The sequence below is a fragment of the Micromonospora fiedleri genome (assembly GCF_016774385.1).
GTDB classification, from domain to species: domain Bacteria; phylum Actinomycetota; class Actinomycetes; order Mycobacteriales; family Micromonosporaceae; genus Micromonospora; species Micromonospora gifhornensis.
The window spans coordinates 1-57,671 of sequence record NZ_JAETXL010000016.1 but is presented as its reverse complement, the minus strand read 5'-3'; the positions used below and the strand labels follow the sequence as shown (position 1 = coordinate 57,671).

Below are 57,671 nucleotides of genomic sequence, written 5' to 3'. Positions count from 1 at the left end.
GGCGATGACGGCGTCGAAGCCGTCGCGGTTGACCACCTCGGGGAACTCCAACGGCCAGTGCAGGGGCCGGATCGGTTCCGGGCGGGAGCCACGCAGCCAGTCAGTCACGGTCAGTCTGATCTGCTGCGCCAGCTCCGCGTCGTCCGGCCGGTCGAGCAGTCCGTACACCTCGTCGTTGAGGGAGAGCAGGCGGTCGTCGTACGTCTCGTTGTCGTCTTCGTCGTCCTCCGGATCCCACGGGCGGCGCCTGACCCGGGCGGCGGTGGAGAGGGCGGCGCCGACCACCGCGTCGGCGGCCAGCCGCAGGTGCCGCCCCAGGTGCTCGACCTCGGCGAGCTTGGCGGCCTTGTCGGCGGCGTCTCGGGTGTCCTCGACCACGGTCGCGCCGATCGAGTCGCGTAACGCGGTCATCTTGTCGACCGTGCGTTCGAGCCGGCCGACCAGGTCGCCGAAGAAGCGGCTGTGCTGGAAGCGGCCGGTCTCCGGGTCGAGGTGGAAGGCGGTGAGCTGATCCAGTGAGGTGATCCCGACCAGCGAGTCGCCGTGGCGCAGCGCGTGGTCGAGGAAGCCGAACGGCTTGCCCTTGGCCAGGGTCACCAGCCACAGCGACAGTTTCGCCAGCTCCACCGCCATGTCGTCGCGGTCCACCCCGTACAGGCAGCGGGCGGCCACCAGGCGGCGGGCGGCGAGCAGCAGATCCTCCCGGTCCGGGTTGCCGTTGGCCAGATCGGACAGCTCGGCGGGGAGCCCGTCGCGTTCCCAGGCCCGCACCAGCACCTCGGCCAGGTAGCGGCAGGCCGCCACCAGGAACGCGCCGGAACCCATCGCCGGGTCGAGCACCTTCAACCGCAGCAGTTCCTCGGCGGTCTTCGCCCGCCACACTCCCTCGTCGGTGACCCCCTGTGCCGGGCCGGGGGAGAAGCAGACCGGGGCGAGGGTGTGCCGCACGACCTCCTCGGCCAGCTCGCGGGGCGTGTAGTGGGTGCCGGTGGCGCGCCGGTCGCCGAACTGGGTGAACAGCACCGACCCGGCGGGGAAGACGGTGGGCAGCTCACGCAGGTCGGTGCGGAGCAGACCCCAGAACGGGCGTACCCGATCGGCCAGCTCGGCGTCGTTGTCGCAGGCCGCGTGCAGCGCGGCGAGCTGGTGCGGCGCTGGCGTCGTGTCCAGGGCCTTCGCCACCTGCCGGGCGGTCAGGTCGCAGCGGGCGACCAGCCACACCCGCAGCTCCGCGTCGCCCCGCGCGGCCGCCGCCTCCAACTCCGCCAGCGGCAGCTCCGGCTCACGCCTGCCGAGCAGACCGACGTACGGCTCCGTCACCCGCGCGCAGGAGAAGTCCAGCAGGCCCTCGTAGACGTGCCCGATCTGCTCCACCCCGAGACTGGAGTAGCTGAGCTGCTCGGCCGCCCTACCCCGGTGCCGCAGCACCAGCAAGGCTTCCAGCATCTCGAATACCACCCGGTCGGTGATCGCCGCGTCGACCAGCCAGGGAAACCGCCTCGGGTCGAACAGCGACCCGCCGTGCGCGGGGATGCGCAGGTCAGGATGCTCACAGCCGCCGTGCACCGCGGCGAAGAGGGCGACCAGCCGGGGCCAGGCAGCGGTACGCCGATCGCCCACCTCGTCGCCGTGCACCGCCCGCACCGCGCCGAGCTGGCCGTGCAGGGTGGACGCCGCGTACGCCTGCGCGTACAGCGGATCGGCCACCGGCAACAGTCGCTGCTCCTCGGCGTAGAGCAGGAACACCAGCCGCATCAGCACGGTCAACGCACCCTGGTAGATCTCCCGGTCGCTGACCTTGCCGAGCAGCCGGCCCTCGGACTCCCGATCGAGCCGGGCCAACTCGGCCACGAAAAGCTCCACCGCCTGCCGGACCTGGTCGCCGAGGGTGGTGGTGATCTGGGTGAGGGCCTCCGCGCTGCGGGCGAACAACCCGGCCAGGCCGGTGGAGGGACGACCCTCGGCGTCGGTCGGCGGCAGCAACACCCGGGACGCGGCGAGCAGGGTGGCGAAGGCCCGCAGCAGGGTCGGCTCCTCCAGCCACAGATCGGCGTCGAAGACCCCGACCCCGGTGGCCTCGCCCCGGCGGGCGTGCACCAGCGCCCAATGCTGCCCGTTGGTCACCAACGCCAGCGGTACGTCGGCGTCCCGGCACAGCTGGGCGGCCTGGTCGACCGGGGCGGGCCGGTCGCTTCGGCCGGAGGTCAGCGACATGCCGAAGGGCAGCCGGTGTACGTGCAGCCGGGCGGCCCGTCCGCCGCCGAGTCGCGGGCCGGACAGCACCAGCTCCGGCTGGAAGCCGTTGCCCCCGGCGACCCCCTCGCTGCGGGCGCTGGAGGGATAGTTCAGCAACTCGCCCAGGATCAGCTCGGTCCAGGCCGGGCCGAGCAGATCCGGGGCCTCCTGCACCTCCGCCCAGCCCTGCCGGATGCGGTTGCGCACCTCCTCGGGCACCGTGTCCAACCCGTGCGGCAGCGCCTCCACCAGCACCGGCACGGTCAGGAAGGGGCCCTCCGGGCGCAGCAGACCCAGCCACTCGGCGTGCTGCTCGTCGATGCGCTGCGCGGGCGGTCGGCCGGGCCGACGGCCGGCCTCACCTCGGGACTGGCGGGGGATCGCGGGCGGCATCAGCGGACACCTCGGGCCAGGGACGCGGGGATCAGGAAGGTGACGGCGGCCGGGAACCAGCGGACCGTCGGGTCGGCATAGCGGCGGCGCAGGGCGGCGGTCTCCCGCTCCCGCTGCGCCGGGATGTCCCGCAACCGGGCCTTCAGCGCGTCCCGGTCGGCGTGCAACTGTTCCCGCTCGACGGCGAACAGGGTCGGCTGCTCCCAGTGCGGCTCGTCGGTGAGCTTGCTCCGGATCGAGGCCGCCAACTCGGTCAGCACCGCCTCGATCGCGGTGACCTCCTCCTCGCAGCGTCGGGCGAGCAGCCCGTGCAGGCTGCGGGCGCGCTGGTCGGCGCGGGTGCCCAGGGCGCGGGCGAGCGGCCCGGACAGCGTCGGCCACAGCTCGGCCAGGTGCTGCCGCACCCGCTCGGCGGGCATCTCGTCGGTGGCGGCGGCCAGCAGCGTCTCCAGCTCCTCCTGCCGGGCCCGGGTGAGCCGCCCGCCCTCGATCGGGCCACCGGCGGTGACGATCTCCTCATGCAGCCGGAGGCCCTCCGCGCCGGTGATCACCACCCGGCCGTGGGCGACCAACGCCGGAGTACGCAGCAGGTCACCGGGGACCACCCGGGCGGTGACCCGGTGCAGCTTCGCTCCGCCGGACCCGGCGTCGCCCCGGGCCTGCGCCCACAGTTCGGCGCGCAGCAGCCGCAGACACATCTGCACCAACTGGTGCCCGAGGTGCAGCAGCACCACGTCGGTGCGTCCGGCCGCCGCATCCGGGTCGAAGGTCACCGGTCGCTCCCTGCCGGTGACCGGATGCAGCAGACCGTCGTTGCGGGCGGCGGCCCACGCCCCGGGCAGCTCCGGCAGCCGGAACCGGCGGCCGACGGAGTCAGGCGGGGTCGGCGCGTCGAGCAGATCCCGGCGGTGGGCCAGCCGTAACCCGGTACGCACCACCCGCTCCACGGTGGCCGGGGTCAGGTTCAGCGCGGTCCGGCTGCCCTTCAACGTCTCCGTGAGCCGGTGCAGGTCGCGGGCCAGATCGCGTTCCACCCGCAGCCGTGCCCGGCTGGCCCGCCGGTCGATCTCGGCGTCGGTGACCTGCCAGTCGGAGCGTCGGCCGGTCATCTTCTGCTCGATCTGGGTGGCGATAACCTCACCGGCGCTACCCAGGTCGGTGCGGATCGCCTCGACCTTCTCCACCGCCAGCCGCAGGAACGCCAGCTCGTCCTCCAACGAGCCATCGGTGTAGTCGACCTGCTGCCAGCCGGCCGGTACGAAATGCCACACCTCGACCCGGGCGGCGCGCTGGCCGTGCCGGTCGATGCGGCCGTTGCGTTGTTCCAGCCGGTTGGGGTTCCAGGGGATTTCCCAGTGCAGTAGCCGGTGGCAGTGCCGTTGCAGGTTGATGCCTTCGCTGGCCGCGTCCGTGGCAAGCAGGATGCGGACCGGGTCGAGATCGGGATCTTCGGTGAAGACGCTCTTGACCCGTTCGCGTTCCTCCGGGTCCTGCCCGCCGTGCAGCAGGGCGATGCGGTCGGCCGGGTACCCGGCACTGATCAGCCGCTCGTGCAGCCAGCGCTGGGTGTCGCGGTACTCGGTGAAGATGATGACCCGCTCGGGTCGCCACTCACCCTCGGGCCGCACGATTGGGTCCAGCCAGCGGCGCATCGCGTCGAACTTGGCATCCGACCGGTCCTGCGCGGTACGGGCCCAGTCCCGCAACTCCTCCAGGAGCCGACGTTCCTCGGCGGTCAGCGGTGCCGCGTAGTGCCGGACGGTGGTCAGGGCGTCCGCCTCGGCGCTGCCGTAGGCCTCGTCGGCCTCGGCGGTCTCCGCCAACCGGTCGATCACCGGTTGCAGGACCTTCTCACCGGCGGCCCGTTCCACCGTCAACGCCGGGCCCGCCGACCGGGCCGTCATGGTGGCCAGGTGGGTGTCGACCGTCTCGGCGAAGGCCTTGGGGGAGGAGAAGAGCCGCCGCTTGAGCAGGGTCGTGACGAAGTCGGCGGCGACCTGACCGGCCCGCCCCTCGGCGTTCGTCCGGCGGCTGGCCGCGTACCGGTTCAGCCGGTCGTGGGCCTGCCGTTCGGCGGGCGGGTAGTCGACCTCCAGATAGTCGAGATGGCGTACCGGGAACCGGGGGGTGCCGTCCCACCTGGGCGGCAGCTCGTTCTTGAGCCGCCGCACCATCACCCGGGCCAGTTGCTCGTCGCTCGGCTTGACCCCCCGGGCGAAGCGCTGATCGTCGAGCAGTTCCAGCAGCGCGGTGAAGGACTCGGTGAAGCCGTTGTGCGGGGTGGCGGAGAGGAAGAGCCGGTGCTCGCAGTGCGGGGCCAGGGCCCGGATCGCCCGCGTGCGCTGCGAGTCCACGGCGTAGCGGCCCCGGCCAGACGGCGCGCAGGTGTGCACCTCGTCCACCACCAGCAGGTCGAACGCACGCGGATAACGCGGTGTCATCGGCAGCACCTCGCGCAGGAGCCGCATCGGCCGTTCCCGCTTGAGCCAGTCCACGCTCACGATCAGTCGTGGGTAGTGCGTCCACGGGTTGGTGTAGAGCCCACGCGAGCGACGCAGCTCCCGCAACAGGCGGGTGTCGACGATGCGGAAGTCGAGGCCGAACTTGTCGCGCATCTCGTCCCGCCACTGCCGGGTCAACCCGGCCGGACAGACGATCATCATGGTGCGGGCCCGGTGCCGCAGCATCAGCTCCTGCATCACCAGACCGGCCTCGATGGTCTTACCGAGCCCGACATCGTCGGCGATCAGCAGGTTGGTGCGGGGCATCGACAGCGCCCGGACCACCGGGTCGAGCTGGTAGTCCTCGATCTCGATGCCGGAGCGGAAGGGTGCCTGGAGGGCGGTCCGGTCCGCCGAGGCGATCGCGCCCCACCGTACGGCGTCGAGGAAGGCGTCGAGCTGCGCCGGATCGTCGTACCCGTGACGGGGGTCCGGGAGGGTGGCGCTGTCATGCACCCGCCGCCCCGGCTCCAACTCCCACACCACCCGCAGCTCCTCGTCGCGGGCGTCGTCCTCCGTGCTGACCAGGGTGACCAGGTGTGGCGCCTGTGCGGTGAAGACGTGCGGATCTCCGCTGGTCACCTCGCTGCGACTCACGTCGGCGATGACCCATCGGCGATTGCGTACCGTGACGAGCTGACCGGCCAGCGGCTCAGTATCGGTGGTCGTGATCATCCGGCTCGAACCATCGGGAGGGGCTCCTCTGGCCGTCATGCATCGAGCGATCCGCAGCAACGGATACGTGCTCGGGCGGGCAAAGGTGCACAGTAAACGACCGTCCACAGAAGATCTACATAAGACGGATGTCCGACGCCAGCCGCTCACCGTGGCCGAACCGGGTGCTTACCGCGGAAGATTGATCCGTGTGGCCCGGTCCCTCGTACGGATGACCGTGATGAATATCTGCCCGGCGTCGCCCTCTGGATGGCACGATGCGCCGATGGTGCAGTCGACGCGGACGCTGGGGCGCAGCGGCATCGAAGTCAGTGCCCTCGGCATGGGCTGCTGGGCGATCGCCGGTCCCTGGGCGGAGGGCCGCACCCCGCTGGGCTGGGGAGCGGTCGACGACGCCGAGTCGGTACGGGCCATCCGCCGCGCCCTCGACCTCGGTGTGACGCTGTTCGACACCGCCGACACGTACGGGGCCGGGCACGGTGAGCGCATCCTCGGGCGGGCCCTGGCCGGGCGGCGGGACGTGTCGATCATCGCCACCAAGTGGGGCTACACCTTCGACGAGCAGACCCGGCAGGCCACCGGGTCGGATGCCTCACCGGCGTACCTGCACCGGGCCGTGCGGGCCTCGCTGCGTCGGCTCGGCACCGACCGGATAGACCTCTACCAGCTGCACCTGGCCGACCTGCCGGTCGCCCGGGCGCAGGCGCTGATCGGCACCCTGGAGGACCTGGTCACCGACGGCCTGATCCGGACGTACGGCTGGAGCACCGACCGCACCGACCGGGCTGCCGCCTTCGGTGACGCCCCGCACGCCGCCGCCGTGCAGCACAGCCTGTCGGTGCTGCGGGACGCCCCCGAACTGCTCGGCGTCTGCGAGAAGTACGACCTGGCCAGCGTCAACCGGGGGCCGCTCGGCATGGGGCTGCTCACCGGCAAGTACCACCCCGACTCGACGCTGCCCCACGACGACGTCCGAGGGATGGCCTCGGGCTGGTTGGAGTGGTTCCGGGGCGGCCGACCCGCCCCGGAGTGGCTGCGCCGGGTACAGGCGGTCCGGGCGGCGTTGACCGCCGACGGGCGTACCCTCGCCCAGGGTGCGCTGGGCTGGATCTGGGCCCGCAGCGACCGCACCATCCCGATCCCGGGCTGCCGCAGCGTCGCCCAGGTCGAGGAGAACGCCGCCGCGCTGACCCTCGGCCCGCTCACCCCCGACCACTTCGCCGAGGTCGAACGCCAACTCGCCGCGCTGCGCACCGCCGCCCTCCGCGAGGCCGACCGCCCCTACTGGCCGAGCCCGATGCTGCCCACCGCCCGCCCCTGACAGGACCCGGGCTCCCGTCAGGCGTGCTCCTTGCGGATCTGGTCGGCCAGGTGCTCCGGCATCGGGTCGTACCGCACGAAGTGGCGGCGGAAGGTGCCGGCGCCGGCGGTCATCGCCCGCAACTCGACGGCGTAGCGCAGCAACTCCGTGGCGGGCACCTCGGCCCGGACCAGGGTGCGTCCCTCCGACTCCGGGTCCGACTCGGTGCCGAGCACCCGGCCCCGCCGGCCGGACAGGTCACCCAGCACCGTGCCCACGCTGCCGTCGGGGACCCGTACGGTCACCTCGTCGATCGGCTCCAGCAGCGCCGGGCGGCCTTTGGCGGCGGCGTCGCGCAGGGCCAGCGCCCCGGCGGTCTGGAACGCCGCGTCGGAGGAGTCGACGCTGTGCGCCTTGCCGTCGACCAGGGTCACCCGCAGGTCCACGACCGGGTGCCCGGCGAGCAGGCCGCGTTCCATCTGGGCGCGTACCCCCTTCTCCACTGACGGGATGTAGTTGTGCGGGACCGCCCCGCCGACCACCCGGTCGACGAACTCGAAGCCGGCGCCGCGCGGCAGCGGCTCCACCTCGATGTCGCAGACCGCGTACTGGCCGTGCCCGCCGGACTGCTTGACGTGCCGACCGTGCCCGGTTGCCGGGGCGGTCAGCGTCTCCCGCAGCGCCACCTTGACCGGTTCGGTGTCCAACTCGACCCCGCCGGCGCGCAGCCGGTCGAGGACCACGTCGGCGTGCGCCTCGCCCATGCACCACAGCACCAGCTGATGGGTCTGCGGGTTGCGTTCCAGCCGCATCGTCGGGTCGCCCGCGACCAGGCGGGCCAGGTTGCGGGCCAGGGCGTCCTCGTCGGAGCGGGACCGGGCGACGATCGCCACCGGCAGCAGCGGCTCCGGCATCTCCCACGGGGCGATCAGGAGCGGATCCTCCTTGGCGGAGATGGTGTCGCCGGTCTCCGCGCTGCCGGACTTGGTGATCGCGCAGATGTCGCCGGCCACCGCCACACCGACCTCGCGCAAGGTGGCGCCCAGCGGGCTGTACAGGTGCGCGATCCGTTCGTCGGCGTCGTGGTCGGGGTGGCCGCGTTCGGCCAGCCCGTGCCCGGCGATGTGCACCGTCTGGTCGGGGCGCAGGGTGCCGGAGAAGACCCGGACCACGCAGACCCGGCCGACGTGCCGGTCGATGGTGGTCCTGACCACCTCGGCGACCAGCGGACCGTCCGGGTCGCAGGTCAACGGCGGGCGGGGGGAGCCGTCCACCCCGGTGACCGCGGGCAGCGCGTGTTCCGGCGGCGACGGGAAGCCGGCGGTGAGCACCTCCAGCAGCACGTCCACCCCGACACCGGTGGCCGCGCAGACCGGCACCACCGGATAGAAGTGGCCCCGGGCGACGGCCTTCTCCAGATCCTCGATCAGGATCTCGGCGTCGATCTCCTCGCCGCCGAGGTACCGGTCCATCAGGGTCTCGTCCTCGCTCTCGGCGATGATCCCCTCGATGAGTTCGTCGCGGGACTCCGTGATGGCCGGCAGGTGCTCGGGGTCGGGCTGGCGCACCTGCGCCGGCAGCCCGCCGGTGTAGTCGAAGACCCGCCGGGTGATCAGCCCGAGCAGACCGGCGGTGGAGACCCCGTCGTCGCCGAGCATCGGCAGGTACAGCGGCAGCACGTTGTCGCCGAAGACCCGCTGGCACAGCGCCACCGCCTCGTCGAAGTCGGCGCGGGGGTGATCCAGCCGGGCGACGGCGACCGCCCGGGGCATGTCGACGGCGGCGCACTCCTCCCACAGGGCGGCGGTGGCGGCGTCCATCCCGTCCACGGCGGAGACCACGAACAGCGCGGCGTCGGCGGCCCGCAGGCCGGCCCGCAACTCGCCGACGAAGTCGGCGTAGCCGGGCGTGTCCAGCAGGTTGATCTTGATGCCGTCGTGCATCAGCGGCGCGCAGGCCAGCGAGACCGAACGCTGCTGGCGTACGGCCGCCGGATCGTGGTCGCAGACGGTGGTGCCGTCGGTGACCGAGCCGGCGCGGGCGATCGTGCCGGTCGCCGCGAGCAGCGCCTCGACCAGGGTCGTCTTGCCCGCGCCGGAATGCCCGACGAGCACCACGTTGCGAATCTTCGCCGGATCGGTCGCCACCGGTACCCCGGCAGCGTGCTTGTCCTGACTCCTCTGCGCCATCGGGCGCACCTCCCTCAACCGGTGGTGGTGACGACCGCCGCGCGCGACGGGGATGCGGCCCGGACGGGGTACCGCGGCGCTATCCTCCGGTGGATCGCCCCGGACCGGGCAGTCAACGGGCGGTCGGGTGAGCTGGGTCACCCTCCCGACCCGATCCCACACCCGATGGCCGCACGACACAACCCTCCCAGCTCGGACCGGCGTTGTCGGCGTGGTCGGGCCGACCGTTATCGTGGGACCGCCATGGCGAAGATCTTCCAAGTGTCGGTCCGCGCGGGGATGACCCGCGTCGTCGAACCGATTGCCCGCAGCCTGCTGCGCGCGGGCGTGTCCCCCAACGCGGTCACCGTCGCGGGCACCCTCGGGGTGCTCGTCGGCGCTCTCGGCTTCGGTGCCCGCGGCCACCTGGTCGCCGGTGCGCTGATCGTGACGGTCTTCGCGCTGACCGATCTGCTCGACGGAACGATGGCCCGGATGAGCGGCGGGTCGACCCGGTTCGGCGCGTTCCTCGACTCCAGCATGGACCGGGTCGCCGACAGCGCGGTGTTCGGCGCGGTCGCGTACTACCTGGCCACCGAGGGGGACCACGCGGGCATGGCCGCCGCGCTGATCTGCCTGGCCGCCGGCGGGCTCGTCTCGTACGTCAAGGCACGCGCCGAGGGACTGGGCATGAACGCCAACGTCGGCGTCGCCGAGCGTACGGAGCGCCTGCTGATCGTCGGTGTCGGTGGTCTGCTCGCCGCCCTGGTGCACCCGCTGGCGCTGCCGATCGCGCTCTGGCTGCTCGCGGCGGTGTCGCTGTTCACCGTCGGCCAGCGGATGCGGCACGTCTACCGGCAGGCCCAGCAGGTCGACGTGCCGGGTGGCCGCGGGTGAGCGGCACAGCCCGGCGACGGGGGTGCCGGTGAATCTCACCGAAATCGGTTACGTCGCCGGCTGGCGGCTGGTCCGCGCCCTACCCCGCCCGGTGGCTGCGGCGGCGTTCACCGCCGGCGCCGACCGGGCTCACCGTCGTCGGGGCGCCGGTGCCACCCGGCTGCGCGCCAACCTGCGCCGGGTGGTCGGCCCCGACCTGCCCGAGGACGAGCTGGACGAGCTGGTCCGCGCGGGTCTGCGGTCGTACGCCCGCTACTGGATGGAAGCCTTCCGGCTGCCGTCGCTGAGCCGCGATCAGGTGCTCGCCACCTTCCGGCTGGACGGTGCCGAGCTGCTCGCCGCCGACGTGGCGGCCGGTCGGGGTGCGGTGGTGGCGCTGCCGCACGCCGGTAACTGGGACCTGGCCGGTGCCTGGGTGGTCGCCAACGGCTGGCCGCTGTCCACCGTCGCGGAGCGGCTCAAGCCGGAGGCCGTCTACCAGCGGTTCATGGCCTTCCGGGAGGGCCTGGGCATGGAGATCCTGCCCACCACCGGTGGTCACCGGCCGCCGCTGGACGTGCTGACCGACCGGCTGAACGCCGGGGCGGTGGTGCCGCTGCTGGCCGACCGGGACCTCTCCGCCCGCGGGGTGGAGGTGGAGTTCTTCGGCGGCCGGACCCGGATGCCGGCCGGTCCGGCGCTGCTCGCGTTGCGTACCGGCGCGCCGCTGTACGTGGCGTCCATGTGGTACGAACCGGATGCGGCGTGTGCCTCGCTCGAGGGTCCGCTGCCGGTGCCGGGCCACCAGGACGGCACGCTGGACAAGCGAGTTCGGTCGCTGACCCAGCTGATCGCGGACGGTCTCGCGGCGGGCATCGCCCGGCATCCGCAAGACTGGCACATGTTGCAGCGGATGTGGCTGGACTGAGGGGACGGGCGCAATGCGGATCGGCATCGTCTGTCCGTACTCCTTCGACGTGCCGGGCGGGGTGCAGAACCACGTCATGGACCTCGCCGAGGCGTTGATCGGGCTCGGCCACGAGGTGAGCGTGCTCGCCCCGGCGGACGAGGACTCACCCCTGCCGTCGTACGTGGTGTCGGCGGGCCGGTCGGTGCCGCTGCCGTACAACGGTTCGGTGGCCCGGATCGCGTTCGGCCCGGTCTCCACCGCCCGGGTACGCCGGTGGATCACCCGCGGCGACTTCGACGTGCTGCACGTGCACGAGCCGCTGACGCTGAGCGTCTCCATGCTCGCGGTGCTCTCCGCCCGGGGACCGGTGGTGGCTACCTTCCACACCGCGATGACCCGGTCCCGGGTGCTCTCCGCCGCTCAGGGGGCGCTGCAGATCGTGCTGGAGCGGATCACCGCCCGGATCGCGGTGAGCGCGCTGGCCCGCAAGGTCCAGGTGGAACACCTCGACGGCGGCGCGGTGGAGATCCCCAACGGGGTGGCGGTGGCCAAGTTCGCCGGCATGCAGCCGCTGCCCGGCTGGCCGGGGGAGTGCGGGCCGGGCACCGGCGGCACGCTCGGCTTCCTGGGCCGGTTCACCGAACCGCGTAAGGGCTTCCCGATCCTGCGCGACGCGTTCGTCGAGCTGGCCGCCCGACGTCCCGGACTGCGTCTGCTGGTCGCCGGCCCCGGTGACCCGGACGACCTGTTCGACCGTTTTCCGCCCGAGTTGCGGGATCGGGTCACCTTCCTGGGGTTGGTGCCCGAGGCGGACAAGGCCCGGATGCTGCGCAGCGTGCACCTCTACGTCGCGCCGAACACCGGGGGCGAGTCGTTCGGCATGATCCTCACCGAGGCGCTGGCCGCCGGCACCACCGTGGTCGCCAGCGACCTGGACGCCTTCCGCCGGGTGCTGGACAACGGCCGGGCCGGGCGGCTGTTTCGCACCGGCGACGCGGCGGCGCTGGCGCAGACCCTCACTGACCTGCTCGACGATCCGGCTGCCCGGGCGGAGCTGACCGCCTGCGGCGACCAGGTGGTGGCAAATTTCGACTGGCCCGTGGTTGCCCGCCGGGTTCTGGAGGTATACGCAGCTGCGATCGAGGCGACCGACGGGCGGGTGATCGACCAGGAGTGGGTGGGGTCGGACTGACCGGGAGGAACGGGAGCAGCACTACGATGCCGGGCATGTGGTGGGTGGTGGGCGCGACGGTGGTCGTCGGCCTGGTGGCGGCGTACCTGATCTGGACCGCCGGCCGGGTCGAGCGGCTGCAGGCCCGCGCGCAGCTCGCGGCCCGTGCCCTCGACGCCCACCTGCTGCGCCGGGCCGCCGCCGCGGCGGTGCTGGCCGAACGCCGCTACGGCGTGGAGCTGTACGCGGCGGCGCGCATCGCGCTCGACGCGCAGCCGGAGGAGCGGGAGGCGGCCGAGAACGACCTGACCCGGCAGCTGCGCGCGGTCGAACTCGACCCCACCGACCCGGACTGCGAGGCGGTCATCGCGGCCAGCCGGCGGCTCGCCCTGGCCCGGCAGGTGCACACCGACCTGGTCCGCGACGCCCGTACGGCGCGCAGCCGTCGCCTGGTACGCCTGTTCCGGATGGGTCGCCGACACACCTGGCCGCGCTACTTCGACATCGACGACCCGACCCTGACCACGCCCGCCGCCGACGTCACCACCCGCTGACCCGCCGCCCCTGCGTACGGTGACGGCGGCCACACCGCAGGCCACCACGGCCCTGATTGGCTGTCGGCACGGCACTCGCGCCGGTCGTAGCATGTCGCTGCCCCACCGGTGCGCATCAAGGAGCGATGAGCCGTGTCCGAGACGACTTCCCCGAACACCAGCGGCACCATCCCGGTCGTCGGCACTGCCCGCGTCAAGCGGGGGATGGCCGAGATGCTCAAGGGCGGCGTGATCATGGACGTGGTCACCGCCGAGCAGGCCAAGATCGCTGAGGACGCCGGCGCGGTCGCGGTGATGGCGCTGGAGCGGGTGCCCGCCGACATCCGCGCCCAGGGCGGGGTGTCCCGGATGAGTGACCCGGACATGATCGACGGGATCATCAACGCCGTCTCCATCCCGGTGATGGCCAAGGCCCGCATCGGTCACTTCGTCGAGGCGCAGATCCTCCAGGCGCTCGGCGTCGACTACGTCGACGAGTCCGAGGTGCTCACCCCGGCCGACTACGCCAACCACATCGACAAGTGGGCCTTCACCGTCCCGTTCGTCTGCGGGGCGACCAACCTCGGCGAGGCGCTGCGCCGGATCACCGAGGGCGCCGCCATGATCCGCTCGAAGGGCGAGGCCGGCACCGGGGACGTCTCCAACGCCACCACCCACATGCGCAAGATCCGCCAGGAGATCCGCCGGCTCTCCTCGCTGCCCGAGGACGAGCTCTACGTCGCGGCCAAGGAGCTGCAGGCCCCGTACGAGCTGGTCAAGGAGGTCGCCGAGACCGGCAAGCTGCCGGTGGTGCTGTTCACCGCCGGTGGCATCGCCACCCCGGCCGACGCGGCGATGATGATGCAGCTCGGCGCGGAGGGCGTCTTCGTCGGCTCCGGCATCTTCAAGTCCGGCAACCCGGCCCAGCGGGCCGCCGCGATCGTCAAGGCGACCACCTTCCACGACGACCCGGACGTACTGGCGAAGGTCTCCCGTGGCCTCGGCGAGGCGATGGTCGGCATCAACGTCGACGACATCCCCGTCCCCCACCGCCTGGCCGACCGCGGCTGGTGAAGTGCAAGGAAGGGCACCTTAATAACGCCTGCGGTAGAGAAAGGGTCCCTTCTTAACGCTTCCCGGAAGGAGCACAGTGCCCGCACCCGTGATCGGCGTGCTCGCCCTCCAGGGCGACGTCCGTGAACACCTCACCGCCCTGAGCGGCGCGGGCGCGCAAGCCCGCCCGGTGCGCCGAAGCGCGGAACTGGACGCGGTCGACGGCCTGATCATCCCCGGCGGCGAGTCCACCACGATCAGCAAGCTGGTCGACATCTTCGAGCTGCGCGGCCCGATCGACAAAAGGATCTCTGACGGGATGCCGGTCTACGGCTCCTGCGCCGGGATGATCATGCTCGCCGCCGAGGTTCTCGACGGCCGCCCGGACCAGCGCGGCTTCGACGGCATCGCGATGACCGTACGGCGCAACGCCTTCGGCCGCCAGGTCGACTCGTTCGAGGCGCCCGTGCAGATCACCGGCATCGACGGTGGCCCGCTGCACGCGGTCTTCATCCGCGCCCCCTGGGTCGAGCGCGTCGGCGCAGGCGTCGAGATCCTGGGCACGGTCGCCGAAGGGCCGGCCACCGGCCGGATCGTGGCGGTACGCCAGGGCAACCTGCTGGCCACCTCGTTCCACCCGGAACTCACCGGCGACCTGCGCCTGCACGCCCACTTCGTTGACATGGTCCGCACCGCAACCTGACCCCACCGGCCACACCGGTCCCGGTCCCACCGGCCCCACGGGTCCCAAGAGTTCCCACCGGCCAAAGAGGCCCGCCGGACCGTCAGGCCCGCCGGACCGATTAGTCCTGCGGGATCCGCAGGTCCACTAGACCCGGGCCCAGGCCTGCCGGACCGACCAGGCCCAGCGGATCCATCGGATCCGCCGACCCGAATCCAGGTCTGCCCGGACCCGCCGAACCCACCAGGCCCGCATGACCCACCTAACCGGCCGGACCCGCACAACCCGGCGGGTATCGGTAGCAACTTCGGGGATGTTGCTGCCTTCGGTAGCTGCCAGACAGCAACATCCCCGAAGTTGCTCGCCGCATCGCCGCATCGCCGCATCGCCGCATCGCCGCATCGCCGCATCGCCGCCCGGCCGCGTCGCGTAGCCGCATGGCCGCAGCGCCGCAGGGCGGCGGAGCATGATCGAGGACCTGGACGAGCCCCGCCGCACGGCGCGGGGTAGGCGGGGGTCGGGCTAGCAGCCGGCCACGGAGCGCAGGCTGCCTGGGCGACGGCCGAGCAGCCGGTCCAGTGCTGCTGCGCTGTCCGCGTCGGCGGGCTGCGCCACCACGAGTCGCTGGTCGCCGGCGAGTTCCAGGGTCTCGTACGCCAGTCGCAATGGCCCGACCTCCGGATGCCGCAGCCGGCGCACGCCGCTGGACTGGGCCGCGACCGGGCGGCGTTGCCACCGGGACCGGAACGGTTCCCCGACGGTACGGTCGAGTCGTTCGGCGAACGCGTCGGTGGCCGGGTCACCGTCGCGTAGCCGGTGCAGGTCGGCCACCTGCTGGTCGGCGAGGTCGGCCCAGTCGGGGAAGTGCTCCCGGGCGCGTTCGTCGACGAGGACGTACCAGATCAGATTGGGGTGTTCGCTGTCCAGCAGCCCCAGCGGGCGGGCCAGCCGGTCGAACGGTTCGTTCCAGGCGAGCACGTCAGCGAGCCGGTTGAGCAGGTACGCCGGCCGGTCCCGCAGCGCCTCCAGCAGTGTTCGGACCGTCGGGCGGACGGTACGCGACACCATCGGTCGCTCGCCCGCGCACAGGTGCCGATGGTGATCGACCGAGGCGAGTTGCTGAAGGTGCCGCCGGTCGGCGTCGTCGAGCCGCAGGGCGTCGGCCAGCGCGGCGAGGATCTCCGGCGACGGGCGGTTGTCGCGTCGCTGTTCGAGGCGGGTCAGGTACTCGACGCTGACCTGGGCCAGTGTGGCGACCTCGGCTCGGCGCAGTCCGGGCGTACGCCGTCGGGGGCCGGCGGGCAGCCCCACCTGCTCGGGTCGCAGCGCTTCTCGCCGGCTGCGCAGGAAGGCGCCCAACTCCCCGTCCATCACGTGGTCCAGTGTGCCGTCGTACCGGCGGGTGAGGGTGGCCCCGCCAGGGCCATCCTCACGGCGGTCTGTCCGGCGCGTCGGGCCGCGGTTGGAATGAGCCCATGAGAAGACGACCTGCCCTCGCAGTGATCCGGTCGCGACGACGCGCGGTCCGCCGCCCGGCGAAGAGGAGCTGACCGTGCCGACGATGTTGATCACCTATCGGGTCCGGCCGGAGCGGCTCGACGAGCACCTGGCCCTGCTCGATGAGGTCTATCGGGAACTGGCCGACACCCGCCCGGCCGACCTGCGGTACCAGTCGCTGCGGCTCGCCGACGGGCACCGCTTCATCGACGTGGTGATCGGCCCGCGGCTGCCGGCACCACTGCCGTCGTTGCCGGCGTTCGTCCGCTACCGGGCCGGGTTCGACGAGCGTTGCGAGGATTTCGAGATGTCGGAGGTCAGCGTGTCGGGATCGTACGGCATGGGGGAGTAGCTTCGCCCGCTATCCGGCGTTCTGCGCTGATCGACAAGGCTGTGGGCGTGCGGCGGGTGACGGTTACCCGCCGTCCGTCGGTAGGATTGTCGAGATTCGGCAGGGCCATCTGCCCGCCACGGCTTCCACCAGAACAGACCGGCACCACCGCGTGCGCGGGTGCGGAGCGGGGCGTGCGCGGTGCGGTCGATGCAGACGGCGGGTAGCAACGGAGGTAACAGATGTCCGGCCACTCAAAGTGGGCGACGACCAAGCACAAGAAGGCGGTCATCGACGCCAAGCGCGGCAAGATGTTCGCCAAGCTGATCAAGAACGTCGAGGTTGCGGCGCGGACCGGCGGCGGCGACCCCGCCGGCAACCCCACCCTCTACGACGCGATCCAGAAGGCCAAGAAGAACTCGGTCCCCAACGACAACATCGACCGCGCGGTCAAGCGGGGCTCCGGCCTGGAGGCCGGCGGCGCCGACTACCAGACGATCATGTACGAGGGGTACGGCCCGAACGGCGTCGCGCTGCTGATCGAGTGCCTGACCGACAACCGCAACCGCGCCGCGACCGAGGTGCGTACCGCGCTGACCCGCAACGGCGGTTCGTTCGCCGACGCCGGCTCGGTGTCGTACATGTTCTCCCGCAAGGGCGTGGTGATCGTGCCGAAGGCAGACACCAGCGAGGACGACGTGATGCTGGCCGTCCTGGACGCGGGCGCCGAGGAGGTCAACGACCTGGGCGAGGCGTTCGAGGTGGTCTCCGAGCCGACCGATCTGATCGCGGTGCGCACCGCGTTGCAGGACGCCGGCATCGAGTACGAGTCGGCCGAGTCCTCCCTCATCCCCAGCGTCAACGTGCCGTTGGACGAGGAGGGCGCGCGGAAGGTCTTCAAGCTGATCGACGTCCTGGAGGACTGCGACGACGTGCAGAACGTCTACGCCAACTTCGACGTCAGCGACGAGATCATGGCGGCTGTCGGCTGAGCCGACCCCGACCACTGGCGCGACGTCAGGGCGTGTACGCGAGCCTCGGGCTCGGGTGCGCGCCCTGATCCGTTCCGCACACCACCGCACACCACCGGTCGACGACGCATCAACCGGGGACGACGACCCCCCAGGGGTTGCTAGAGACATCTTTCTAAAGCATTCTCTAGGGTATGTCCGAAGAGTTGCCGCCCCGAGCCGTCAAGGTCACCGACCCCCGCGCCCTACGGGCGTACGCGCACCCGCTGCGGATGCGTCTGATCGGGTTGCTCCGTGGCGAAGGCCCGATGACCGCGACACAGGCGGCCGCCCGGCTCGACGACAACGTGCCTAACTGCTCCTTCCACCTGCGGCAACTCGCCAAGTACGGGTTCGCCGAACGGGTGCCCGGGGCGGACGGCCGGGAACGGCCCTGGCGGGCCACCACCCTGTACACGTCCTGGGACGACGACTCCGACGATCCGGACATGAGGGCGGCGACGGATCAGATCAACAGCGTGATGCTCGGCGTCTACCTGCAACGCGGGCAGGACTACCTGGCGATCCGCGCCGACGAGCCGGTCGAGTGGCGGGTGGCCGCCGGCTTCGGCGACACGCTGCTGCATGTCACCGCCGCCGAGTTGCGCGAGCTGACCGAGCAGGTCGAGGCGCTGCTCGCCCGGTACGACGAACGGATCACCGACCCGGCGAAGCGTCCGCCCGGCTCTCGCCCGGTCACCTTCGTCCAGATGGCCCTGCCGCGCGCAGTCGTACCGCCGGGCGGGCCGGCGGGCGGCGACGGACCGTGACCGACTCCGTCGTACTGGCCGACCCGGCGCCACCGCGCCGGCCCCGCATCCCCCGCCTGCTGCGGCAGACGGCCTTCCGCCGCTACTGGTCGGCGCAGACCGTCTCGCTCTTCGGCGACCAGGTAACCATGCTCGCCGTGCCGCTGCTCGCCCTGCTCGCGGTCGGTGCCGGACCGGCCGAGATGGGCTACCTGACCGCGGCCTCGCTGCTGCCGAACCTGTTCCTCTCCCTGCCGGCCGGCGCCTGGGTGGACCGCCACCCGCGCCGACGTCGGGTGATGATCGTCGCCGACCTGGGCCGGGCGGGCCTGCTGCTGGCCGTGCCGCTGCTCTGGTGGGCCGGCGCCCTGAACCTGCTGCTGCTGTGCGCCGTGGCCTTCCTGATCGGTTGTCTCTCGGTGTTCTTCGAGGTGGCGCACAGCAGCCTGTTCGCCGCCCTGGTCCGTCGACCGGACTATGTGGACGCCAACAGCCTGGTCAACGGCAGCCGCGCCATGTCCCATGTGGCCGGTCCGAGCATCGGTGGGGTGCTCGTGCAGGTGCTCACCGCACCGGTCGCGCTCCTCTCCGGCGTGCTCACCTACCTGGTGTCGGCGGTCTTCCTGGCCCGGACAAGGGTCACGGAGCGCGCCGTGACCACCGGCACCGCCCTGGGCATGGCAGCGGGCGTACGGTTCGTGGCCCGCTCCGAGATCCTGCGGGCGACCCTGCTCGGCACCACCACGCTCAACCTGTTCAACTACATGTTTGCGGCGCTCTTCGTGCTGTACGTGACCACCGAGTTGGGCGTCTCACCCGGCATCCTGGGGCTGGTCGTCGGGGCCGGCGCAGTCGGCGGACTGCTCGGTGCGGCGGTGACCGGCCCGGTCAGTCGCCGGATCGGCATCGGCCCCGCGGTGCTCGTCGGTTTCGTCGTCTTCCCGGCCCCACTGATCCTCGTGCCGCTGGCCATGGGGCCGGAGCCGGTGGTGCTCGCGTTGCTGTTCGCCGCCGAGTTCGTCTCCGCGCTGGGTGTCATGGTCCTCGACATCGCGGTCGGCTCGGTGCAGATCGCGGCCACCCCGGTGGCCATGCTCGCCGTGGTCTCCGGTTTCCGGCGCACCGTCAACCACGGCATCCGACCGATCGGCGCCCTGGTCGGCGGGACACTCGGTGCCGCGATCGGGGTACGCCCCGCGCTCTGGATCGCCAGCATCGGCGCCCTGCTCGGGGTGCTCTGGGTCGTCTTCTCACCGCTGCGGGGGCATGCGCAGGCTCCCCGAAGAGTGACACCCCGCGAGCCGAGACCGGTCCGGACAAGGCCCCCGCCCTCGCGCGCTGTCGATCGGCAGACACCGTCGGGTCAGTCGAAGAGGCCGGCCGGTGGCGGGAACCTGCCCTCCCGGGTGTGGGAGTAGTCGCGCGACTCGGCCACCAGGGCGTCGGCGTCGAAGCGCAGCAGGGTGCAGCCGGAGATGGTCAGCGGCGCGTCGTACGGGTAGGTGATCGCCCAGTATTCGACAGTCGCCGTGTCGCCGTCGCTGCGCGGTGCGGCGAACCAGACCTCGGCCGGGCGGGTCTCCTCACCGAAACACTCCTCGACATAGGCGCGCAGCCCGTCACGCCCGCGACAGGGGCGGAACAGGGAGGCCCAGTGGACGCCGTCGGTCGCCTGCAACGTGACGATGCTCTCGACGTCCTTGGTGGGCCAGCCGTGCGCCCAGGCGTCCGCCCAGCGTTGCGCGGCGTCCCGTACATCCATGATCATGCTCCTCGGGCAGGTCGTTCCCGGAGTTCTACCACCGGGCTGCGACACTGCGGCCCGGTGCCGGGCTCGGGGTTGGGGAGCGGCCCAGGCCAGGAAGCGGTCGAACAGTTCCTCCGGCGTGGGCAGCGGGCCCTCGGCGTGCCGCAGCAGGTCGCCGGTGGCGTCGAAGAGCATCCCGGCCAGGTGGACCGACAGGCCGACCCGGTCGGCGCCGTACTCGACCCGCAGCAGCATCCGCGCCCGGGGGCACGGCCACGGCGCCGCGCACACCCCACAAGACCACCCCGGGCGTACGGGCAGATGCCGGTGCACCGGATGCCACCGCTCCAGCGGCTGCCCCTGATCGGGTGAGAGGTTCAGTGCGCTCATAGATATATGCTGCCCCGCCGTGTTGTCTACGTCAATAGACTCCGTAGTTGTCGGAGTCGAGTGGGGTTGACGCTGTCATTGTCAACTCATGGAGTTGGTGGGCGTGTCGGAGATCCGGGAGATGCTGGGAAACGTCTCCCGGCAGCGCGCGTCCGTCATCGCCAACCAGCGGAACTTCCCCGAGCCGATCGCCGTGCTGGCGATGGGCAAGGTGTGGCGGAAGTCGGATGTGGAGGCTTGGATCAGGGAGTATCGGCCGGAGTTGGCCCAGGACTGACCAGGGGGAGTGGTGGCGGTCGAACGCTTCAGGCCGGGTGACGTGGTGATCCGGCGAGAGATCCTGCACGGTGAGGCCTGGTTCGCCTGCCCGACGATCTGCGTCGAGGACAGCCCCGACCTGCTGGCGCTCTACCTGCCGCCGGGCGCGGAGTTCGGCTTCCCGGTCGAGGGCAGGTTTCCGTGTGGCCGGCACCCCTGGCAGGTGGCGGGCCACCGGGCCTGGACCGGGCACGGCAAGCTGATGCTCCAGCGTCCCGGCGAGGCACACGCGGTCGACGTCTTCTGGTCCGGCCCGCAGCGCGCCTTCGCCGGCTGGTACTTCAACCTCCAGGACCCGTTCCGGCGTACGCCGATCGGGGTGGACACCCTCGACCACGAGCTTGACCTGTGGTGGGCGGCGGACGCCGACCGGTACGTCTTCAAGGATGTGGAACTGTTCGCCCAGCGGCTGGTGGAGGGGCGTTATCCCGGCATGGCCGAGGCGATCCGGGCCGAGGGTGACCGGATCGCCGCCCTGCTCGACGCGGGCGAGCGCTGGTGGGACGAGTCCTGGGCGACCTGGCACCCGGATCCGACCTGGCCGGTGCCGCGCCTGCCGGCCGACTGGGCCGCGGTGCCGCACTCGGTGGTCGGCGGGTCAGTGGACGAACTGGTACCTGCGGCGTCGGGCGCGGCGGTAGCCGACGACCATGACCAGGCCGGCGAGGGTGGCGACCGCGCCGCTGATCAGGATGATCATCGGTAGCTGTTCGGAGAAGGTGGTCGGCAGCCCCCAGGAGCCCTTCTGGTCCGGGAATGTGATCTTCGCGGTGACCTCCCGGTGGAGGCGTCCGCTCTCCACCCGCAGTCGGGCCTGCCACGGACCGTTGGGGACCTGCTGGTCCAGCACCACCTCAAGGTCGGTGGTGTCGCCGGGTAGCACAGTCGTACCGAGGGTCGCGGGGAATGGTCCCGCCGACAGTCCGCCTGGACCATCGGAGAGCCACAGCTTGCCGGTCAGGTCGAGGGCCCGTTCCCCGGTGTTGCGCACCCGCGCCCGTACGACCGGGGCACCCTGCTCGGTCCGGCCTGGGGTCAGTTCCTCGATCCGGAAGTCCGACGGCGGTTCGCCGCCCGGGCCGACGTCGAGGTAGACCCGGATGCCGACCTGGTTGACCTTGCGCACCAGCATCGCCGCGTCCCGGCGTTCCGCGGCGCCGACCGTGGCCCAGATCGTGCCGTAACGCTCACCTCGGGACGCCGAGGGCGGTACGGCGATGGTGGCGCGTACCGTCGTGGTGCTGTACGGCCGGGCCACGATCGTGGGTTCGTCGATGGTGATCCACTCGGACAGTTCGTTGGCGTCCGGCTCCGGAGCCGGCACGAATTCGTGGTCCTTGATCTCGGCTGCGGCGACCCCGATGGTGATCTGATGGGTCGAGGCGGAGCTGTTGCTGATCTCGATCCGTCGGGTCATCCGGCTGCCCGGCTTGACGTGGTCGACGATGTAGACCCGGGCGCGGGGGTCGTCACGCCGGTCGACCGACGCCTCGACCAGCCGGATGCCGATGCTGCCCGATGCCGGAGCGGGGCTCGCGCCGGTGCCGCGGTCCCGGTCGGTGGCGCCCGCGGGGGCGCCGATCACGACGCTCGCCACCAGGATGGCGAGCGCCGCGACCGGCAGGCCCCACGAACGGGTTGTCCCTGAGCGCATCGAACTCAGTTCACGCTGTGGGTGATGGTGCCCGTGAACGTCCCGGCGACGCTTTGCAGCGGAATCGACACGGTGACCAGCGGGTCCCAGGTCGCTGTGTTGTTGCCGGAGCCGTCGGTGCCGTGGCTGTAGGCCGTTACGGCGGCGTCCAGCGCGACTCCGGCAGGAGGCGGCGGGGCGGTGCAGGGTCCCACCTGGCCGGGGGTGAAGGTGCCGGTTCCCGTGGTGTCGGCAATGCCCGAGCAGTAGTAGACGTTGTCGCTGGTGATCGTCTCGCCGGCGCCGACGCCGGTGCCGGTGGTGAAGTCGCTGCTGCTGACCGAGGTGACCCAACCCACTCCCGACTCGGCCCGAAGGTCCTCGACCAGGACGTCGCCGATCTGGCCGGAGGCGTATCCGCCCGGCGGGCCGCTGCTGAGCGTCGCGTCGTCGGGCACGGTGATCTGCAGCGGCCCGGCGGTGACCTCAAAGGTCAGGTCCGTCTCGCAGTCGACGCCGGCCTCGCAGGTTTCGGCCTGCGCGGGCGCTGCGGCCAGTAGCGTGCCCGCCAGTGCGGTCACTGCGGCCAGGGCTGTTGTCGCCAGTCGTCGTCTCATCCAGCTACCTCCTCCGATAGTCCATCCGTCCAGAAGGACATTAGGGCTTTTGTGGAGGTATGACCGGTATGAGGTGCTTAGTCACAAAAACGGGTGATTAGTGGCGTGCCGGCGTCGCTGGGGACGCCGGCACGCTCTGCTGGGCCGGGTGCCGTCGGCCCAGCGTCTCGCGCACCTGTCAGCTCAGCGTCTCGCGCTCCCGCCAGGCGGTACGGATCGAGGTGCGGCCGTTGGTGCGCAGCAGCGAACCCTCGTACACCCGGGAACCGGCGAGCACGAACCCGACCGCCGCGACCAGCAGCAGGGCGAGTGAGGCGAACAGCTCCCAGACGGCGGCGTCACCGTTGAACAGCCGCAGCGGCATCGCGGTCGGCGACGAGAACGGCAGGTAGGACAGCACCTGCATGGCACCGGCGTTGTCGTTGAGGAAGATCACCGCGAAGAACGGCAGCATCACCGCGAGCTGCACCGGCATGGACACCCCGCTGATGTCCTCCAGCCGGTTGACCAGTGCGCCGGCCGCCGCCCACATCGAGGCGATCAGCACGAAGCCGAGCAGGAAGAACGGCACGAACCAGCCGATCGCCGGGCCGAGCAGGGAGAGCAGCTGGCTGCTGTCGCCGAAGGCCATGCCGGCCAGCGCGACGGCGGCGATCAACCCGATCTGCCCCAGCGCGAGCAGGGTGCCGGCGAGCATCTTGCCGGCCAGCAGGGCGCGCACCGGCACTGCGGCGACGAGGATCTCCACGATCCGGGTCTGCTTCTCCTCGATGATGCTCTGCGCGATCTGCATGCCGAAGGTCTGCGAGGTGATGAAGAAGATGAAGGCGAAGGCGAACGGCACCAGGAAGGCGACCAGCGGGTCCACCGCGTCCGGGTTCAGCAGCCGCACCGGGGGTGCGCTGCTCAACGCGGAGACCACGTCGCTGGGAGCGTCGTTCATGGCCAGCACGGCCGGGCCGGCGACCACCGCGGCATCGGCGTCGCCATCGCGGACCGCCTGCTCGGCGGCGGCGTCGTCGGCCACGACCCGCACCTCTAGCCCTGCCTCCCGCAGCGGGCCGGCCGCCGCCTCGGTCACCGCCACGGTGGACGGCCCACCGGCGAACAGGGGCGGCAGGACGGTCGCCGCCACCGCGATGAGCAGGAAGAACAGCGTACTGATCAGGAAGGTGCGGTCGCGCAGCTTGACCCGGATCTCCCGGGCGGCGACCAGCCGGGTGGCCTCGAAGGTGTTCACTGGCTGACCTCTCGGAAGATCTCGGCGAGGGAGGGGGTGACCGGACGGAAGGCGCGCACCGGGCCACGGGCGAGTGCGGCGTGCAGTACCGGCTGCTCGTCGGTGTCGGCGGCGAGGTCGAAGACGGCGCGGGGGCCGTCCAGGTCGACCAGGCTGACCCCGGCCTGGTCCCGCAGCCAGCCCGCGTCGGTGTCCACCACCAACTCGAAGCGGCGGGTGGTGGCGGAGGACCGCAGCAGCTCCCGGCTGCCGGCGGCGCGGATCGTACCGTCGGCGATGATCACCAGGTCGTCGCAGAGGCGTTCGACCACGTCGAGTTGATGGCTGGAGAACAGCACCGGTACGCCGGCCGCGGCCCGTTCCCGCAGCACCGTCAGGATGGTGTCCACGGCCATCGGGTCCAGCCCGGAGAACGGCTCGTCGAGCACCAGCACCTCGGGGTCGTGCACCAGCGCGGCGGCGATCTGGGCGCGCTGCTGGTTGCCCAGCGACAGCGTCTCCAGCAGGTCGTCGCCCCGCTCGTCGAGCCCGATCCGCTCCAGCAGGGTGTCGGTGGCGCGCCGCGCGCCCTCCGCGGTCATCCCGTGCAGCCGCCCCAGGTAGACCACCTGTTCGCGGACGCTCATCTTCGGGTAGAGGCCGCGCTCCTCCGGCATGTAGCCGAAGCGTCCCCGGATCGAGCGGTTCAACGGCCGACCGCCCCAGGTCACCTGTCCCGCGTCGGCCGCCAGTACGCCGAGGATGATCCGCATGGTGGTGGTCTTGCCGGCGCCGTTGCCGCCGACGAAGCCGGTCATCCGGCCGGCGGCGACCTCGAAGGACACGTTCTTGAGCACTTGGCGGTCGCCGAAGCTACGGTCGACGCCGTCGAGGCGGAGGACTGTGGTCACGGCGTCCACGCTAGATCCTTGATGATCGACTGCCGTCCGCCCGGCGACGGAAATCACGGCTCCTCCTCGCGGTGGAGTCCGTTCACCCGCCGGGGCGGACCACCCCCTGCTCGTAGGCGAAGACCACCGCCTGCACCCGGTCCCGCAGCTCCAACTTGGCCAGCACCCGGCTGACGTGCGACTTGACGGTCGCCTCGCCGAGGTGCAGCGCGGTGGCGATCTCGGCGTTGCTGGCACCACCGGCGACCAGGACCAGGACCTCCCGTTCCCGGGGGGTGAGGTCACGCAGGGCCGCCTGCGGATCTGCCCCGCCGGTGCTCGGCCCGCCCGGCCGGGCGAAGGTGGCGATCACCCGGCGGGTGATCTCCGGGGCGAGCAGACCGTCACCCCGGGCCACCACCCGGATCGCCTCGATCAACGCCTCCGGTGTGCCGTTCTTGAGCAGGAAGCCGCTGGCCCCGGCACGCAACGCGGCGAACAGGTAGTCGTCACGGTCGAAGGTGGTGAGGATCAGCACGGCCGGCCCCGCCTGGTCCTGCTCGGCGCGGATCCGCCGGGTCGCCTCCAACCCGTCGACGTCGGGCATCTCCACGTCCATCAGCACCACGTCCGGGCGCAGGGCGCGGGTCATGCTGACGGCCCGGTGCCCGTCGGCCGCCTCGCCGACCACCTCGATGTCGTCCTCGATCTCCAGGATCACCCGGAAACCGGTACGCACCAGGTGGTGATCGTCGGCCAGCAGCACCCGGATCGGCCGGTCGCTCCCGGACCCGGCGTCGCCCGCAGCGGCGCTCATGTCGCCCGTCCCGCCGGCACCGGCAGCGGGAACCGCACCCGTACCCGCCAGCCACCGCCGGCCCGTGGACCGACCTCCAGTTCGCCGCCGTGGGTGGCGACCCGTTCCCGCATCCCGATCAGGCCCAGGCCGTCGGCGTTCGACTCCCGGCTGCCCCGGCCGTCGTCGGTCACTTCGATCTCCACATCCTGCGTCAGATAGCGGATCCGCACGTCGAGCATCCGCGCCCCGGTGGCGTGCTTCAACACGTTGGTGACCGCCTCCTGCACGACCCGGTACGCGGCCTGGGAGACCGACTCGGGCAGCGGTGTCGGGTCACCGTACACCCCGAGGGTGGCCTGCAGGCCGGCCTCGCGTGCCCGGGTGACCACCGCCTCGACCTGCGCGATCCCGGCGACCTGCTGGGCGGCGTCGGCCGGTTCGCTGTCGCGGGCCCGCAGCACGCCGAGCATCCGGCGCAGCTCGTCCACCGCCGTGCGGGCGGACTCCTCGATGGCGCTCAGGGCGGTCCGGGCCTTGTCCGGGTCCTTGTCGAAGACCCGCCGGCAGGCAGCCGCCTGCACACCCATCACCGACACGTGGTGGGCGACCACGTCGTGCAGCTCACGGGCGATCCGGACCCGCTCGCCGACCACCGCGTGCTCGCGCGCCTCGGCCTGCGACCGGCGCAGCGCTTCGGCCTGCTCGACCAGCTCGTGCTGCCGTCGGGCGGCGATCCACGCGATCTCGCCGAAGAAGTACGCGAAACCGAGGAACAGCGCGTTGACCAGGATGCCGGTCACGATCGCCGCGATGAGCGGCGGCACCGGCCCGATCGCGTCGGCGAAGGCGTCCGGGGGCAGGCTGCTGAGGTTGATCGCGTAGGAGATCGCCAGCCACAGGAACATGGCGACGATCACGCCGACGCGTACCCGGCGGGACAGCCGGCGGTCGCGTCCCCACGCGCCGAGGGTGAAGATCGCGGCGAACAGCGCCCACTGGGAGAGCTGCCACTCGGGTACGGCCCGCACCTGCGACCCGATGAACGCGGCGGAGATGAGCAGCGTGGTGACGGCGGGGTAGCGGCGCCGCCAGATCAGCGGCAGCGGTACGGCGACAGTCCAGACGAGCTGCTCGAAACCGGACGGGGGTGGCCCGAACAGGAACGTCCCGGTGCTGTGCGCCAGGGTGAGGCTGAGCAGGGCCAGGACGGTGGCCGCCAGGCCGGCGTAGAGATCCACCCGCTGCTGCTCGGGGGTGGGTCCGGGCCGCCGCCACCCGTCGGCTGTCTCGCTGGTCACGAGGGCCAGGATGCCAGCCCGGCGACCGGTGTCCCAACCTGCGCGCAGGTGATGTCGGCCGAGCAGGTGGCTGCTCGCGGCGGGTGGTGCGGTCAGCCGATACCGGCGCCGACCATCGGCGGCAGCGGGCAGTGCAGCAGACCGCAGATCGTCCGCAGCAGTTCGATCTCGGCCACCGTCATCATCTGGTCGTGGCTGATCACCGCCACCACGGCCGCGACCAGACGCTCCTTGTCCGCCGGGCGGAGCCCGTCGAGCACCGGCCAGGCGGTCTCCAGGGCCAGCACCCCGTTCTCCGGCGGCGCGTACGCCCAGGTGGTGCCGGGCAGCAGGAGGTCGACGCCGGCCTGGAAGGCGCGTTGCGCGTCGGCGGGCTCGGTGTGCCCCACCTGGGCGAGCGTGGCCAGCAGGAAGCCCGCCGCGGAGCGGGCGTCGGTGAGCGTGCGCCGGTCGGTGCGCCAGCGCGAGTCCGGCCGCAGCGATTCCTGGATCTCGGCCAGCATCAGCCGGGACAGGCAGTACTCGGAGACGTTTATCGCGCCGTCGGCGTGGATCAGCGTGAACACCGCTGCCACGATCGACTCCAGCTCCGCTGCCGGCCGGTCACGCAGGGCCGGGAAGGTCAGCTCGGCCAGCGGCAGCACGAGCATCGGATGCAGCCCGGTGAGAGCCTGTGCCTGACCGAGCGCGGCGTCGGCCAGCTCGCGGCCGTGCTGCTGGGTCAGGGCGGCGTGCTGGTGTTGCCGGACCTGCGGCTCGGCGCTGAGCAGCAGGCCCAGCAGCAGCGGCACGGCGGTGTCGCGGTTGCGGGCCCGGTCGAGCAGCGGGGCCGGGATCTGGTCGAGCAGGGCTGCGGCGTGCTGGTAGGCGTTCTCCGTCGGTGCGGCCACCCGCCCGAGCACCTCGGTCGGCGCGAGGCGTACCCGGGTTCCCGGCACCGGCAACGGCGACGCTTCCGGGCGTACCCCACCGGCTGCCTGCGCCACCGCGGTCTGGTCGGTTGGGGTCTGGCCGGGCGCGGGTTGCGCCGGGGTGGCCGGGGCCAGGCCCAGCGCGACGTCCTCCTGCCGGCCCGACGGTGGCGCCGCCGCCCACTGCTGGGACAGCCGTTGCAGCTCGGCCGGGTCGAAGGACGGCTCCAACGCGCGGATCCGGTCGGCCAGCGGCGGGTGGGTGGCGAACCAGGAGGTCCGGGCCGCCTCGCCGAAGAGCATGTGCCCGACCTCGTCGCGCTTGGGCGACTTCAGTTCCGAGCCGTCGGCCAGACCGCCGATCTTCTTCAGCGCCCCCGCGATGCCCCGGGTCTGCCGGGTGTACTGCACGGCCGAGGCGTCGGCGAGGTACTCCCGTTGCCGCGACACCGAGGCCTGGATGAGTCGCCCGGCGAGCACGCCGACGTACCCGGCGACCAGCAGCGCCAGCCCCACCAGCAGCAGCGGGTTGACTCCACCGCCACTGTTGCCGCGTTGCCGGTTACCGCCGCTGATCAGGCCGGAACGGGACAGGCCCCGGCCGATCACGGTCAGGAACAGGATGCCGAACAGCAGGCCCATCAGCCGGATGTTGAGCCGCATGTCCCCGTTGACCACGTGGGCGAACTCGTGCGCGATGACCCCTTGCAGTTCGTCGCGGTTGAGACGCTGCAACGCGCCCCGGGTGACCGCGACGGCCGCGTCCGACGGGCCCCAACCGGCGGCGAAGGCGTTGATCGCCGTCTCCTCCGGCAGAACGTAGACCTCGGGCACCGGTACGCCGGAGGCCAGCGCCATCTCCTCCACGACGTTGCGCAGCCGGCGCAGCTCCGGGTCGGTGGTGTCCGGCGGCACCGGCACCCCGCCCAGCTCACGGGCCACCTTCCCGCCACCGCCGCGCAACGCGAGGGTACGCACCAGCGCGGCCAGCCCGATCGCCGCGACGGTCGCCACGGTCACCATGGCCACGAAGCCGGCCAGCTGCCCGGGGTCGGCGGCGGTGGCGTTGAACGCGAAGATCGCCGCGACGTTCACCACCACCACGATGCCGATCACGGCCAGCACGAACAGCAGCACCAGCCGGGTCGACAGCCGGCGTACCTGGCGCTGCCGTTCGAAGAAGTTCATCAGAAGGAGACCTGCGGGGCCTGACGCTGCTGCGGGTCGTCCGGCTCGAACAGCGCGGCCGGCCCGAACGAGAACATCCCCGCGATCAGGCTGGACGGGAAGACCTCACGCTTGTTGTTGTAGGCCATCACCGCGTCGTTGTACGCCTGCCGGGCGAAGGCGACCCGGTTCTCCGTCGAGGTCAACTCCTCCGACAGCTGCATCATGTTCTGGTTGGCCTTCAGGTCCGGGTACGCCTCGGAGAGCGCGAACAGCCGACCCAGCGTGGCGGTGAGCGCGTTCTCCGCGCCGCTGAGCTGCTGCATCGCCGCCGGGTCGCCCGGCGCTGCGGCGGCCGTGGCCTGCGCGTTGACCGCCGCGTTGCGGGCCTTGATCACCGCCTCCAGGGTCTCCCGCTCGTGCTTGAGGTAACCCTTGGCGGTCTCCACCAGGTTGGGGATCAGATCGTGCCGGCGTACCAGCTGCACGTCGATCTGGGCGAAGGCGTTGCGGTACGTGTTGCGGGCCCGAACCAACCCGTTGTAGATCGACACCCCGAAACCGAGCACCGCCACGACGATCAGGACCAGGCACACCAAACCGATGATCAATTCCACGGCAACTCCCAGGTCCGCACCAGTTCCGTCAACCCCACCCTACTGACGCCCCACCACCCCCGCCCCCCACCCGACCGCCGCCCTCGCAGCGTTGATCAGCGCCCACAGCAACCGCCCCTGCAGCGTTGATCATGAGGTTGGCGGCGGTGGTGGATCTCCACGTTGCCGTCAACCTCATGATCAACAGAGCTGGGGCGGGGGTCAGGAGGTGGCGCGGCGGGCCTTGAGGGCGCTGTCGGTGATGTCCCAGAGGGTGGTGGCGACGATGACCACGATGCTGATCTGGGCGACGGTGTCGATGCCGCCCTCGCGCAGCCAGGTGAAGCGGGCTACGAACTCGGGGTTGAACAGCTTGTCGTTGGACAGCAGCCAGATCACCGGCGCCGCGTACGCCAGGTTGAGGACGGCGTTGACGGCGACCAGCGGCCAGGTCCACCGGCGGGCCCGGTACTTGGCGACCTCCAGTCCGATGGTGGCGACCAGGACGACGAGCAGCGCCGGCAGCCAGAAGCTCCAGAGCGCGGGGTCGAGGATCGGCAACCGGTCGCCGTCGCCGACGACCGTCTGGAAGTGCTGCCACGGCAGGGCGGCGATGAACAGGACCAGGAACACGATCGAGGCGCACACGTCGGTGAGGCTGACGTCCCGCTCGACGGGCTCGTCGGGGAGCTGGTCGACGCTCCACTGTGGCTGGTTGAGCGGGGTGCCCACCCGCTCCATGACCGCGAAGATCAGGGTCACCCAGAAGGCGATCTGCACCGCGACGTTGAACGCCGCGACGATGCCCTTGCCGATCGCGCCGCCGGCGTTGTCGGAGACGGTGGCCTCCAGCACACCCATCAGCACGCCGATGATGGCCGGGATGGTGCTCAGCAGTCCGATCATCAGCCGTTGCCAGGCCAGGTAGTACGTCGGGCCGATGAGTTGCAGTCGTCGGTCGGCGTACCGGGCGGCGAGCTCGGCGGGGTTGCCCAGCTCGGTGAGCACCTCGCGCTCGGCCGTCGCGGCGTCGACCCCTTCGGCCGTCCGGCCGTCGACCATGTCGGCGATCGAGGCGCGCAGTTCGTCGGCGATCTCCTCGCGGCGCGCCGTCGGCACCGAGCGCAGGGTGGCGGCGAGGTATCTGTCGGTCAGGGAGGTCGTCATCGGGGGGCTCCTTCGATCAGGGCGGTCAGAGAGGTCTGCACGGCGGCGAGGTCGGTGAGCAGGCGGTCCAGCACCTGCTCGCCCGCCTCGCTGGTGCGGTAGAACTTGCGCGGCCGGCTTTCCTCGGTGTTCCACTCGCTGGTCAGCAGCCCCTGCTCCTCGAGCCGGCGCAACAGCGGGTAGAGGGTGTTGGCGTCCACCGGAAAGCCGTGCCCGGTGAGCCGTTGCAGCAGCGCGTACCCGTAGCCGGGTTGGCGCAGCGCCACCAGGCTGGCCACCACCACCGTCCCCCGGCGTAACTCCTGCAGATGCGTCCGCAACACGTCGTCACTGCCCATGCGTCACACCATACTGTGTGGCACACACTGTTGTCCAGCCAGCAATGATGGTGGTCGGCCATTGGTGTTAGACCGCCAATGGTGTCGGTCGCCCGATATGGTGTCAGTCAGGGAAATTCGTGTCACACGCTAAAACTTTGCAGCGAGTGCACCTTTGGCTCTACGGTTTCTGCCGTGCAGGTGGACGAGCTGACGACGCTGGGGCGGCGGGACCGCAAGAAGCGGCAGACCCGGGCCGCCCTGGCCACCGCCGCGCTGCGGCTGGTCGCCGAGCGTGGCCTCGACCAGGTGACGGTCGAGGACATCAGCGAGGCGGCGGACGTGTCCACCCGGACCTTCTTCAACTACTTCCCGACCAAGGACGACGCCCTGGTGGGCGACAGCGAGGGCGACCGCGAGCGGGTGCTGCGGGCGCTGGCCGCCGTACCCGCCGAGCAGCCCGCGCTGGAGGCGCTGCGCCGCGCCTTCATCGGGGCCGTCGAGGAGGCACAGGGCGACGCCGAACTGTGGCAGCTGCGGTTGCGGGTGGTGACCCAGCACCCGGTGCTGCTGGGCCGCCTGGTCACCGGCAACGCCACCACCGAACGGGCCCTCGTCGAGGCGATCGCCGCGCGTACCGGACTGCCGGCCGACGACGCGTACCCGGCGCTGGTCGTGGCGGTCGCGGGCGCTGCCCTGCGTGCCGCGATGATCCGGTGGGCGACCGGCGATGCCCACCGCCTGGCCGCGCTGCTGGACGAGTCGTTCGCCACCGTCGCCGCCGGCCTGCCCGACCCCCGCACCGGCTGACCACCGGGCCCGCCGCACCTGCCGCCTGCCGGGCCGGCCGCCTACCGAGCCCGTCACCCACCGAATCCGCCGCCTGCCGAGCCTGGCTTCTGCCGAGCCTGGCCGCGGCACCCAGACCAGGACCACATCTCCGGCGCGACCGCGTCGAGGACTGAACCATGCGTGAGGAAGAAGTGTCATGACGACTGCGATCGAGCCGGTCGACGCCGCAGGGGCGGACGACGGCCGGATGTCCCGCCGGGAGATCCTCCAAGCCCTCTCCGGGCTGATGGTGGGAATGTTCGTGGCGATCCTCGCCTCGACGGTGGTCGCGAACGCGCTGCCGCGCATCATCGCCGACCTCAACGGCAGCCAGACCGTCTACACCTGGATCGTCACCAGCGAACTGCTGGCCATGACCGCCACCGTGCCGTTGTGGGGCAAGATGGCCGACCTCTACAGCAAGAAGCTGCTGATCCAGCTCTCCCTCGGGCTGTTCGTGCTCGGCTCGCTGGTCGCCGGTCTCACCCCGAATGTCGAGGTGCTGCTGGTCAGCCGGGTGATCCAGGGCATCGGCGCGGGTGGCATGACCGCCCTGGCGATGATCGTGATGGCGGCCATGATCCCGCCGCGTGAGCTGGGCCGCTACGCCGGCATCTTCGGCGCGGTGTTCGGTGTCGGCACCATCGCCGGCCCGCTGATCGGCGGCGTCCTCGTGGACACCTCGTGGCTGGGCTGGCGCTGGTGCTTCCTGATCGGGGTGCCGTTCAGTTTCCTCTCGATCTTCCTGCTCCAGCGCACCCTGCACCTGCCGATCATCCGCCGCAAGGCCCGCATCGACTGGGCCGGCGCGGCCCTGATCACCGCCGGTGTGAGCACCCTGCTGATCTGGTCCTCGCTGGCCGGGCACAAGTTCGCCTGGGCCTCCGGCTGGACCGCGCTGATGGTCGTCGGTGGCCTGACGCTGCTGGTGGTGGCCGTCTGGGTCGAGTCCCGCGCCGCCGAGCCGATCATTCCGCTGGAGATCTTCCGCAGCCGTACGGTCACGCTGACCACCGTCGCCAGCATGCTGGTCGGCGTCGCCCTGTTCGGCGGGACGGTCTTCCTGTCCCAGTACTTCCAGACCTCCCTGGGCAAGTCGCCGACCATCGCCGGCCTGATGAGCCTGCCGATGATCCTCGGTCTGCTGGTCTCCTCCACGATCGCCGGCCAGCTCATCACGAAGTACGGTCGCTGGAAGGCGTATCTGGTGGCCGGGGCCGCCGTCATGGTCGCCGCGATGCTGCTGCTGTCGACCATCGACATCGACACCCCGCTGCCGCTGCTGTTCAGCTACATGGCGCTGCTCGGCATCGGGGTCGGCATGCTCATGCAGAACCTGGTGCTGGCGGCACAGAACGACGTACCCGCCCACGAACTGGGTGCCGCCACCTCGGTGCTCACCTTCTTCCGCAGCATGGGCGGCGCGATCGGCGTCAGCGCCCTCGGCGCGGTGCTGGCCAACCGGGTCACCGGCCTGATGACCGCGCAACTCGGACCGGCCGCCGGTGCCACCGACGGCGGCACCACCGAGGTACCAGACCTGTCCACCCTGCCCGAGCCGGTGCTACGGATCGTGCAGAACGCGTACGCCACCGCCACCTCGGAGCTGTTCCTGATCGGCGCGCCGATCGCGTTCCTCGCCCTGCTGGCGGTGCTGTTCATCCGGGAGAAGCCGCTGCACACCCTCAGCGGCGACGAGCGGGCCCGCCAAGAGGCGAACCTGCCCATCGCACACTGACGCCGAGGCCGGGCGGCCCCCGTACCCGACGGGAGCCGCCCGAGTTCCTACCTCCCTCGTCTCCCCACCAGTCCGCCCACCCTTGACCACCCCGCGATCTTGCACTTTTGGTCGCTGATTTGTGGCTTATGAACAGTTGTGCGGCGACCGAAAGTGCAAGATCGCCGCGCCGGGGTCGGTCGGGCCGCGCTGTGCCGGGTCGGGGTCGGGTCGGGGTAGGGCGGCTGCGCCGAACACGGCCAGCGTCGCTGGCCGGTGACTCTGTGTGATGGTTCGAGTGGTCTGCGGTACGCCTCTGCGCGCCGCGCGAAAGGCCCTTCGGTGGCGGGATAGGGTGGGCCGACCGACTCGATCATCCGACCCGGGGGGCCTTCGCATGGGCGATTCGTTCGCGCATCTGCACGTGCACACGGAGTACTCGATGCTCGACGGAGCGGCCCGGCTCAAGGACCTGTTCGCCGAGGTCAAGCGGCAGGGAATGCCGGCGGTCGCGATGACCGACCACGGCAACATGCACGGCGCGAACGACTTCTACAAGCAGGCCATGGCCGCCGGGGTGACGCCGATCCTGGGCGTGGAGGCGTACGTGGCGCCGGAGTCGCGCTTCCACAAGCAGCGGGTCAAGTGGGGCCGCCCGGAGCAGAAGAGCGACGACGTCTCCGGTAACGGAGCGATCACCCACATGACCATGTGGGCGCAGAACAAGAACGGCCTGCACAACCTGTTCAAGCTGAACTCGCGCGCCTCCATGGAGGGCCACTACATCAAGTGGCCACGGATGGACATGGAGTTGATCGCCGAGTACGCCGAGGGGATCATGGCGACCACCGGTTGCCCGTCCGGCGCGGTGCAGACCCGCATCCGGCTCGGCCAGATGGACGAGGCGCTCAAGGTCGCCGGGGCGTACCAGGACATCTTCGGCAAGGAGAACTACTTCCTGGAGCTGATGGACCACGGCCTGGACATCGAGAAGCGGGTCCGGGACGGGCTCATCGAGATCGGTCGCAAGCTCAACATCCCGCCGGTGGTCACCAACGACTCGCACTACACCCGCGAGGAGCAGGCCGAGGCGCACGACGTGCTGCTCTGCGTGCAGACGGCCAGCAACATCAACGACCCCAACCGGTTCCGCCTGGAGGGCGGCGGCTACTACATCAAGTCGGCCGACCAGATGCGCGAGGTCAACTCCTCGGAGCTCTGGCTGGAGGGTTGCCGCAACACGCTGCTGGTGGCCGAGAAGGTCGACCCGGCGGGCATGTTCGAGTTCCACAACCTGATGCCGCGTTTCCCGGTGCCCGAGGGGGAGACCGAGGAGTCGTGGTTCCGCAAGGAGACCTTCGCCGGCCTGGCCCGCCGCTTCCCGAACGGCATCCCCGAGGGGCACGTGGTGCAGGCCGAGTACGAACTCGGCGTCATCATCCAGATGGGTTTCCCGTCGTACTTCCTCGTGGTCGCCGACTTCATCCAGTGGGCAAAGAACCAGGGCATCGCCGTCGGTCCGGGCCGTGGCTCGGCGGCCGGTTCCCTGGTCGCGTACGCCCTGGGCATCACGGACCTGGACCCGATCCCGCACGGGCTGATCTTCGAGCGGTTCCTGAACCCCGAGCGGGTCTCCATGCCGGATGTCGACATCGACTTCGACGAGCGTCGGCGCGGTGAGGTGATCAAGTACGTCACCGACAAGTGGGGTGAGGACAAGGTCGCCCAGATCGCCACCTTCGGCACCATCAAGGCCAAGGCCGCGATCAAGGACTCGGCCCGGGTGCTCGGCTACCCGTACGCGGTCGGTGACCGGATCACCAAGGCCATGCCGCCGGCGGTGATGGGCAAGGACATTCCCCTCGAAGGCATCTTCGACCCGAAGCATCCGCGCTACGCCGAGGCCGGCGAGATCCGCGGCATGTACGAGTCGGAGGCCGACGTCAAGAAGGTCATCGACACCGCGCGGGGCATCGAGGGGCTGATCCGGCAGACCGGTGTGCACGCCGCCGGCGTCATCATGTCCGCCGAGCCGATCATCGACCACATCCCGCTGATGCGCCGGGACTCCGACGGGGTGATCATCACCCAGTTCGACTACCCGACGTGCGAGTCGCTCGGGCTGTTGAAGATGGACTTCCTCGGCCTGCGGAACCTGACCATCATCGACGACGCGGTGAAGAACATCCAGCTCAACCACGGCAAGGAGCTGGACCTGCTGGGTCTGCCGCTGGACGACAAGGGCGCGTACGAACTGCTGGCCCGAGGCGACACCCTGGGCGTGTTCCAGCTCGACGGCGGGCCGATGCGGTCGCTGCTGCGGATGATGAAGCCGGACAACTTCGAGGACATCTCCGCCGTCCTCGCGTTGTACCGGCCCGGCCCGATGGGCGTGGACTCGCACACCAACTACGCGCTGCGCAAGAACGGCCTCCAGGAGATCACTCCGATCCACCCGGAGTTGGAGGAGCCGCTCAAGGAGATCCTCGCCCCCACCTACGGCCTGATCGTCTACCAGGAGCAGGTGCAGCGCGCCGCGCAGATCCTCGCCGGCTACACGCTGGGTCAGGCCGACCTGCTGCGCCGGGCGATGGGCAAGAAGAAGAAGGAGATCCTGGACAAGGAGTTCATCCCGTTCCGGGACGGCTGCCGTGAACGCGGCTACTCCGACGACGCCATCCAGAAGGTCTGGGACGTGCTGGTCCCGTTCGCCGGGTACGCCTTCAACAAGGCGCACTCCGCCGCGTACGGGCTGGTGTCGTACTGGACGGCGTACCTGAAGGCGCACTACCCGGCCGAGTACATGGCGGCGCTGCTCACCTCGGTCGGCGACGACAAGGACAAGATGGCGCTCTACCTGTCGGAGTGCCGCCGGATGGGCATCCAGGTGCTGCCGCCGGACGTGAACACCTCAGCCGGTCCGTTCACCCCGGTCGGCAAGGAGATCCGCTTCGGTCTCGGCGCGATCCGCAACGTCGGCGCGAACGTGGTCACCTCGATCATGCGGTGCCGGGAGGAGAAGGGCGCGTACGCCGACTTCTACGACTTCCTGTCCAAGGTGGACGCGGTGGTCTGCAACAAGAAGACCATCGAATCGCTGATCAAGGCCGGCGCGTTCGACTCGATGGGGCACTCCCGCAAGGGCCTGCTCACCGTGCACGCCGACGCCATCGACGCGTACGCCGACGTCAAGCGCAAGGAGGCCGTCGGCCAGTACGACCTGTTCGGTGCGGGCTTCGGCGAAGCCGAGGTCGCCACCAACACCACGGTCATGCCGACCATCGGCGACGCGGAGTGGGACAAGCGCGACAAGCTGGCCTTCGAGCGCGAGATGCTCGGCCTGTACGTCTCCGACCACCCGCTGTTCGGCCTGGAGCACATCCTCGGCGCGTCCGCCGACTGCACCATCTCCGCCCTGTCCGAGGAGGGCACCGTGCCCGACGGTGCGGTGGTCACCCTCGCCGGGATCCTCTCCGGCGTGCAGCGGCGGGTCACCAAGCAGGGCCGGGCGTGGGCCTCGGCCACCCTGGAGGACCTCGCCGGCGGGGTGGAGACACTGTTCTTCCCGAACACCTACGAGGTGATCGGCCAGTACATCGCCGAGGACGCGATCGTGGTGGTCAAGGGTCGGGTGGACCGGCGCGACGACATCCCCCGCATCATGGCGATGGACATGTCCCTGCCCGACATCTCCACCAGCACGACCAACAAGGCGGTCACCCTCACCATCCCGGTGACCCGGTGTACTCCGCCGCTGGTGGAGCGGCTCAAGGAGACGCTGGTGCTGCACCCGGGCGACGCCGAGGTGCACGTCAAGCTGCTCAACGGCAGCCGGACCACCCTCCTGCGGCTCGGCCCGGTCCGGGTGGCGGCGACCACCGCCCTGATGGCCGACCTCAAGAGCGTCCTAGGCCCCGCCAACGTCAGCTGACCCGCCCGGCGGTTGCGCACCGCTCGGTGGCTGGGCGCCGTTTCGGCGATGTGGCGGTCACCAGCCGGTCGGGACGCCGCCACTACGCCGAAACGGTGTCGATCTTCGTCAGGGTCGACAGGCTGGGCGGTGGTGTCGGTCCTCGCCGGCGTCGAGGGTCGGGGTGGCGGTGGGCTCCGGGGGCGAGAGCCAGGGGGTGCGGATTGGCGCTGCTCACCCGCCGGGACCGGCGACTAGCGTCGGTCGGCGTGGAGCTTGAGCAGGCACAGAAGCTGTGGCAACCGCATCCCGGGTGGCTGAACACCGCCAGCTACGGTCTACCGCCCGACCCGGCCTGGGACGCGTTGCAGGAGGCGCTCGCCGGGTGGCGGGCAGGAACCGCCTCCTGGGAAAGCTGGAGCATGGCGACCGACCGGTCGCGGGCGGCCTTCGCCCAGCTCACCGGGGTGCCGGTGGCCGACGTCGCGGTCGGCGTCAACGTCTCGCAGCTGCTGGCACCGATCGCCGCCGCCCTGCCCGCCGGCGCCCGGGTGGTCGTACCCGAGGTGGAGTTCACCTCCAACCTCTTCCCCTGGCTGGTGCAGCGGGAACGCGGCGTCGAGGTACGCACGGTGCCCCTGGCCGACCTGGCCACCTCGATCGACGCGGGCACCGACCTGGTGGCGTTCAGCCTGGTGCAGTCCGCCAACGGCGCGGTGGCCGCGTACGACGAGATCGTCGCGGCGGCTCGGGCGCACGGTGCGCTGGTCGCGGTCGACGCCACCCAGGCCTGCGGTTGGCTGCCGTTCGACGCGGCCCGCGCCGACGCGGTGGTGGTCGGCGGCTACAAGTGGCTGATGGGGCCGCGCGGCACTGCCTTCGCCTACCTCGCGCCGCAGCTGCGGGATCGGCTGCGCCCGGACGCCGCCGGTTGGTACGCCGGCCAGGACCCGCACGGCTCCTACTACGGTCCACCGCTGCGGCTGGCCGACGACGCCCGCCGGTTCGACATCTCACCGGCCTGGTTCAGTTGGGTCGGTGCGGCCCCGACACTGGAGTTGCTGCTGGAGATCGGGGTGTCGGCGGTGCACGCGCACGACGTGGCGCTGGCCAACCGGTTCCTCACCGGGCTGGGTCAGCCGCCGGGCGACAGCGCGATCGTCACCGTCCAGGTGGCAGGCGCGCAGAAGAAGCTCGAACGGGCCGGTGTCCGGGCGGCGGTCCGCGCCGGCAACGTCCGCGCCTCCTTCCACCTGTACTCGACCCAGCACGACGTCGACCTCGCCCTGGACGCCTTGACCAGCTGATCACACACGCCCTCGCCGGACTGCCCGCACGACTCATCACCGCCCGGCCCGGTCACCGCCTGATTCGGTGGCCGTCCGGTCCGGTGGCCGTCCGGTCCGGTGGCCGTCCGGTCCGGTCGCCGTCCGGTTCGGTGGGCCGTCCGGTCCGGTCGCCGTCCGGTTCGGTGGGCCGTCCGGCGAGGGGTGTCAGCTCACTTCGCGGTGCCGGTGACGATGCCGGGGTTGATGCACAGGCCCGGCGAGCTGCCGTTCTTCTCGGCGATCTCCAGGCAGCGGGTCACCTTGTCGACCTTGGCGTTGGTCTCGGTGATCTCCTTCTGGATCTCGGCGTTGCGGCGGTCCTGTTCGAGGTTGCGGGTCTGGGCCAGCTTGTCCTGAAAGGCCTTGATGTTGCCCTCGGTCTTGTCGTCGTGGTTGACCCGGGTGATGGTCACCGACAGGATGTCGACGTCGCTGCCCAGCCGGCCCTCGGCGCTGGACTTGATGCTCTCGGCGAACGGCTTGAGGTCGACGTTCAGGTTGCCGGTCTTCGCGTCGATGCGCTCCAGCGGGTTGTAGGAGGCGAAGGCGTCGTTGACCGCGCTGTCGAGCTGCACACCGACCCGCTGACCGCGGAAGCTGTCGAAGTCGCCCTTGTAATCCATGAACTGCTGCGGCGCGTTCTCCGGCTGGACCTGCCACTCGATCAGCACCTCGACGCAGGCGTCGGCGAGCGTGCCGGTACGCACCCGTACGCAGGCGTCGCTGCCGATGTGGTCGTACTTCTGCCGGCCGGCGTCCCATTCGCCGACCCGCTGCCACGGCGCGACCCACTTCAGGCCGGAGCCGGTGACCTCACCGGTCGGCTTGCCGAAGCTGGTGACGATCCCGACCGAGCGGATCGGTACCGAGTGGGCGCTCGACGCGACGGTGAGCAGGAGCGTCGCGACCAGTGCGGAGACCGCCGTCAGGGCGCCGACCTGTCGTACGCTCCGGTGTCCGCCGAGCAGTGCGACGGCGACGGCGACGGCCGCGATGACCGCGCCGACGATCGCAAGGATGAAGCCGATGGGCATGGGTTACGTACCTTCCGGAGCGACCTGCTGAGCGGATCATCAACCTATCGGCCCTGCGCAAGCCCCCTTCGGAACCCCCGCCTGCACGCCGCCACCCGCTCGTGTTGCAGACGCCCGTCGGGCAGCAGGCCATCGTGCGGACGGTTGTGCGGAGGGCCGTCGTGCGGAAGGTGAAGACACCGATGGCCGGCACCCGGATGCGGGTGCCGGCCATCGGCTTCTTGTTCCCCCTGTACGAGGAAGGTCATTCCCCCTGTACGAGGAAGGTCTTCGGGTCAGCTGTTCCAGTGTTCGGCGACGAGGTCGGCGGCCTGCTGCTCCCACTGGGCGTAGTGGAAGGGGTAGGCGGAGACCTGGACGGTCTGGGCGGCTTCGGTCAGGGGCATGTTCTGCCAGCCGTCGACCTGCTTGAGGCCCTTCAGGAACGCGGTGGTCGAGTACTCGGGGTCGGTGATCTGCTCCACCGTGCCCCAGCCACTGGACGGACGCTGCTGGAACAGGCCCTGGGAGTCGTGGTCGTTACGGTCGCCGAGGTGGCCGAGGTTCTCCAGCTTCGACTCCTGCAACGCGGTAGCGATCGACACGACCGCGGCACGCTCGTCCATACCGGCCTTCTTCGTGGCGGCGATGATGGCCTTGGTGTTGGCGGTCTGTTCGTCGTTGAGGTCGATGTGGGACTGGTTGCCCTGGACGCCGTGGGGGATGAGCTTGGTGGTGTCGGGCTTGGTGGCCTGCGCGACGGCGGTGGTGGTGGTGTTCGTGGTGGTGGTGTCGGTGGTGGCGTGGTTGAGCGGTCCGGCGGCGAGACCGCCGGCGACGGTGAGGCCGGCGATGGCGAGGACGCTCTTACGCAGCATGGTGTTCATGATCAAAGCTCCATTCGGGGGTGATGTCCGCGCGGGGGATGGGCGCGGGGAGGTGCGCGCCGGCAAGGGCGCGGAGGATCAGGGGGCGCGGCGCGAAGAGTTCAGAAGCGCAGGTACGGCGTTCTGCGATGCGCTGGGGGAAGCGTCGCCGACGCGTACGGTGCACGCCCGTCGTGGTGCCGGGTCGAGGTGTAGCGGCGAGGCGGGGAGCGGCATTCCCGGCTTCTCGCGGGTCCCCGATCGAGGTACGACCGGGTGGGCGAGGCAGATCGGGCGGTGCCGGGTCCAGGTGTAACGACCGGGCGGGCCGGCCCATTCCCTGGCCGGTCGGTCGGGGCCGTGGGGGAGGATCGCGCTGGTCACCGATGGTTCTCGGATCGGTGCCTACATGGCCCCTACTTCGTCAGCCATGGGTTACAACGCCACCCACCCGCCAGGGATTCCGTCCACGGGCCACCGAGCGCCAGTCATTTCCGGACAAAGGCCCCAAATAGGCACCTGGCGGCGGGTCGGCTGGCCAAGTGAAGCGGCTTTGGGTGCAGTTGTTGCCAGGGCAGCAACAACTGCACCCAAAGCGCCGCAGGATGCATCCGCAGTGGTGGGTGTCGCGCCCGACGGGCGTCGCTGGGGTGCGCGTGCGGAGGTGGGTGGCGCTCGGCGGTGGGCGTCGCCAGGTGCGCGAGCAGGCGGGTGGTGGCGGGCCAGCCGGGCGGCCAGTGTGACGGCAGTCACATTAGATACGAAACGGTTCCGTATCGATACTGTCGGGCCTACGCTCAGATGCGATTACGGACGCGACCGTATCGAAAAGCGGGGGGTGCGGGAAATGCCGCCGAATGCGAACACCGGGCATCCGAGGAGGTGGGCGATCCTCGGGGTGCTGGTGATCAGCCTGCTCGTGGTCGTCCTGGACAACACCATCCTCAACGTCGCGCTGCGGACGCTCGCCGATCCGGTACACGGACTCGGGGCCAGCCACGGCGATCTCGAATGGTTCATCAACTCGTACACGCTGGTCTTCGCCGGACTGCTGTTCACCTTCGGCGTGCTCGGCGACCGGGCCGGGCGCCGCCGGATGATGCTCATCGGCCTGGTGCTGTTCGGTCTGGCGTCGCTGCTGTCCGCGTACGCGCAGAACCCCGCGCAGTTGATCGCGGCCCGCGCGCTGATGGGCGTCGGCGGTGCGGCCATCATGCCGGCCACCCTGTCGATCATCTCCAACGTCTTCGACCCGCGGGAGCGGGGACGGGCCATCGGGATATGGGCCGGCGCGGTCGGGTTGGCGATGGCGATCGGCCCGATCCTCGGCGGTCTGCTGCTGGAGCACTTCTGGTGGGGTTCGGTCTTCCTGATCAACGTGCCGGTCGTCGTGCTCGGCGTCGTCCTGGTGGCGCTGCTGGTGCCGGAGTCACGGGACCCGAACCCGGGGCGCATCGACGTGCTCGGTGTCGCGCTGTCGGTGGTCGGCCTGGTCACGTTGACGTACGGCATCATCGACGGCGGTGAGCACGGCTTCGGTCGGCCGCTGGTCTGGGCCGCCATCGTCGGCGGGCTGGCGGTGCTGGCCTGGTTCATCGCCCACGAACGGCGCAGCAGCCATCCCTCACTTGACGTACGTCTGTTCCGGGAGCCGCGCTTCGCCGTGCCGGTGGCGCTGATCGGGCTGGTCTTCTTCGCCGCCATGGGCGTGATGTTCTTCAGTTCGTTCTACCTGCAACTGGTACGCGGCTACAGCCCGTTGCAGACCGGCCTGATCTTCCTGCCGTTCGCGGTCGCCCAACTCTTCTTCGCCCCACGCAGCGCCGCCATGGTGCGCCGGTACGGCCCCCGGGCGGTCGCGGTGGTGGGGCTGGTGCTGGCCGCTGCGGCGCTGGGCGCGTTCGCCTTCGTCGACGCGGTCACGCCCATCTGGGTGGTGCTGGTGTTCTTCTTCATCCAGGGTGCCGGGATGGCAAACATCATGCCGCCGGCCACCGAGTCGATCATGTCGGCGTTGCCGAGGGAGAAGGCCGGTGTCGGCTCCGCGGTCAGCAACACCATCCGCCAGGTGGCCGCCGCGCTGGGCGTGGCGGTGCTCGGTTCGGTGCTCGCCGCGGGTTACCGCAACGGCATCGACCCGGCCCTGACCGAGCTGCCACCGCAGGTGCGGGAGGCGGCCGGCGAGTCGATCTCCGGGGCGTACGCTGCGGCTGGTCAGCTCGGGCCGACGGCGCCGCAGCTGATCACGGCGGCCAACGACGCCTTCATCTCGGCGATGCACTGGTCGGCGGCGCTGGCCGCGCTGGTCACGGCCGCCGGCATCCTGGTGGCGCTGCGCTGGATGCCCACCCGGTCCGGCACCGGCGCGCCGGTGCCGGTCGGTGAACCCGAGTTGGCTGGTACCGCATAGCGTCGGGAACAATGCGGGCATGACTAGCACGGCAGACGCTCCGCGGCCGCCCGGCCGGCCGCGGAGCGTCCGCGCAGACGAAGCGATCATTGAGGCCACGCTGGACCTCCTCGCCGAGGGCAGCACGATCGAGGCGATCTCGGTCGAGGCGATCGCCGCGCGGGCCGGGGTCGGCAAGGCCACCATCTACCGTCGCTGGGCGGGCAAGGACGCGCTGCTGCACGACGCGCTGCGCACCCTCAAGGGTGAGCCGCCGCGGCCGTCCGGCCGGTCCGTCCGGGAGGATCTCATCGCCCTGGTCGGCGCGGTCGGGCAGAACATCGACCCCCGCGCGGCGAAGATCATGCCCTGTCTGGTGCCAAACGTGAAACGCAACGCCGAGCACTACGCGCTGTATCAGAGCATCGTGGAGCCCCGCCGCGCGGTGATGCGTGAGGTGCTGCGGCGCGGCATCCGCGACGGCGAACTCCGGCCCGACCTCGACATCGAGGTCACCCTGGCCCTGATCACCGGCCCGCTGCTCATCCAACGGATGCTGAACTGGAACCCGGACCTCGACGAGACGACGCTGCCCGTGCGGGTCGTCGACCAGGTGCTGGCGGGCATCCAGGCCCGCTGAGCCCAGGTTCGGACGGCGGTCTGCCACGACGAGCCGGTGCGCAACAACGACATCGGCGTCAATCGGTGTCGGGTCCCCGGCGGACCGGGAGCGGCCTAGACTACGGGCGTCCCACAGCCGTCGGGATCGTTCCCGCCATCGGAGGTCTTTGTGCCCTCGCCCGTCACCGACCTGGCCCTCGGGCCGGACTGGCTCGATCCGGAGTGGCTGATCTCGACCTTCGGGCTGATCGGCATCCTGGTGATCGTCTTCGCCGAGTCCGGGCTGCTGATCGGCTTCTTCCTGCCGGGTGACTCGCTGCTGTTCACCACCGGGTTGCTGGTCGCCGACGGGCAGTACCTCAAATATCCGCTGTGGCTGGTGTGTCTGCTCATCACCGTCGCCGCGATCGCCGGTGACCAGGTCGGCTACCTGTTCGGTCGCAAGGTCGGCCCGGCGCTGTTCCGGCGACCCAACTCACGCCTGTTCAAGCAGGAGAACCTGCTCAAGGCGCATGACTTCTTCGAGAAGTACGGCGCGCGCTCCATCGTGCTGGCCCGGTTCGTGCCGATCGTGCGGACGTTCACCCCGATCGTGGCCGGGGTGAGCCGGATGAACTACCGCACCTTCGTCATCTTCAACGTCATCGGCGGCATCCTCTGGGGCACCGGGGTGACCGTGCTGGGCTACTTCCTCGGGCAGATCCCGTTCGTCAAGGCCAACATCGAGTTCATCCTGATCGGCATCGTGGGGATCTCGGTCCTGCCGATCGCGGTGGAGCTGCTGCGGGCCTGGTTGGCCGCCCGGCGGGGAACCACCCCGCAGGAGCGGGCCGCCGCCGAGGAGGCGATCCGGGAAACCCGACAGCATTACGGCAAGCACTGAGCCGCGCGCGGTCGTCGCAGGCCGGCGGCCAGGGGATGAGCAGCCGGGTCAGCCCCCGGGGGTACGCAGCCGGTGCAGCCGCAGCGCGAGCTGCACCTGAAGCGCCTGCTCCGGTTTCTGCCAGTCCGCGCCGAGCAGTTGCCCGACCCGCTCCAGCCGCTGGGTCACCGTGTTGACGTGCACGTGCAGCAGTTCGGCGGCCCGGGCCAGGCTGCCGCCGACGCCGAAGTAGGCCTCCAGCGTCCGCACCAGGGCGGTGCCCCGGCGGGCGTCGTAGTCCACGACCGGGCCGATGGTGGTGGCGAGGAACTGACTGACGTCGGCGTCACCGTCGCCGGAGACCGTGCCCAGCAGCAGTCCGACGAAGCCCAGCTCGGCGGTGCTCGCACCCTGCCCGGCCCGGCCCAACGCGCCCAGCGCGGCCAGGCAGCGGTCGGCCTCCCGGAAGGCGGCGGCCAGCGACGTCGGCCCGGCGACCGGGCCGCTCGCTCCGGCGGTCACCGGCCGGCCGGTGATCCGGGACAGGTCCCGTGACACGGCCCGGGCGCTGCCCCCGGCATCCTGCCCGGGCAGCATCAGCACCACCCGGCCGTCGCGCGCCGCGGCCAGCCCGCCGCGGGTCGAGGCGTACGTGGTGGCCCAGGAGAGCACCCGCTGGCGGGCCGATCCGGTGGCCGCGATCGCGTCGTCGTCGACCGCCACCAGCACGTGCGGGGCGTCCAGGTCCACCCCGAGGCGGCGGGCGCGGCTGCGCAGCGCGTCGGTGTCGCGCAACGGCCGGGCGATCAGGTCGTCGAGCAGTTCACCCCGGACCCGGCCCTCGGCCTCGGCCACGGTGCGTCGGAACAGCAGCAGCAACGCGGTGACCAGCGCCGCGCGTTCCAGGATCCGCTGGTCGGCGTCGGCCAGTTCGCCCTCCGGGTGCAACACCAGCGCACCCAGGTTCTCCGCACCGGCCACCACGGCGGCGTACCACACCTCGCCCCGGCGTACGCTGCGTCCCTCGGTCCGGGACGCGGCCACCGCCTCCACGAGGTCGGCGCGGTCCGGCTCGTCGAGCGCACCGACCCGGGCCAGCAGCCGGCCCTCGGCGTCCAACGCCAGCAGCGTCCCGCCCAGCACCTCGGTGACCGCCGCGGCGACGTCCTCCACCCCGCCCCCGCGCAGCACCAGCGCGGTCATCCGGTCGTGGGCCGCCGCGGCACGCTCGACGGAACTGCTGTGCGCCCGGATCGTGGTGTTGGCCGACGACAGCTCCGCCAACGCCGCCCGGGTCTCGGCCAGCAGCCGCGCGGTGTCGATCGCCACCGCGGCATGCGCGGCCAGCGAGAGCAGCAACGCCACCTCCTCGCGGACGAACGGCCGGGCCGAACGGTTCGCCGCGTAGAGCACGCCGATGCTGGTGGAGCCGAGCCGCAGCGGCACCCCGAGGATCGCCACCAGCCCCTCCTCGCCCACCCCGGCGTCGATCTCCCGGGTGTGGTGGAAGCGCTCGTCCTGCGGGTAGTTCGCGGTCACGTACGGGGCGCCCGACTGGGCCACCAGCCCGCCGAGGCCGGCGCCCATCGGCAGCCGCAGCTGCTGGAAGCGGGCCGACACCGAGCCGTCGGTGACGCGCATGTAGGTGTCGCCGCGTTCGGCGTCGTTGAGGGTCATGTAGGCGACGTCCGCGCCGAGCAGGTGGCGGGCCCGGTGCACGATGGCCCGCAGCACGTCGTCCAGGTCACGCAGCCCGGCCAGGTCGCTGACCGTGTCGTACAGGCTGAGCAGTTCGCTCTCCCGGCGGCGGCGGCGCTCCAGCAGCGCGCGGACCCGCAGCGCCACCGTCTTGGCCTGCTCCAGCTCGGCGATCTGGTCGGCGGGCAGCCCGGCCGAGCGGGCGGCGACCAGCGGACCCTCGAACTCGACCGCAGCGGCTTCCCGGGCGAGCAGTTCCAGGAACTCCAGCGGCGACGACATGACCGACATTGTGCGGGGGGACACTAGTTCGCCGTCCAGCCCCCGTCGAGCGCGATCGACGCGCCGGTGATGAACGCCGCCGGCGGTGAGCAGAGGTAGGCCAGCAGTTCGGCCACCTCGTCCGGCTCGATCAGGCGTTTGATCGCGGCCCGGGCCAGCATGATCTTCTCGATCACCTCGGTCTCCGGGATGCCGTGGGTGGCGGCCTGGTCGGCGATCTGGCCCTCCACCAGGGCGGTGCGCACGTACGCGGGGTTGATGCAGTTGGCCGTCACCCCGTACGCCGCGCCCTCCAGCGCCACCACCTTGGACAGCCCTTCCAGGGCGTGTTTCGCCGCGACGTACGCCGCCTTGTAGGGCGAAGCGCGCAGCCCGTGCACCGAGGAGATGTTGACGACCCGACCCCAGCCCTGCGCGTACATGTGCGGCAGCGCCCGCCGGATCAGCAGGAACGGCGCCTCGACCATCACCCGCTGCAGGTACTCGAAGCGTTCGACCGGGAAGTCCTGGATCGGGGCGACGTGCTGCAGACCGGCGTTGTTGACCACGATGTCCACGCCGGCGTCGAGCCGGTCCACCGCGGCGGCGTCGGCCAGATCCACCCCCACGGCCCGACCGCCGGCCTCCGCCGCCACCTGCTCGGCCGCCTCGGCGTTGCGGTCGACCACCAGCACCTGGGCGCCGGCCACGGCCAGCCGTAGGGCGCAGGCCCGACCGATGCCGCTGCCGCCGCCGGTCACCACAGCGGTGCGGCCGGTGAGGTCGACGTTCACGACGTGGGGGCGCGCCACGGGTTCTGCCGTCATGGCGCATGAAACTACGAGCTGGGTGGCCGGGCGCACATGGCGTACGCGCACATACTCCTACGGTGGCAGGTGGCCTCCGGCTACATTCCGTCGCCGTTGACGTCACCGGTGTGGCGGCGGTGCCGTCGCCCGGGCGTGTCCCCGGGCGCGGCCCCGCAGGAGCATCGGTAGGGTGTCGAACACACGTACTGCTCGACGGCTGGGAGGGGGAGGCGTGCGGGTGCTCGGCGTCGACCCGGGGCTCACCCGGTGCGGGGTGGGTGTGGTCGAGGGAGTGCCGGGTCGCCCCTGCACGCTCGTCGCCTACTACGTGATCTACACCGATCCGGCCGACGAGCTGCCGACCCGCCTGCTGCACCTGGACCGGTCGCTCACCGACCTGGTCGCCGAGCACCGGCCGGACAGTGTCGCCGTGGAACGGGTGTTCAGCCAGCACAATGTCCGGACGGTGATGGGCACCGCCCAGGCCAGCGGGATCGCCGTACTCGCCGGGGCGCGGGCCGGGCTGCCGGTGCAGACGTACACCCCGAGTGAGGTGAAGGCGGCGGTGACCGGCTCGGGTCAGGCGGACAAGGCGCAGATCACCGCGATGGTGACCCGGCTGTTGCGGCTGCCCGAGCCACCCCGGCCGGCCGACGCCGCGGACGCCCTGGCGCTGGCCATCTGCCACGTGTGGCGCGGTGGGACCAGGTCCAAGCTGGCCGCCGCCGCGGACCGGGTGAGACGAGGAGGAGCGAGATGATCGCCAGTGTGCGTGGCGTGGTGACCGCCACCGGCCCGGACCATGCGGTCATCGAGGTCGGCGGGGTCGGCCTGGCCGTGCAGTGTGCCCCCGGCACCATCGCCGACCTGCGGGTCGGCCAGCCCGCGCGGCTGGCCACCAGCCTGGTCGTCCGGGAGGATTCGCTGACCCTCTACGGCTTCGCCGACGACGACGCGAAGGCGCTGTTCGAGCTGTTGCAGACCGCGAGCGGGGTCGGGCCGCGCCTGGCCCAGGCGGTGCTGGCCGTGCACACCCCCGACGCGGTACGCAAGGCCATCGCCAACGCCGACACCGCCGCGCTGACCCGAGTCCCCGGTATCGGGAAGAAGGGCGCCGAACGGCTGGTGCTGGAGTTGCGTGACCGGATCGGCCCGGTCCCGGTGGGCGCCGACGGCGCGGCCGGGGTCACCGGGGGCGCCTGGCCGGAGCAGGTCCGTCAGGCGTTGATCGGGCTCGGCTGGACGGCGAGCCAGGCCGACCAGGCGGTCGCCGCGGTCGCCGAGACCGTCGACGGGGCCGCCCCGCCGGTGCCGGTGCTGCTCAAGCAGGCCATCCGGCTGCTGGGCCGGACCCGATGAGCGCGCGGTGTGAGTCGGGTCTGCGGTCGCCGATGAGGATGATCCCGTGACCGGCCCCGACAGCGGCCTGGTCTCGGCGTACGTCAACGATGCGGAGCGCGACGCCGAGGTCAGCGTCCGGCCCAAGCGCCTCGACGAGTTCATCGCCCAGCATCGGGTCCGTGACCAGCTCGACCTGCTGTTGCAGGGCGCGATGCGGCGCGGCTCGCCACCGGATCACATCCTGCTCTCGGGGCCGCCCGGCCTGGGCAAGACCACCCTGGCCAACATCGTCGCCGCGGAGCTGGGCGCGGGCATCCGGGTGACCAGCGGGCCGGCGATCGAGCGCTCCGGTGACCTGGCCGCGATCCTGACCAGCCTCGCCGAGGGCGACGTGCTGTTCATCGACGAGATCCACCGCATCGCCAAGCCGGCCGAGGAACTCCTCTACAGCGCGATGGAGGACTTCCGGGTCGACGTGGTGGTCGGCAAGGGTCCCGGCGCCACCGCCATCCCGCTGGACGTCGAGCCGTTCACCCTGGTCGGCGCGACCACCCGGTCCGGTCTGCTGACCGGTCCGATGCGGGACCGGTTCGGCTTCGTCGCGCACCTGGACTTCTACGCCCCGGCCGACCTGGAGACGCTGCTGCACCGCTCGGCCCGCATCCTCGGCGTGCCGATCACCGACGACGGCGCGGCCGAGATCGCCGGCCGGTCCCGGGGCACTCCCCGGATCGCCAACCGGCTGCTGCGCCGGGTGCGTGACTACGCCGAGGTACGCGCCGACGGTGTGGTCACCCTCGACACCGCCCGTTCCGCATTGACGGTCTACGATGTGGATGCGCTCGGGCTGGACCGGCTGGACCGGGCGGTGCTCACTGCGTTGGTCGACTCGTTCCGGGGCGGTCCGGTCGGCCTGTCCACCCTCGCGGTGGCGGTGGGGGAGCAGCCGGACACGGTCGAGGAGGTGTGCGAGCCGTTCCTGGTACGGGCCGGGCTGCTGGCCCGTACGCCGCGGGGCCGGGTGGCCACGGAGGCCGCTTGGCGACACCTGGGCCGTACTCCGCCAAATGGTACATTTGCTGCTGAAGCTCCCCTGGCGCCCGATCTGTTTTCCGTGGACACGGGGGAGGCGTGATCTGTTCGTGATCTGCGGCGCGTTCGGCGTTCCCAGATACAGCGACTAGACTCGCCGCGGTCTGTACAGGATGTGAAAATCCGCCTCCGCTCCGGTGCCATGTGCCGGCTCGGGGCCAATGGGAAGGTCGACAACCGTGTTTTACGCAGCAGAAGGCAGCGGAGCGGGTAGCTTCACGCCGATCCTCATGATCGCGCTGCTCTTCGGCGTCATGTACTTCATGATGATCCGCCCGCAGCAGAAGCGCCGCCGCGAGGCAGAGGCGATGCAGTCCGGCCTCTCCATCGGCGACGAGGTGGTGACCATCGGCGGGTTGTACGGCACGGTCTCCGGAGTCGAGGACGACAGCGTCCTGCTCGAGGTCGCCCCCGGAGTGCAGACCCGTTACGCCCGACCGGCGATCGCCCGCGTGGTGACCAAGGCGGAGCGTCCCACGGAGCCGGTGGCCGAGGAAACCGACGCCGTCAAGGAGTGAGCACCACACCCGCCCTGGCCTGCCGGTACGCCGGTGCGGCCGGGGTGGGGGACAGCCTGCACGCGTCCCCGTCGGGCACCCACCGCCGGATGCGGTGTGACAACTGAATAGCAGGCCGACGCCGGGCGTCGGCGCGCCGGCTCGGTCCGGTCCACGCGCCCCCCGCGTCGACCATCAGAGGCGGCGGCGTCAGCCCCGGGCGCCGTCGGAAGGCAGATCGTCGGCCGGGCAGACCGGCCGACCCGCCGTCGCGCCTGCGGCGGCGCGACCGCACAGGGAGACAGGACAGCCGTGGCACCACCTCAGGGACAGATGCGCCCGGGACGGCAATTGGCCGTACTGGGCGGCATCCTTGTCGTCCTCTATCTTTTGGTGTTCTTCGCGGGCGGTGCCAGCGGAGGCTGGAAGGACCGGCTCGAACCGCGCCTCGGTCTTGACCTTGTCGGTGGCACCCGGCTCACGCTGGAGGCGACGAACACCCTCGACGGCCGGGCACCGACGGCGGACAACCTCGAGCAGGCCCGCCAGATCATCGAGAGCCGGGTCAACGCGTACGGCGTTGCCGAGGCCGAGGTGGTCACCGAGGGCGACCGCAACATCGTCGTCTCCCTGCCCGGCGAGAACCGGGACCTGACCGAGATCGGTAGCGCCGCCGAGCTGCGCTTCCGCAAGGTCCTGAAGATCGTCGACGGCAGCGGTGCGATCCCCTCGCCGGCGCCCAGCCCGAGCGGCACCGCCGACCCGGCCGCCACCCCGAGCCCGACCGGCAGCGCCACCCCCACCCCGAACGCCGAGGCCACGGCATCGCCGTCCGGCGGTCAGGGCGGTGGAGCCCCGTCGGAGACCCCGAGCGCGACCCCGTCGCCGAGCGCCAGCGCGTCGCCGAGCGCCAGCGAGGAGCCGGTGCCGCAGAGCCTCGAAGATCAGCGCAAGGCCGTCGAGGCGAAGGTCGGCGCGGAGGCCTGGGCCGCCGCGAGCGGCCTCCAGGCGCCGGCCGACTTCAGCGCCGACCCGACGCTTGCCGAGAAGCTCAAGCCCTTCGCCGAGCTGACCGGCCGCGAGGTCGCGGTGCTGCCCACGCAGATGCAGTTCAACGTGCCGACCATCGGCTGCCTCCAGCTCGACGACCGGCCGCCGGCGTCCATCTCCGCCGCGGACCAGCAGGTCGTCGCCTGTGAGGGCGGCTACGCCAAGAACCTGCTGGACCAGGCGAAGGTGCTCGGCACCGACGTCGACTCCGCCGCCGCGGTGCGGGACCAGACCAGCCAGTGGGTGGTCAGCCTGGACTTCACCCGCGACGGCCAGGAGAAGTGGACCGCGCTGACCCGCGAGGCCTTCAACAACGAGGGTCAGGCGTGTGACGCCTCCGCGCTCGGTGACGAGGGACGCTGCCGCGTCGCCGTGGTGCTGGACAACAAGATCATCTCGTCGCCGCAGATCCAGGGCGTGCTCACCGGCAACTCGCAGATCACCGGCAACTTCAGCAACGCCGAGGCCAGCGAGCTGGCCGGCTACCTGAACTACGGCGCCCTGCCCGTCACCTTCGAGGCGCAGGAGCAGCAGAACGTCACCGCCACCCTGGGCGCCAGCTACCTGCGGGCCGGTCTGCTCGCGGCCGGCATCGGCATGCTGCTGGTCATCATCTACTCGTTCTTCTACTACCGGCTGCTCGGCACGGTGATCTTCGCGAGCCTGGTGCTGTCGGCGTTGCTGCTCTTCGGCGCGCTGGTGGTGCTCGGCCGACAGATCGGCTTCACCCTCACCCTCGCCGGCATCTCCGGCATCATCGTCTCGCTCGGTGTGGCGGCGGACTCCTTCGTCATCTACTTCGAGCGATTGAAGGACGAGATCCGCGAGGGCCGCAGCCCGCGTAGCGCGGTCTCCCGTGCCTGGGTCCGCGCCCGCCGTACGATCATCTCGGCGAACGCCATCACGATCATGTCGGCGGTGGTCCTCTACGTCGTCTCGGTCGGTACGGTCAAGGGATTCGCCTTCGCCCTCGGTCTGGCCACCGTGCTGGACCTGGTCGTGGTCTTCCTCTTCCGGCACCCGATGATGACGATGCTCGCCCGGAGCCGGGCGTTCCTGTCCCCGCGGGTCAGTGGTCTCGGCCGGGTGCTACCGGCCAAGTCGGAGCAGGCCCAGCCCCGCAACCCGCGTGTCAAGGAGGCCTGAGATGGCTGCTGAGAACTCTCTGGCAAGCCGCCTCTACCGGGGCGAGGCCGGCCTCAACGTCGTCGGCAAGCGCAAGATGTGGTTCACCGCGGCGGCCGTGCTGGTGCTGATCGCGTTGGCCAGCATCCTCATCAAGGGGTTCAACCCGGGCATCGAGTTCGCCGGTGGCAACTCGTTCCAGATCCCCACCAGCGTCGGCACCATGCAGCAGGCCGAGGCGACCGCAGGTGAGTCGCTGAGCACCGCGGGCGCCCACGTGGTCACCGCCCAGCAGGTCGGCGGGGCCGGCGGCTCGTTCTACGAGCTGCGGACCACCCAGCTCGACCAGTCGCAGGCCGAGACCGTACGCCTCGACATGGCCGAGCGGTTCGGCATCGACGCGAACGACATCAGCGCCAACCGGGTCAGCGAGGCCTGGGGTAGCCAGGTGACCAACCGGGCCCTGCTCGGTCTGGTCATCTTCATCGCCCTGGTCACGGTCTACCTGGTGCTGCGTTTCGAGTGGCAGATGGCGGTCGCGGCCATCTTCTCCCTGGTGATGAACCTGGTGCTCACCGCCGGCATCTACTCGATCGTCGGCTTCGAGGTCACTCCGTCGACGATCATCGGTTTCCTCACCATCCTGGGCTTCGCGCTCTATGACGTGGTGGTGGTCTTCGACAAGGTGCAGGAGAACGCCAGAGGCATCACGGCGAACAACAACCAGACCTACGGCGAGGCCGCCAACCTGGCGGTCAACCAGAGCCTGATGCGGTCGGTCAACACCTCGGTGGTGGCCCTGCTGCCGGTCGGCGGCATCCTCTTCATCGGTGCCGGTCTGCTCGGTGCGGGCACCCTGAAGGACCTGGGTCTGGTGCTGTTCGTCGGTATGGCCATGGCGTTCATCACCTCGATCACGCTGGCCACCCCGCTGCTGGTGGTGCTGAAGAACCGCGACCCGCGGATCCAGGCGCACAACAAGCGGGTGGAGGCCCGTCGGGCCAACCCGGTGCCGGCGAAGGAGGCCCGCACCAAGGCGGCCACGGCCGCCGGGGACGACCAGGACGACGAGGAGCCGGTGCCGGCGGAGGCCGGTGCGGCTCTGGCCGGTGCGGCGGCCCCGAAGGTGGGGGCCCGGCCGGCGGGCAAGCGCTCCGGCGGCGCCCGCGGTGGGCGGCCCGGCGGCGGCAACCGCCCGGGCGGCGGAAAGCGACGCTGAGCGACACCGGGGCCACCCGGTAGGAACTCATCCGGCGGCGTCCGGCATGCTGTGCGAGCAGCGTGCCGGACGCCGCCGTCGTCGTGGAAGGGGAGCGGAGCTACCGTGACGGAGACCCACAGCAGCGGGGTACGGGGAGACAGCGGCCCGGATGTCGCCCGACTGGTCGCCAGCCGGGTGCTCGACGTGCCCGACTTCCCCAAGCCTGGCGTCATGTTCAAGGACCTCATGCCGTTGTTCGCCGACGGTGCCGCCTTCCGTGAGGTGATCGACGGGATCGTCGCGTACCACGGGCGGGAGTCCTTCGACACCGTGGTCGGCATCGAGGCGCGGGGCTTCGTCGTCGCCGCCGCCATCGCGTACGCCACCGGGGTCGGTGTGGTGCCGGTCCGCAAGGCCGGCAAGCTGCCCCGACCCGCGTACGCCGCCTCCTACGCCCTGGAGTACGGCGAGGCCACCCTGGAGGTGCACCAGGACGCCTTCACCGCCGGACACCGGGTCCTGGTGGTGGACGACGTCCTGGCCACCGGAGGCACCGCCGCGGCGACGCTGGACCTGGTCGAGCGCGCCGGTGGCACCGTGACCGGGTTCACCGTGCTGCTGGAGTTGGCCTTCCTCAAGGGGCGGGAGCGGCTGGCGCCGCGCGACGTCCATGCCCTGTTGACCGTTTGAGCGCCGACCGCCACCGGACGAGGCGGCACGGTACGTCCGGCGGAGCGGCAGGGCACTGTCGGTGCGGGTAGCATTGCCCATTGCTGAGCGGACGGTGAGCCGTCCGAGCGGCACGAGACCAGGCCGGCCGACGCACGGTCGGTTCGTTTCCGGCGAGCGGTGAGGAGGCCGGTGTCCCACGATGTCGCCCCTCCGGTGGAGGGCACGGTGCATCCGACAGGCGACGCGGACGGCTCGGTGAACCGCAACAGCGCCGCTACGGCGCCGGGCGGCGGGCCGGGTACGGCGCTACCCACCGGCGATGTGGCCCGTACGGGTGCCGGTGCCAACGTCGCACCCGTCGAGGCCGCCGCTGATTCCCCGCCAAGCAGTGGCTTCGCGTTGTCCCACGCGCCCACCGGGCGCCGGGTCCGGGCGCGGCTGGCCCGATTCAACGCGCCCTGGCAGTCCTCGCAGGTCAGCGAGGTGCTGGAGCCGCTGATCTCGTCACACCGGGAGAATCACCCCAAGGCTGACGCGCGGCTGTTGCAGCGGGCCTTCGACACGGCGGCGCGCTGGCACTCCGGCCAGTACCGCAAGTCCGGTGACCCGTACATCACCCATCCGCTCGCGGTGGCGACCATCCTCGCCAACCTGGGCATGGACACCACCACGCTGGTCGCCGCGCTGCTGCACGACACCATCGAGGACACCGAGTACACCCTCGACCAGATGCGGACGGACTTCGGTGGCGAGGTCGCCCTGCTGGTCGACGGCGTCACCAAGCTGGACAAGGTAAAGCTCGGGGACGCGGCGAAGGCGGAGACCATCCGCAAGATGGTCGTGGCCATGGCCAAGGACCCGCGGGTCCTGGTGATCAAGCTGGCCGACCGGCTGCACAACATGCGTACGCTGACCTTCCTGCCCCGGCCCAAGCAGGAGCAGAAGGCCAAGGAGACCCTGGAAATCCTCGCCCCGCTCGCGCACCGCCTCGGTATGAACACCATCAAGTGGGAGCTGGAGGATCTGGCCTTCGGCACGCTGTTCCCGAAGCGGTTCGAGGAGATCAACCGGCTGATCGGGGAGCACCAGCCGCAGCGGGAGGCGTTGCTGCGGCAGGTGACGCAGAAGGTGCAGACCGACCTGAAGGCCGCCAAGATCAAGGCGGAGACCACCGGTCGGCCGAAGCACCTGTACTCGATCTACCAGAAGATGATCGTGCGGGGTCGGGACTTCAACGACATCTACGACCTGGTGGGTGTGCGGATCCTGGTCGACACGGTGCGGGACTGCTACGCGGCGTTGGGTGTGATCCACGCGAACTGGCAGCCGGTGCCGGGCCGGTTCAAGGACTACATCGCGATGCCCAAGTTCAACATGTACCAGTCCCTGCACACCACGGTGATCGGCCCAACCGGCAAACCGGTGGAGATGCAGATCCGCACGTACGCGATGCACCGTACGGCGGAGTTCGGCATCGCGGCGCACTGGAAGTACAAGGAGCACAAGGGCACCCAGATCGTCGGTCCGCCGGCGCACATCGACGAGATGACCTGGCTGCGGCAGTTGCTGGACTGGCAGCGGGAGGCCGCCGACCCGAGCGAGTTCCTCGACGCGTTGCGGTTCGACCTGTCCAGCCAGGAGGTGTACGTCTTCACCCCCAAGGGTGACGTCATTCCCCTGCCGACCGGGTCGACGCCGGTGGACTTCGCGTACGCGGTGCACACCGAGGTCGGGCACAAGTGCATCGGCGCGCGGGTCAACGGCAAACTGGTGCCGTTGGAATCGACGCTGTCCAACGGCGACGTGATCGAGATCTTCACCTCGAAGTCCGACACGGCCGGTCCGACGCAGGACTGGCTCGGCTTCGTCAAGAGCCCTCGGGCGCGCACGAAGATCCGGCAGTACTTCAACAAGGAGCGTCGCGAGGAGGCGATCGAGGAGGGCAAGGACGCGATCGTCAAGGCGATGCGTAAGCAGGGCATGCCGTTGCAGCGGATGCTCACCTCCGACAACCTGATGGCGATCGCCCGGGACCTGCACCTGGCCGACGTGGCGTCGCTGTACGCCGCGGTCGGTGACAGTCAGGTCTCCGCCCAGTCGGTGGTGCAGAAGCTGATGGCCACCTACGGCGGCGAGGAGGGCGCGGCCGAGGACATCGCCGAGACCGCCGTGGCCACCCGGCCGCCGCGCAGCCGGGTCTCCAGCCACGACCCCGGTGTGGTCGTACGCGGCGTCAGCGACGTCTGGATCAAGCTGGCCCGCTGCTGCACCCCGGTACCCCCGGACTCGGTCTTCGGCTTCGTGACCCGCTCCGGCGGGGTCAGCGTGCACCGCGACGACTGCGCCAACGCCGAGGACCTGCGCGCCCAGGGCGAACGGGTGGTCGAGGTGAGTTGGAAGCTCACCTCCGCCTCGACCTTCCTGGTCGCCATCCAGGTGGAGGCCCTCGACCGGCACAAGCTGCTCGCCGACGTCACCCGGGTGCTCTCCGAAGAGCGGGTCAACATCCTCTCCGCCACCGTCACCACCACCCGCGACCGGGTGGCGGTCAGCCGGTTCAGCTTCGAGATGGCCGACCCGAAACACCTGGGCCACCTCCTCGCCGCCGTCCGCAAGGTCGACGGCGTCTTCGACGCCTACCGCGTAACCTCCGGCTCCTAACCCCACCCCTCCCCACGCCCTCACACCCCGCAGCAGGGCTCGCACACGCGGCCCCTGCGGGGGAATGCCCTGCGCGGGCTCGCACACGTGGGCCCCGCGCCGGGGGTGCCCTGCGCGGGCATGCCCTGTGCGGGGGGCCCTGCGTGGGGCTGCCCTGCGTGGGCCGACGCCCGCGCGCGGGCTGTGCTGTGCGTGGGCTGTGCCGTGCGCGGGAACCTGCCCCGGGCCTGCACGCGCGGCCCCTTTCACGTGTGGATCTTGCACTTTCGGTCGCCGCGTACCGGGATGAATGCCGCGTAACGGCGACCAAAAGTGCAAGATCCACGCGTACGGGCGGTACGCGCGCCCGAGGGGACTACGCGCGTGGGCCTTGTGCACGGCGATCTTGCACTTTTGGTCGTCACATAGCGGGATGAATAACGCATAAAGGCGACACGAAGTGCAAGATCGCGGGTGTGCGGGTGTGCGGGTGTGCGGGTGTGCGGGTGTGCGGGTGTGCGGGTGTGCGGGTGTGCGGGTGTGCGGGTGTGCGGGTGTGCGGGTGTGCGGGGGTGCGGGGGTGCGGGGGTGCGGG

The 57,671-nt window shown here is 71.0% G+C and carries 46 protein-coding genes and 1 pseudogene (1 of these 47 running past the window's edge); 28 read left to right on the top strand and 19 right to left on the bottom strand.

All coding sequences use genetic code 11. The features are described from left to right. Together JMF97_RS29095 and drmD are read right to left on the bottom strand one after the other, a co-directional pair. Positions 1-2,628: the 5' portion of an Eco57I restriction-modification methylase domain-containing protein gene (locus JMF97_RS29095; RefSeq protein ID WP_203224446.1), read on the bottom strand. The gene continues 1,464 nt to the left of window position 1, outside the view; only the first 2,628 of its 4,092 coding nucleotides appear in the window; it begins with the start codon at positions 2,626-2,628; the stop codon falls past the left edge of the window. Continuing rightward, the gene (gene drmD / locus JMF97_RS29090) at positions 2,628-5,804 is read right to left on the bottom strand and encodes a DISARM system SNF2-like helicase DrmD (RefSeq protein ID WP_203224445.1); all 3,177 of its coding nucleotides are present in this window, start codon (positions 5,802-5,804) and stop codon (positions 2,628-2,630) included. Before drmD ends, JMF97_RS29095 begins: the two co-directional genes overlap by 1 nt. A gap of 268 nt (positions 5,805-6,072) precedes the next feature. On the opposite strand from drmD, the gene JMF97_RS29085 reads away from it, so the two are divergent. Continuing rightward, a complete protein-coding gene (locus tag JMF97_RS29085) occupies positions 6,073-7,125 on the top strand; it encodes an aldo/keto reductase (protein ID WP_203224452.1) in 1,053 nt (350 codons plus the stop codon). 17 nt (positions 7,126-7,142) lie between these two features. On the opposite strand, the gene JMF97_RS29080 is transcribed toward JMF97_RS29085, so the two are convergent. Further along, positions 7,143-9,293 (bottom strand): elongation factor G-like protein EF-G2, encoded by a 2,151-nt coding sequence (locus JMF97_RS29080; RefSeq protein WP_203224444.1) that lies wholly within the window; start codon positions 9,291-9,293, stop codon positions 7,143-7,145. 243 nt (positions 9,294-9,536) lie between these two features. Between JMF97_RS29080 and pgsA the strand changes: the two genes are divergently transcribed. The 6 genes from pgsA to pdxT all read left to right on the top strand — a co-directional run bounded on the left by pgsA (position 9,537) and on the right by pdxT (position 14,518). Next, positions 9,537-10,169: a phosphatidylinositol phosphate synthase gene (gene pgsA, locus JMF97_RS29075; protein WP_126712572.1), complete on the top strand. Its 633-nt coding sequence runs from the start codon at positions 9,537-9,539 to the stop codon at positions 10,167-10,169. A 28-nt stretch (positions 10,170-10,197) separates the two neighbouring features. Continuing rightward, positions 10,198-11,076, top strand: a complete 879-nt coding sequence (locus JMF97_RS29070) for a phosphatidylinositol mannoside acyltransferase (RefSeq protein ID WP_203224443.1) — start codon at positions 10,198-10,200, stop codon at positions 11,074-11,076. A gap of 13 nt (positions 11,077-11,089) precedes the next feature. Further along, positions 11,090-12,250, top strand: coding sequence for a glycosyltransferase family 4 protein (locus tag JMF97_RS29065; RefSeq protein WP_013732685.1), 1,161 nt, complete (start codon positions 11,090-11,092; stop codon positions 12,248-12,250). Between the two features lie 26 nt (positions 12,251-12,276). Then, positions 12,277-12,783, top strand: a complete 507-nt coding sequence (locus tag JMF97_RS29060; protein WP_013732686.1) for a hypothetical protein — start codon at positions 12,277-12,279, stop codon at positions 12,781-12,783. A gap of 132 nt (positions 12,784-12,915) precedes the next feature. Then, a complete protein-coding gene (gene pdxS / locus JMF97_RS29055) occupies positions 12,916-13,836 on the top strand; it encodes a pyridoxal 5'-phosphate synthase lyase subunit PdxS (protein WP_307817134.1) in 921 nt (306 codons plus the stop codon). Positions 13,837-13,912: 76 nt separating this feature from the next. Further along, entirely contained in the window at positions 13,913-14,518 is a 606-nt protein-coding gene (gene pdxT, locus JMF97_RS29050; protein WP_203224442.1) for a pyridoxal 5'-phosphate synthase glutaminase subunit PdxT, read from the top strand. Between the two features lie 501 nt (positions 14,519-15,019). Here the strand turns inward: pdxT and JMF97_RS29045 are convergent. After that, complete coding sequence (locus JMF97_RS29045) at positions 15,020-15,868, bottom strand: MmyB family transcriptional regulator (protein ID WP_238360379.1); 849 nt, start codon at positions 15,866-15,868, stop codon at positions 15,020-15,022. Between the two features lie 181 nt (positions 15,869-16,049). Between JMF97_RS29045 and JMF97_RS29040 the strand changes: the two genes are divergently transcribed. From JMF97_RS29040 to JMF97_RS29025, 4 genes and pseudogenes are all read left to right on the top strand, one after another. After that, the gene (locus tag JMF97_RS29040) at positions 16,050-16,346 is read left to right on the top strand and encodes a hypothetical protein (protein ID WP_203224440.1); all 297 of its coding nucleotides are present in this window, start codon (positions 16,050-16,052) and stop codon (positions 16,344-16,346) included. A 221-nt stretch (positions 16,347-16,567) separates the two neighbouring features. Further along, positions 16,568-17,317, top strand: coding sequence for a YebC/PmpR family DNA-binding transcriptional regulator (locus JMF97_RS29035; RefSeq protein ID WP_203224439.1), 750 nt, complete (start codon positions 16,568-16,570; stop codon positions 17,315-17,317). A 173-nt stretch (positions 17,318-17,490) separates the two neighbouring features. Beyond that, positions 17,491-18,106 (top strand): annotated as a pseudogene (locus tag JMF97_RS29030) (winged helix-turn-helix domain-containing protein); the annotation flags it as partial. Further along, positions 18,102-19,502, top strand: a complete 1,401-nt coding sequence (locus tag JMF97_RS29025) for an MFS transporter (RefSeq protein ID WP_307817133.1) — start codon at positions 18,102-18,104, stop codon at positions 19,500-19,502. The pseudogene JMF97_RS29030 and the gene JMF97_RS29025, both read left to right, overlap by 5 nt. On the opposite strand, the gene JMF97_RS29020 is transcribed toward JMF97_RS29025, so the two are convergent. Further along, the gene (locus tag JMF97_RS29020; protein WP_203224437.1) at positions 19,448-20,221 is read right to left on the bottom strand and encodes a nuclear transport factor 2 family protein; all 774 of its coding nucleotides are present in this window, start codon (positions 20,219-20,221) and stop codon (positions 19,448-19,450) included. The two genes, JMF97_RS29025 and JMF97_RS29020, sit on opposite strands and share 55 nt — an antisense overlap. Positions 20,222-20,309: 88 nt before the next feature. On the opposite strand from JMF97_RS29020, the gene JMF97_RS29015 reads away from it, so the two are divergent. Both JMF97_RS29015 and JMF97_RS29010 read left to right on the top strand, forming a co-directional pair. Continuing rightward, positions 20,310-20,498 (top strand): hypothetical protein, encoded by a 189-nt coding sequence (locus JMF97_RS29015; RefSeq protein ID WP_013732697.1) that lies wholly within the window; start codon positions 20,310-20,312, stop codon positions 20,496-20,498. 45 nt (positions 20,499-20,543) lie between these two features. Next, positions 20,544-21,245, top strand: a complete 702-nt coding sequence (locus JMF97_RS29010; protein WP_307817132.1) for a ribonuclease FAU-1 family protein — start codon at positions 20,544-20,546, stop codon at positions 21,243-21,245. Here the strand turns inward: JMF97_RS29010 and JMF97_RS29005 are convergent. The 10 genes from JMF97_RS29005 to JMF97_RS28960 all read right to left on the bottom strand — a co-directional run bounded on the left by JMF97_RS29005 (position 21,138) and on the right by JMF97_RS28960 (position 31,174). Further along, positions 21,138-22,193, bottom strand: a complete 1,056-nt coding sequence (locus JMF97_RS29005) for a COG1361 family protein (protein WP_203224436.1) — start codon at positions 22,191-22,193, stop codon at positions 21,138-21,140. The genes JMF97_RS29010 and JMF97_RS29005 overlap by 108 nt on opposite strands. Positions 22,194-22,198: 5 nt before the next feature. After that, on the bottom strand, positions 22,199-22,789 hold the full coding sequence (locus JMF97_RS29000; protein WP_203224435.1) for a hypothetical protein: 591 nt from the start codon (positions 22,787-22,789) through the stop codon (positions 22,199-22,201). A gap of 178 nt (positions 22,790-22,967) precedes the next feature. Next, on the bottom strand, positions 22,968-24,029 hold the full coding sequence (locus tag JMF97_RS28995) for an ABC transporter permease (RefSeq protein ID WP_203224434.1): 1,062 nt from the start codon (positions 24,027-24,029) through the stop codon (positions 22,968-22,970). Then, entirely contained in the window at positions 24,026-24,919 is an 894-nt protein-coding gene (locus JMF97_RS28990; protein ID WP_203224433.1) for an ABC transporter ATP-binding protein, read from the bottom strand. The genes JMF97_RS28995 and JMF97_RS28990 overlap by 4 nt, the downstream gene beginning before the upstream one ends. Before the next feature lie 82 nt (positions 24,920-25,001). Beyond that, positions 25,002-25,715 (bottom strand): response regulator, encoded by a 714-nt coding sequence (locus JMF97_RS28985; protein ID WP_203224432.1) that lies wholly within the window; start codon positions 25,713-25,715, stop codon positions 25,002-25,004. Continuing rightward, positions 25,712-26,995 carry a sensor histidine kinase gene (locus JMF97_RS28980; RefSeq protein ID WP_203224431.1) on the bottom strand — a complete coding sequence of 428 codons (1,284 nt, stop codon included), beginning with the start codon at positions 26,993-26,995 and terminating at the stop codon, positions 25,712-25,714. The genes JMF97_RS28985 and JMF97_RS28980 overlap by 4 nt, the downstream gene beginning before the upstream one ends. 92 nt (positions 26,996-27,087) lie before the next feature. Continuing rightward, complete coding sequence (locus JMF97_RS28975) at positions 27,088-29,094, bottom strand: M48 family metallopeptidase (protein WP_203224430.1); 2,007 nt, start codon at positions 29,092-29,094, stop codon at positions 27,088-27,090. Beyond that, a complete protein-coding gene (locus JMF97_RS28970) occupies positions 29,094-29,690 on the bottom strand; it encodes a LemA family protein (protein ID WP_203224429.1) in 597 nt (198 codons plus the stop codon). Before JMF97_RS28970 ends, JMF97_RS28975 begins: the two co-directional genes overlap by 1 nt. Positions 29,691-29,891: 201 nt before the next feature. Next, on the bottom strand, positions 29,892-30,836 hold the full coding sequence (locus tag JMF97_RS28965; RefSeq protein ID WP_203224428.1) for a permease prefix domain 1-containing protein: 945 nt from the start codon (positions 30,834-30,836) through the stop codon (positions 29,892-29,894). Next, entirely contained in the window at positions 30,833-31,174 is a 342-nt protein-coding gene (locus tag JMF97_RS28960) for a PadR family transcriptional regulator (protein ID WP_013732708.1), read from the bottom strand. Before JMF97_RS28960 ends, JMF97_RS28965 begins: the two co-directional genes overlap by 4 nt. 174 nt (positions 31,175-31,348) lie before the next feature. Between JMF97_RS28960 and JMF97_RS28955 the strand changes: the two genes are divergently transcribed. From JMF97_RS28955 to JMF97_RS28940, 4 genes are all read left to right on the top strand, one after another. Beyond that, positions 31,349-31,963, top strand: a complete 615-nt coding sequence (locus JMF97_RS28955; RefSeq protein WP_203224427.1) for an acyl-CoA-like ligand-binding transcription factor — start codon at positions 31,349-31,351, stop codon at positions 31,961-31,963. 178 nt (positions 31,964-32,141) lie between these two features. Further along, complete coding sequence (locus JMF97_RS28950; RefSeq protein ID WP_203224426.1) at positions 32,142-33,722, top strand: MDR family MFS transporter; 1,581 nt, start codon at positions 32,142-32,144, stop codon at positions 33,720-33,722. A gap of 376 nt (positions 33,723-34,098) precedes the next feature. Then, positions 34,099-37,632, top strand: coding sequence for a DNA polymerase III subunit alpha (dnaE, locus tag JMF97_RS28945; protein WP_203224425.1), 3,534 nt, complete (start codon positions 34,099-34,101; stop codon positions 37,630-37,632). Positions 37,633-37,880: 248 nt separating this feature from the next. After that, a complete protein-coding gene (locus JMF97_RS28940) occupies positions 37,881-38,918 on the top strand; it encodes an aminotransferase class V-fold PLP-dependent enzyme (RefSeq protein WP_203224424.1) in 1,038 nt (345 codons plus the stop codon). A gap of 191 nt (positions 38,919-39,109) precedes the next feature. On the opposite strand, the gene JMF97_RS28935 is transcribed toward JMF97_RS28940, so the two are convergent. Both JMF97_RS28935 and JMF97_RS28930 read right to left on the bottom strand, forming a co-directional pair. Beyond that, positions 39,110-39,973, bottom strand: coding sequence for an SPFH domain-containing protein (locus JMF97_RS28935; RefSeq protein WP_203224423.1), 864 nt, complete (start codon positions 39,971-39,973; stop codon positions 39,110-39,112). A 275-nt stretch (positions 39,974-40,248) separates the two neighbouring features. Continuing rightward, positions 40,249-40,839 (bottom strand): hypothetical protein, encoded by a 591-nt coding sequence (locus tag JMF97_RS28930; RefSeq protein ID WP_203224422.1) that lies wholly within the window; start codon positions 40,837-40,839, stop codon positions 40,249-40,251. Positions 40,840-41,665: 826 nt separating this feature from the next. On the opposite strand from JMF97_RS28930, the gene JMF97_RS28925 reads away from it, so the two are divergent. The 3 genes from JMF97_RS28925 (at position 41,666) to JMF97_RS28915 (ending at position 44,711) form a co-directional block, all read left to right on the top strand. After that, a complete protein-coding gene (locus JMF97_RS28925) occupies positions 41,666-43,228 on the top strand; it encodes an MFS transporter (protein WP_203224421.1) in 1,563 nt (520 codons plus the stop codon). A 19-nt stretch (positions 43,229-43,247) separates the two neighbouring features. Beyond that, positions 43,248-43,847: a TetR/AcrR family transcriptional regulator gene (locus JMF97_RS28920; protein ID WP_203224420.1), complete on the top strand. Its 600-nt coding sequence runs from the start codon at positions 43,248-43,250 to the stop codon at positions 43,845-43,847. A gap of 150 nt (positions 43,848-43,997) precedes the next feature. Then, on the top strand, positions 43,998-44,711 hold the full coding sequence (locus tag JMF97_RS28915) for a DedA family protein (RefSeq protein WP_203224419.1): 714 nt from the start codon (positions 43,998-44,000) through the stop codon (positions 44,709-44,711). Between the two features lie 48 nt (positions 44,712-44,759). On the opposite strand, the gene JMF97_RS28910 is transcribed toward JMF97_RS28915, so the two are convergent. Next, positions 44,760-46,679: a helix-turn-helix domain-containing protein gene (locus JMF97_RS28910; protein ID WP_203224418.1), complete on the bottom strand. Its 1,920-nt coding sequence runs from the start codon at positions 46,677-46,679 to the stop codon at positions 44,760-44,762. Positions 46,680-46,693: 14 nt separating this feature from the next. Further along, positions 46,694-47,476 (bottom strand): 3-hydroxybutyrate dehydrogenase, encoded by a 783-nt coding sequence (locus JMF97_RS28905; RefSeq protein WP_203224417.1) that lies wholly within the window; start codon positions 47,474-47,476, stop codon positions 46,694-46,696. A 214-nt stretch (positions 47,477-47,690) separates the two neighbouring features. Here JMF97_RS28905 and ruvC point away from each other — a divergent pair, with 214 nt between their 5' ends. The 8 genes from ruvC to JMF97_RS28865 all read left to right on the top strand — a co-directional run bounded on the left by ruvC (position 47,691) and on the right by JMF97_RS28865 (position 57,097). Beyond that, the gene (gene ruvC / locus JMF97_RS28900) at positions 47,691-48,218 is read left to right on the top strand and encodes a crossover junction endodeoxyribonuclease RuvC (RefSeq protein WP_203224416.1); all 528 of its coding nucleotides are present in this window, start codon (positions 47,691-47,693) and stop codon (positions 48,216-48,218) included. Next, positions 48,215-48,817, top strand: a complete 603-nt coding sequence (ruvA, locus tag JMF97_RS28895; protein ID WP_013732721.1) for a Holliday junction branch migration protein RuvA — start codon at positions 48,215-48,217, stop codon at positions 48,815-48,817. The genes ruvC and ruvA overlap by 4 nt, the downstream gene beginning before the upstream one ends. Positions 48,818-48,863: 46 nt before the next feature. Further along, a complete protein-coding gene (ruvB, locus tag JMF97_RS28890; RefSeq protein WP_203224415.1) occupies positions 48,864-49,934 on the top strand; it encodes a Holliday junction branch migration DNA helicase RuvB in 1,071 nt (356 codons plus the stop codon). 136 nt (positions 49,935-50,070) lie between these two features. After that, positions 50,071-50,409 (top strand): preprotein translocase subunit YajC, encoded by a 339-nt coding sequence (gene yajC, locus JMF97_RS28885; protein WP_043720297.1) that lies wholly within the window; start codon positions 50,071-50,073, stop codon positions 50,407-50,409. A 291-nt stretch (positions 50,410-50,700) separates the two neighbouring features. Further along, positions 50,701-52,584 (top strand): protein translocase subunit SecD, encoded by a 1,884-nt coding sequence (gene secD / locus JMF97_RS28880; RefSeq protein WP_203224414.1) that lies wholly within the window; start codon positions 50,701-50,703, stop codon positions 52,582-52,584. A 1-nt stretch (position 52,585) separates the two neighbouring features. After that, on the top strand, positions 52,586-53,782 hold the full coding sequence (secF, locus tag JMF97_RS28875) for a protein translocase subunit SecF (protein WP_203224413.1): 1,197 nt from the start codon (positions 52,586-52,588) through the stop codon (positions 53,780-53,782). Positions 53,783-53,887: 105 nt separating this feature from the next. Beyond that, complete coding sequence (locus JMF97_RS28870) at positions 53,888-54,454, top strand: adenine phosphoribosyltransferase (protein ID WP_203224412.1); 567 nt, start codon at positions 53,888-53,890, stop codon at positions 54,452-54,454. A gap of 195 nt (positions 54,455-54,649) precedes the next feature. Then, positions 54,650-57,097 carry a RelA/SpoT family protein gene (locus tag JMF97_RS28865; RefSeq protein ID WP_203224449.1) on the top strand — a complete coding sequence of 816 codons (2,448 nt, stop codon included), beginning with the start codon at positions 54,650-54,652 and terminating at the stop codon, positions 57,095-57,097. Positions 57,098-57,671 lie beyond the last annotated feature (574 nt).

Bases quoted from the DNA above. Each gene is read 5' to 3' on its own strand.
- drmD (WP_203224445.1), bottom strand. From the start codon at position 5,804: ATGATCACGACCACCGATACTGAGCCGCTGGCCGGTCAGCTCGTCACG.
- JMF97_RS29080 (WP_203224444.1), bottom strand. From the start codon at position 9,293: ATGGCGCAGAGGAGTCAGGACAAGCACGCTGCCGGGGTACCGGTGGCG.
- pgsA (WP_126712572.1), top strand. From the start codon at position 9,537: ATGGCGAAGATCTTCCAAGTGTCGGTCCGCGCGGGGATGACCCGCGTC.
- JMF97_RS29065 (WP_013732685.1), top strand. From the start codon at position 11,090: ATGCGGATCGGCATCGTCTGTCCGTACTCCTTCGACGTGCCGGGCGGG.
- JMF97_RS29060 (WP_013732686.1), top strand. From the start codon at position 12,277: ATGCCGGGCATGTGGTGGGTGGTGGGCGCGACGGTGGTCGTCGGCCTG.
- JMF97_RS29045 (WP_238360379.1), bottom strand. From the start codon at position 15,868: ATGGACGGGGAGTTGGGCGCCTTCCTGCGCAGCCGGCGAGAAGCGCTG.
- JMF97_RS29035 (WP_203224439.1), top strand. From the start codon at position 16,568: ATGTCCGGCCACTCAAAGTGGGCGACGACCAAGCACAAGAAGGCGGTC.
- JMF97_RS29020 (WP_203224437.1), bottom strand. From the start codon at position 20,221: ATGAGCGCACTGAACCTCTCACCCGATCAGGGGCAGCCGCTGGAGCGG.
- JMF97_RS29015 (WP_013732697.1), top strand. From the start codon at position 20,310: ATGGAGTTGGTGGGCGTGTCGGAGATCCGGGAGATGCTGGGAAACGTC.
- JMF97_RS29005 (WP_203224436.1), bottom strand. From the start codon at position 22,193: ATGCGCTCAGGGACAACCCGTTCGTGGGGCCTGCCGGTCGCGGCGCTC.
- JMF97_RS29000 (WP_203224435.1), bottom strand. From the start codon at position 22,789: ATGAGACGACGACTGGCGACAACAGCCCTGGCCGCAGTGACCGCACTG.
- JMF97_RS28985 (WP_203224432.1), bottom strand. From the start codon at position 25,715: ATGAGCGCCGCTGCGGGCGACGCCGGGTCCGGGAGCGACCGGCCGATC.
- JMF97_RS28975 (WP_203224430.1), bottom strand. From the start codon at position 29,094: ATGAACTTCTTCGAACGGCAGCGCCAGGTACGCCGGCTGTCGACCCGG.
- JMF97_RS28965 (WP_203224428.1), bottom strand. From the start codon at position 30,836: ATGACGACCTCCCTGACCGACAGATACCTCGCCGCCACCCTGCGCTCG.
- JMF97_RS28960 (WP_013732708.1), bottom strand. From the start codon at position 31,174: ATGGGCAGTGACGACGTGTTGCGGACGCATCTGCAGGAGTTACGCCGG.
- JMF97_RS28950 (WP_203224426.1), top strand. From the start codon at position 32,142: ATGACGACTGCGATCGAGCCGGTCGACGCCGCAGGGGCGGACGACGGC.
- dnaE (WP_203224425.1), top strand. From the start codon at position 34,099: ATGGGCGATTCGTTCGCGCATCTGCACGTGCACACGGAGTACTCGATG.
- JMF97_RS28935 (WP_203224423.1), bottom strand. From the start codon at position 39,973: ATGCCCATCGGCTTCATCCTTGCGATCGTCGGCGCGGTCATCGCGGCC.
- JMF97_RS28930 (WP_203224422.1), bottom strand. From the start codon at position 40,839: ATGAACACCATGCTGCGTAAGAGCGTCCTCGCCATCGCCGGCCTCACC.
- JMF97_RS28925 (WP_203224421.1), top strand. From the start codon at position 41,666: ATGCCGCCGAATGCGAACACCGGGCATCCGAGGAGGTGGGCGATCCTC.
- JMF97_RS28920 (WP_203224420.1), top strand. From the start codon at position 43,248: ATGACTAGCACGGCAGACGCTCCGCGGCCGCCCGGCCGGCCGCGGAGC.
- JMF97_RS28910 (WP_203224418.1), bottom strand. From the start codon at position 46,679: ATGTCGGTCATGTCGTCGCCGCTGGAGTTCCTGGAACTGCTCGCCCGG.
- JMF97_RS28905 (WP_203224417.1), bottom strand. From the start codon at position 47,476: ATGACGGCAGAACCCGTGGCGCGCCCCCACGTCGTGAACGTCGACCTC.
- ruvA (WP_013732721.1), top strand. From the start codon at position 48,215: ATGATCGCCAGTGTGCGTGGCGTGGTGACCGCCACCGGCCCGGACCAT.
- secF (WP_203224413.1), top strand. From the start codon at position 52,586: ATGGCTGCTGAGAACTCTCTGGCAAGCCGCCTCTACCGGGGCGAGGCC.